Here is a 55465-nt window from a genome sequence, read left to right as displayed (position 1 = left end):
CAGGAAAGGCGCTGCGGGTATATATAGCCAGTGCTTGATTATAAGCAGCGATCGCTAATTCAATATTCTCGGCTCGTTCTCCTAATATTCTCTGACCGTAAGCAGTCGCCAGATTATTTTGTGTCATTGCCCAATTTTCAGGAAAGGCGCTGCGGGTTATAACAGCCAGTGCTTGATTATAAGCAGCGATCGCTAATTCAATATTCTCGACTCGTTCTCCTAATATTCTGTCACCATAAGCAGTCGCCAGATTATTTTGCGTCGTTGCCCAATCAACAGGAAAGGCACTGCGGGTTATAACAGCCAGTGCTTGATTATAAGCAGTGATCGCTAATTCAATATTCTCGGCTCGTTCTCCTAATATTCTCTTACCGTAAGCAGTCGCCAGATTATTTTGTATCATTGCCCAATCAAAAGGAAAGGCGCTGCGGGTGTAAACAATGAGGGCGATTTCGTAGCCAGCGATGCCAATTTCCATATTGTTGGCTTTGCTACCCAAAGGAAACTGCTGAATCCGATTACTAAAATTAACAATGTATGCGGCGATGGATGTTGCTGTATCTGGTTCCGCTTCTGCTAAGGTATTTGTTGCCCAATGACGCAATAATTCTGCAAAAATATGATTGAGTTTATCAGTATTTGCTGCCAGCAATGGGTAAATTACTTGAGCATCGCCGTTGCTTTCTGCTGTTGCTTGCAGTATTTCTATTAAAAATTGCCCGTAAGTGTCTATATCTTCTTGGATGATGGGGGTAGTTTCTGGGGTAGTGAGATATGTTGCTAAGTTTCTCAACCACTCCGCAGTATTTTCCTCTCCCTGCTGGGCAAAATGCTCTGCTGCTGCTACAACAACCTGCACAAAGTCAGCATCTAGCAATTCTGTATTCGCTGCTAATATCTCTGGTTCTTCCCCGCTAGGGCAATCTAGCAGGGTTTGAATTAGCTGATTATAAGCGTGTAAACGCTGTTCGTTCATGAGCAGGTGTGAGTTAGACGCATCTTGATGAAGCTTCATATTATCCTCAATTTCCGAAAAATTAGGGGATGAAAAGTTTTAGATCCTCCTTAAAAAGGCTACGGTGTACACGCAAGTTATTGAATTACCCCTCCCTAACCCTCCCCTTGTAAAGGGGAGGGAACTAGATAGATTTTCCATTTTCCCCCCTTTACAAGGGGGGATTAAGGGGGGTAATCCTGGGAATAATAAGCACAGTCCAGGAATATGAAAAAGTTGATGACAAAACTGTATAACCAAACCTCAGAAAGGCAAAAACGGCAAACTCTCAGAAACAATATGCCCCCATCTGAAAAAATAGTTTGGGCAAAACTTAGAAATCAACAAATTGAAAGCTGTAAATTTCGCAGACAATATAGTATTGACAGATTTGTAGTGGATTTTTATTCTTCGGAATTGAGACTTGCCATAGAAATTGATGGTGATAGTCACTATCAAGATGGAGTTCCAGAATATGACCGCGATCGCCAAGCATTTTTGGAATCAAAAGGTACAAGTTTTTTGAGATTTACGAATCAAGAGGTTTGTCAAGATATTGATGGTGTGGTGGATAAGATTAGGGAAGTTATTTGTAGGTTGAGGGAAGTTACCCCACCCTAACCCTCCCCTTATAAAGGGGAGGGAACTAGATAGATTTCTTTTTTCCCCCCTTTACAAGGGGGGATTAAGGGGGGTAATTCAACTTGTGTGTACACCGTAGCTTATAAAGGGGAGGAAATTCGATGTTCTACTTTCCCCTTTCTAATATTATTTTGGCGATCGCATTTGCTGATTCGGAGTTCGCATTTGCTGATTCGGAGTTCGCATTTGCTGATTCGGAGTTCGCATTTGCTGATTCGGAGTTCGCATTTGCTGATTTGGAGTTCGCATTTGCTGATTTGGAGTTCGCATTTGCTGATTTGGCGTTCGCATTTGTAGATTCGGCGTTCGCATTTGCTGATTTGGAGTTCGCATTTGCTGATTTGGCGTTCGCATTTGTTGATTTGGCGATCGCATTTGCTGATTTGGCGTTCGCATTTGTTGATTTGGCGATCGCATTTGCTGATTTGGCGATCGCATTTGCTGATTGCACTTATTCTCAAACAACAAATAGATATGAAAAATGAGTAAAAATACAGACAAACTCGTAATTATTTCATTAAAAGTTTAACGAAATAAATCCACAAAACTACCCATCTCAGGCAAAAGGATACTCCACTATGTTGAAAAAGGAATTATAAAAACAAGGATATCTCATGTCTTTAAGAACTCGTGGTTCTGCTGCTGTTGACAAAGCCCAACTTCGTCTCGCCTTGCTTAAATCCGTTGATGAAAATCTGGATTTAGGACATGGATTAACCATTGAAGCCTACAACCACCTCATCAATACTACCCGTGCCACGTTAGAAGCTCATAACACGCTTGTGTCCAATCTTGAAGAATCGCGTAAGACAGTAACCCAGATGGATAAAGCCCTCTCCGAAATGTCTGAACGAATGCTAAGTGGAGTTGCAACTATCTACGGCAGAAACAGTATAGAGTATTCCAAAGCTGGCGGCTCTAATGGAAAAAGAAATAAACAATCGAGTTCAAAAGCTGCTCCAATTGTAGCGGTTCTTGCCAGTCAACCTGCTCAAGCTGCAATTGCGAATGCGTCAATTAACGGTAACGGTACAACTCCTTTGCTGCAATAATCCACTGAATACATAAATCTAGTGCCGTGTCAAGGCTAAATTTGTGCATTAAATGTAAGTTGGGTTTCCTTACGTCAACCCAACCTACGTTTAATCCATCTGAATTTTAAAGGCGATGTCTAGGACGGGCTACGCCTACGCCCTTGTGGAATCCTATCTTTTATTTGCAACTTTATTAACGAAAATTCAAGGTAGGGAGAGGTTTATCAAACTCGCGTTCAAAAAGCAAATTTTGGTTTTCATGTCATCTTCTATAATTAATAAAACCTGCACACCTAATTCTAGGCATGAGACTGTGACCGAATCAGGAAGTTACAAAGATACTGTAAACCTACCCAAGACTAATTTTGATATGCGGGCAAACGCCATCAAGCGCGAGCCTGAAATCCAAAAATTTTGGGAAGAAAATAAAATTTACGATCGCCTCTTTGAAAATAACCCCGGCGAATTATTTATACTGCACGATGGGCCTCCCTACGCTAATGGCTCACTCCATATTGGTCATGCCTTAAATAAAATTCTCAAAGATATTATTAATCGCTACCAAATGTTACGAGGGCGTAAAGTTCGCTACGTTCCTGGTTGGGATTGTCACGGGTTACCAATTGAGTTAAAAGTTTTGCAGAACATGAAGTCAGCAGAACGGCAAAATTTAACGCCTTTACAGCTGCGGCAGAAAGCGGAAGAATTTGCCTTAGCTACGGTAAACGACCAGCGCCAAAATTTTCAACGCTACGGTATTTGGGGTGATTGGAACCACCCTTATCTAACTCTGAAGCCGGCTTATGAAGCGGCTCAAATTGGCGTGTTCGGTCAGATGTTCTTAAAAGGCTACATCTATCGCGGTTTGAAGCCGGTTCACTGGAGTCCGAGTTCTAAAACTGCTTTGGCTGAAGCTGAGTTGGAATATCCAGAAGGTCACGTTTCCCGCAGTATCTATGCAGCTTTTGCAGTTACCAGTTTGGCGTCAGCTGTAAAACCACTGTTGGCGGAATATTTGTCAGATTTAGGTGTGGCTATCTGGACAACCACACCTTGGACAATTCCGGGGAATTTGGCTGTAGCGGTGAATGCAGATTTGAATTATGCAGTGGTGGAAGTGGAACCCCACCCCCCAGTCCCCTCCCCGCAAGCAGGGAGGGGGAGTGAGGAAGTTTCTTCTCCCTCTGTGTTAACGGAGAGGGGGACTGAGGGGGTGAGGTTCCGCTATCTTATCGTTGCTGCTGATTTAGTAGAACGTTTATCTTCAACCTTGGGAGTTGAGTTAACTCTAAAAGCCACGTTCAAGGGGAATGATTTAGAACATACTACTTACCGTCATCCTCTATTTGACCGAGAAAGCCCGATTGTCGTGGGCGGTGATTACATTACTACTGAATCGGGTACTGGGTTGGTACACACAGCCCCCGGTCATGGTCAAGAAGATTACATCGTTGGCCAGCGCTACGGTTTACCCATCCTTGCACCAGTGGATGACAATGGCAATTTCACCGAAGAAGCGGGAGAATTTGCGGGGTTAAATGTGCTGGGTGATGGGAATCAGGCGGTGATTGATGCACTGGCGGCGGCTGGTTCCTTGTTGAAGGAAGAACCATATCCCCACAAGTATCCTTATGATTGGCGGACGAAGAAGCCAACGATTTTCCGCGCTACTGAACAATGGTTTGCTTCCGTGGAGGGATTTCGGGAAGAAGCGCTAAAGGCGATCGCAACGGTACAATGGATTCCAGCCCAAGGTGAAAATCGGATCACGCCAATGGTGGCGGAACGTTCCGATTGGTGTATCTCCCGTCAGCGGAGTTGGGGTGTACCCATTCCCGTTTTCTACGACGAAGCCACGGGAGAACCACTGCTGAATGAAGAAATAATCAACCACGTCCAAGGAATCATCGCCGAAAAAGGTTCTGATGCTTGGTGGGAACTTCCAGTTGAGGAGTTATTACCCGAATCCTATCGCCAAAATGGCAAGTCTTACCGCAGAGGTACAGACACAATGGATGTATGGTTTGATTCTGGCTCATCTTGGGCGGCTGTCGTCCAACAACGTCCAGAGTTACGCTACCCTGCTGATATATATTTGGAAGGTTCTGACCAACATCGCGGTTGGTTCCAGTCAAGTTTGCTCACTAGTGTAGCGGTAAATGACATTGCACCTTACAAAACTGTGCTAACTCACGGCTTCGCTTTGGACGAACAAGGGCGGAAGATGAGTAAGTCAGAAGGAAATGTGATTGACCCAAATACAATCATTGAAGGCGGGAAAAATCAAAAAGTAGAACCGCCTTACGGTGCAGATATCTTGAGATTGTGGGTATCATCCGTAGACTACTCCGGCGATGTCCGCATTGGCAAAAACATCATCAAGCAGATGAACGATGTCAGAGGCAAAATCCGCAATACGGCGCGGTTTTTGTTGGGTAGCTTGCATGATTTTGACCCAGAAAAAGATGCAGTCCCCTTCGAGGAATTGCCAGAACTTGACCGTTATATGCTGCATCGCATCACCGAGGTATTTGAGGAAGTAACCGTTGCCTTTGATACTTTCCAATTCTTCCGCTTTTTTCAAACAGTGCAAAATTTCTGCGTTGTGGATTTATCCAACTTTTATTTAGATGTTGCCAAAGATAGGCTGTACATCAGTGCAAAAGATGCTTTCCGCCGTCGCAGTTGTCAAACAGTGCTGAAGATAGCTTTAGAAAATTTAGCACGAGCGATCGCACCAGTACTATCCCACACTGCTGAAGATATCTGGCAATATCTCCCCTACAAAACACCTTATAAATCGGTATTTGAAGCCGGTTGGGTGCAGGTAGACCAAAAATGGCGTAATCCTGAATTAGCGGAATTTTGGGAAGCGCTGCGACAACTTCGTACTGATGTTAACAAGGTGTTAGAACAAGCCAGGATAGAAAAACTAATTGGTTCTTCCCTGGAAGCCAAAGCTTTGATTCATATATCTCACAAACAGTTAGGCGATGCTATCAAAGCCTTTAACCCTGTTAAGGGTAACGGTATTGACGAACTGCGGTATTTATTGCTGACTTCTCAGGTGGAATTATTAGATTCTGCTCAAGAATTGCAAGGATTAAAATATACAGCGCAGACGGAAGACTGGGGAATTGGGATAGTGAACGCAGATGGGCAAAAATGCGATCGCTGTTGGAACTACTCCACCCATGTGGGAGAATCAGCAGAACATCCGCTAATTTGCGAACGATGCGTTGCAGCCTTAGCCGGAGAGTTCTAGTAAATATACGTCAGTTCAACTAAAGTTCAAGCCTTTCCCTCTCCGACTCGGAGAGGGACGGTTTTGCGTAGTAAAACCTTCTTAGAGGTCTTTTCATTCAGCTAATTGGATAGACACTACATCATAATTAAGTCCGCTTAATCACTTACGATATGTCATTGCGAGTCGAAGGAAGCGATCGCTGCGTTCGTAATGACAAGTATTTAGCCGGACACGATCTCATCCGTCGAATTCACGTTAAATCAGGTTGCAGTCAGCGCCTGAAATAGATATTTGCCTAATACACATTATATTTATTTTGTAAAGCAGGAAATATTTAAGAGTAATATACTTTTTAGTTTGGCAAAAATCCGGGTATATTTACTGAAGAAACCTAAGTATTTTTACTGTATTATTTCCTATAAAGAGGCGGATTGCTGTATTATTAAGAAAAAATAAAGGTATGGAATAATACGGAGCATTTAGATTAAAACATCCATTAACTAACTCCAAATTTAAGAGACACAGAGATATGTCAGATAAAGTTGTTAAAGAGTTGGCAGATTTTTTGCAGCAAATAGAACAGCGATCGCAGTTTCATGCAGGCTATCCATATAATTTAAGTTGTGATTACAGTGCGATCGCAAAATTTTTTAATCATCTGTTAAATAATGCTGGAGATCCATATATTGAGCCAGATTTTGGTCTCCATTCTCGTAAGTTTGAGCAAGAAGTCTTATCTTTTTTCGCAGACCTCTATAAAATTCCAGAAGATGAGTTTTGGGGTTATGTTACTGCTGGCGGAACTGAAGGTAATTTATATGGAATATTTTTAGCAAGAGAAATTTATCCTAATGGTATTCTTTACTCATCACAAGACTCTCATTACTCAATACCCAAAGCAGCCAAATTATTTCGCATCCAACATAATGTTGTTAATTCGCAAATTAATGGAGAAATAGATTATCAGCATTTTGAAGAACTAATTAGCAATAATCGTAATTATCCAGCAATCATAAATTTAAATATTGGCACTACTGTCAAAGGTGCGATTGATAACTTAGACAAAATTATAGGAATTTTAGAGCGGAATCAGGTTACAGATTACTACATTCATTGTGATGCCGCACTTTCAGGATTAATATTACCGTTTCTAGATTGCCCTTTGCAAGTTAACTTTCAAAAACCCATCGATAGTATAGCTATTTCTGCTAAATTCATAGGTTCTCCATTGCCTTGTGGTGTAGTTTTAACTAAGAAAAAATGGGTGGAAAAAGTTGAAACAGCAATTGAATATATTGGTTCAAAAGATACAACAATTCTGGGGTCTAGAAATGGTCATACCCCTTTAATTCTCTGGTATGCGCTGCAAACAAGAGGTTATGAGGGATTAGCTAGAGAAGCAAAGACCTGTATTTCTAATGCGAAATATCTTTTTAAACAACTTAAAATCAGAGAGTATCCATGTATGCTCAATAAATTTTCCAATACCGTAGTCTTCCAAAAACCTTCTCAAAGGTTAATTAAAAAATGGCAGTTAGCAATTTTTGAAAATTGGGCACATATTATAGTCATGCAAAATATCGATCGGCAGAAAATCGATATTTTTATTAATGAACTGTTGTTAGAAGAAGGGTTACTTGATAACGCAGAGAATTTCCAGTTACAGCCAGCACTACACGGTGTTTCTCTAAACAGAATCCGATAACAAGATTTTTATGTCTTTAAAAAGTCTTTGCTGCCAACTTGTGCTGCAAGTACTATTTCTACCTCTGCACTTTTCATAGGTGGTAAGAAAAAATACCCTTGTCCATAATCGCATTGTAAAGCCTTTAACTGTGCTAATTGCTCTACAGTTTCTATGCCTTCTGCTGTTACAGACATATTTAAACTATGAGCCAATGTCACAATTGCTCTAATAATTTCTAAATTTTCTCCTTGACTACCTATCGTAGTGACAAAAGAGCGGTCAATCTTAATGGTTTTGATTGGTAGGCGGTGTAGATAACTCAAGGATGAATAGCCAGTACCAAAATCATCCATGTGCAACTCGACATTCAGCGCTGTTAATTGGGAAAGCACAGTGTTAGCTAATTCAAAATTATCCATTAACAAGCTTTCAGTAATCTCCAATTTCAAACAGCATGGCTCCAGTCCAGTTTGCTGCAAAATATCTTTAACCTGTTTAAACACATCAGGTTGCGTGATTTGTTTACCAGAAAAATTGACGCTAATTGTTAGAGGTCGTGAGGTGGGAAATTGTTTATGCCATGCGTGCATTTGTTGGCACGCTTCATAAAGCACCCATTGCCCGATACTAACAATCATTCCAGTTTCCTCGGCCAGGGGAATAAAATCTTGAGGGGAAATAAATCCTCGTTCTGGATGATACCAACGTATCAGCGCCTCAAATCCAATAATTTTGCCAGTTATCAGTGAAACAATTGGCTGGTAATCAAGGTGAAATTCTTCTTGCTTTAGCAGCGCATTTCGCAGAGCAGTTTCTAAGTCCAAGAGCAAAGCTGCACCCTCGTGCATCTTTTGGTCAAAGACCTCATAGCGTGCCTTACCAAGTGCTTTGGCACAGTACATTGCCACATCGGCATCACGTAGAATCTGCGCTGCTTGCTCATAATCTGCTTTACTTAAAGCGATGCCAATACTAGCATTAGTAAACACCCTATGCTCATTTAATTGAAAGGGCAAAGCTAGCACCTTTTTAATTCGCTCGGCTACTTGTATAGCGGTACTGATATCCTCAATTTCCTCAATTAAGATTGTGAACTCGTCTCCGCCAAAACGGGCAACTATATCTCCGACTCGTAGAACTGTCTTTAGTCGATGAGAAATTGCAATCAAAAGTTGATTTCCTAGTAGATGCCCAAGGCTATCATTAACAACTTTAAAGCGGTCTAAGTCTAGGAAGAGTACGGCAAATAAATAATTATTATGCTCCTTAGTACATTCTATTGCCCGCTGCACTCGCTCCATAAATAATCGTTGGTTAGGTAATCCGGTTAGCCCATCATGAAGACTATTGTGCAGTAATTGCTCTTGTGCTTGTTGACGCTTAATAATGTCTTGTTCAAGTTGTTGGTTCACTTTAATAAGTTCAATGGTGCGTTCTAGAACCATCTGCTCAAGCTGATAACGATACTGGACTAATTCTTCCTCTACTAACTTACGTGTAGTGATGTCACGGACAATAACAACATATTCGCGCAATTGCGAATTAAATGGTTGTGAAATAGTCGATTCAACAATTCGTATACCTTGGTTGATTTTTAAGGTTTGCTCGCTCCTAATAGACCATTGCTCCGGTTTGCCGCGATAGCATATTAAGAGTTGATTCAACTTTTGCCCAAGCAACTGCTGAATATTTGTTTGAAATAATTCTTCAGCAGCAGCATTTGTCTGACAAATCGTCCCGTTTTCATCTAAGACTAAAACAGTATCTGGAACAGTATCAAGAGTAGTGATAAATAGATTCTTTGCTTGTTTGCGTGCCTCATCAATAGCAACAATTTGTGGTAGAGTTGTCCAGCAAGCGATCGCTACCCCTGCAAAAGAAAGTGTCACTAACAGAATAGCTAGTAAAGAGTTTTGAGGAGTGTTAGAAAATTTATCTAATAAATTACGGAGAATCCAACTGCTTGTGACACTAATACAAATTAATGATACTAAGACAATTACCTGTAGTACCACAAAATCTGCGTTCTTTTTACTAGTCCTTGCATTGTAAAGCTGTGCCCACCATTCCGGCTGTAATGGCGCAAAACTTAAGCGACGTAGCGCTACATCTCCGAGGTTCAGAACAATGGGTAATAATAATCCCACTAAGAAATCTCTCCAATTCCAAGCTAAACCTCCCACTATTAGAACTACCGCTTCTACAAAGAAAAAACTAAGTGACCACCAAGGCCATAACACCTGCGGTTTGTCCCGACACAGCCATAATCCTAAATGTAGTCCCATAATGGACACGAGATAACAGGTGCCTGCGACTGTGACAAGTTGAGATATATTTCCCAAATTTAGGCAAAGTAAACTGATGAGAAAGGTAAGTAAGATTGCAGGCCCAAGGACACTTTGACGGGAAACTAATGCAAATATGGGAGAAAGCTGTTTGTCTAAGGCAAGCTGGTATAATATCCGAGGAGAGTTAGAAACTGCCGTAGCAGAACTTAGAAGGCAGGATACAGTAATCAGAAGTGTTACTAGAAAGGAAGCATTTTCACCCCAAAAAGGCTTAGAAGCCGCTACGAGATTTAAGAACGCATCGTCACCCATTGTGGGATCTGGAGCCGAACACATTAATACCCAAGAAGCACCTAAAAACACTGGAGGAATCAGCCAAGCAGCTACGCTTAAAAACCTTAAAGTTTTATATGGGTGGCGGCTATCAGCAACAAAAGAAGAAGTGGTTTCACAAGCATAAATTGAATAGCTAGCCAGAAAAAACCACTTTGCCCATTCTTGAAAGCTCAGGCTATCTGTGCTAGTTGGGATAAATTTAAAACTAGCAGTTGAGAACGCTAACCATACTATGCCTTGAGTACAAAACAAAAATAGTAATAAAATCGCTGGGAATACAAAAAATAAATGCAGTAGCGCTAAAGCACGGCTGCCACTGAATGCCACAATAAAAGGAACTGTTGTAAATACAACTTTTAATAAAGTTTCTGGGCAAGAAATACCTAATGGTTCAAAATTGACTTTTATTAGGTTTGTGAGAATAATCGCATACAATGCCGGTGCTGCTGCCCAGCTAAAAAAGTATCCTAAGGCTACATAACGACCTAAGCCAGGAAAGTCCTTTAATAGCCTTGTAGTATAGTTTGGCGTTCCTCCAGCAACATCTGGCCAATGTCTACCTAGACTTTGTACTTGCAAGTTAAGCAAGAAGGAAACGATCGCGCCAAAAAACCAAACTAAAATTGCTTTAGGCCCTAACGCTGCATGAATAATGGGGGCAGTACCAATCCATCCCACATGACCCGTTAAGCCAAAGCCCCAGGTTTCGAGATAACTCAGAGTCCGTGGTAGGCGTATTACCAAGTGCTGATTTTTCTCTACCTGTACGGAATTGTTAGTAAGCATTATTTCTTAGTAAGATTTACTGACCTTTCCACTCAATAGCTGAATATTGCTGCACATAGCCTCAGTATAACTGCTGAACTTAGGGAAAGGATAACTTACTATAACGACTTTTTCTTTTTGCACGCAGTAAATAACAACTCTAATTGATTTGAGGAAATAAAGGTTTAGATTTCCGACTTATTTAAAAAGTCGGAAATCGTGTTATTTATGAATGCTTTAGCTTTGCTAGAGCTTTTGCAACAACTCCTGAGTTAACTGAAAGAAAGCTTTTGAACCAGCTGACTGGGGAGCATTTAAAACAGCTGGCATAAAACTATCAACAGCCTTAGCAACATTGACATCAACTGGTATTTGTACCTTACAAATTTTATCTACACCGAAATCTTCAACAACACGATGCATCACTTGTTTATAGTATCTGCCAGTGAGAAGGTTAGCGCTGGACATGCTAAATACAATTCCCAGCATTTTTATATCTATTTTGGTTTCATGTCCGTGACTGTCTTTTAATTGGGCAATCCGTCTTTCCAGCAGTTGAATCCCCACTACAGATAAGGGTTCTGGTTTAGCAGGAAGTATGTAGAAATCGCTGGCGGCTAAAGCGCTACGAGTCAATAAATTATAGCCAGGTGCACAATCGAGCAGGATAAAATCATATTCTTGACGGACTGGTTTTAAAATGTTGTTAATCAAGACTCTTTCAAAGCGATTCCAAATTGTTTCAAAGTCCTGTACGCCTAAAGCAGTTGCTTGTTGATGCAGCATTTCTGAAACAACAAATTCATCATATAAATCGATATCTCCTGGTAATAGATCCAGTCCTGGAAGATTACAAACTTGGGATTGAATGATATCCTGAATTGTGAGTTTTGCTTGTGGGTCTGGATTGATAACTTCGTCTATGAGATACCTAAATGTCTTACTTTGTTTACGACGCTTGGCAAAATCTAAAGGCGACATCAAACTGAGTGTGGCGCTAATTTGGCTGTCCAAATCAAGGACAAGCACCCGCTTGCCATGATTTTTAGCTAAACAGGTAGCTAAGTTGACGGTGAGGGTGGTTTTACCTACACCACCTTTCATATTTGCAGTAGCAATTACATATCCCATTGGTTGAGTCCTCTGTTGACGCATTCCCATCTAGGTAGCGTACACCGATCTCGAACTATTAAATCTTCCATTAAATTTAATATTTTCGGAAACTCATTTCAATGAGATTGGCTCAATTGTAGGCGTTGAGCTAGGTGACACGATTTAATCTTAGCCGTGGTACTGTTCTTTGATGAAATGGGCTAGTTAAATTGCGATCGCTTTGGTGTGAAACCTAGATAACATTAGATTCGGGCGTGTTTACTGTTCGGAGTGCCAAAATGTCTAAACAGCTGGGTCAAAAAATTGCACCGACACCTATATCAAATGATATCAATGTGGTGGATTTGATCGATCGATACTTTACCGCCTATAACTCAGCCCGGTTGCGGGAAATCTGCCAACTTCTGAGTCGTGATGTGCTAACTGAAGGTGTCACGGTGGGACTTAGCCTTTCCGGTGCGATGACGCCAGCAGGATTCGGGGTTTCAGCACTTGCACCCTTAATCCGCAACGGCTTTATTGACTGGATGATTAGCACTGGTGCAAATCTTTACCATGATATGCACTACGGTTTGGGTTTTGAACTCTTTGCGGGTAATCCGTTTTTGGATGATGTGAAACTGCGCCAAGAAGGCACTATTCGCATTTATGACATTATCTTTGGTTACGATGTGTTGCTGGAAACTGATGCATTCATCCGCAAGATTCTGCAAGGGGAAGCGTTTCAGAAGCGGATGGGAACTGCTGAGTTTCACCATTTATTGGGTAAGTATGTTCGGGAAGTAGAAAAGCAGCTGGGTGTGCAGCATTCCTGCTTACTTGCTACAGCTTATGAGTATGGCGTGCCTATATATACGTCTTCTCCAGGAGATAGCTCAATTGGCATGAACGTGGCAGCTTTAGCTTTAGAGGGTTCGCAGTTGGTGATAGATCCATCAATTGACGTAAATGAGACAGCTGCGATCGCATATAATGCCCGTGAGTCAGGAGGTAAAAGTGCAGCTGTAATTCTCGGTGGCGGTAGTCCCAAAAACTTTTTGTTACAAACCCAACCGCAACTTCACGAAGTATTGGGGCTAGAAGAACGAGGACACGATTACTTTATACAGTTTACCGATGCGCGTCCAGATACAGGCGGTTTGTCTGGAGCAACCCCATCGGAAGCTGTCAGCTGGGGTAAGATTGACCCGGAAGAGTTACCTAACACAATTGTTTGTTATACCGATAGCACGATCGCTCTGCCACTGGTAACAGCATATGTCTTAAACAAGTGCGAACCTCGTCCCCTGAAGCGTGTATACGACAGGCGAGAAGCTATTTTGGATAAACTGCAAAAAGACTATTTAGCAGCCAAAACCCAACCATCGGATCGGGTTCCACCAGCAGTGGCTGAAAGTGCCCAAAAGCAAACAGCGACTTATCCCTGTGGGCGGCTGATTCCGAATACGTAGAAAGCAGGGGGCAAGGGGGAGAATAAAAAATTACCTCTTTCCCCTCTGCTCCCTGCTCCCTGCCCCTCTGCCTCTTTTGCCTCATCCCTTGTGTCCAATCAAAAAATAAGTGGTTATTTTCCCTTTGCCTTCAACTTCGATTTCGCCGCGCTTTTCAAATAAAAATTCATCACACAAGCACTTATAAGTATCTTCTGTAACTTGGATTTTCCCAGCAATACCTTGGGATTCCATGCAGCTAGCGATGTTTATCGTGTCTTTGCAGAGATCGTAAGTAAACTTGTTGAGGTCAATTACTCCCGCCGCTACGGTACCGCTATGGATGCCGATACGGATGCTGAAGTTCTGGTTATTTTCAGTATTAAATAGAGCGATCGCAGTTTGCATATGGAGTGCCATGCGAGCGATCGCTTGAGCGCGATCTGGGCGTCGCGTAGGTAAGCCGCCAACTACCATATAAGCATCATTAATGCTCTTGACTCTCTTTAAACCATGTTGTTCGCTGAGGCGATCGAAAGCTGAGAAAATTGGGTTGAGTAAGTTTACCAGTTGAATTGCACTCAAAGAAGCAGCGATTTCGGTAAAGCCAACAATATCTGCAAATAAAACTGTGACATCAGCAAAGTTTTCGGCAATATTAGCTGATTGTTCTTCCAGGGGTTTGGAGATTGCTGTTGGCAAAATTTTCCGCAATAAAAGTTCGGTTTCTTCCTGCTGATGGCGCAGCACTTCTTCTCCTGCTAGCCGATGGGTGACATTGCGAAAAATGCCGCGAATAGCAACTGGATGACCTTCGACAAATTTACAGTTAATATTACCTTCTATAAAGATTGTTTGACCGTCTTTAGTAACGAATGCAGCCTTTACTCGATCGATCTTTTCTCCTGATAACACACGATAAAACCTTTGCAAACACTCTTGTTTAAACTCTGGATGTATAATATCGAAAACATTCATATTCGCAATTTCAGCTTCGCTATATCCCAAAGCTTCTCGCCATGCGCGATTCACATACAAAAAACGACCATAGGCATTGACGCATTGAATTAGATCGTTAGCATTTTCAAATAAATCTCGATATCGTTCTTCGCTTTCTACAAGAGCATCTTCTGCTTGTTTGCGTTTGATAAACTGGGCGATTTGACTACCAATCGAACCCACCATTTGCAATAGGTCTTTATCTTTTGGTTGTACGTCACGGCTAAAGAAAACCATCACTCCTAAGATTTCACTATCGTCTAATATGGGGAAGCCAAAAGCTGCGTGCAATCCAGCCTCAGCAGCCGGTTGCGATCGCCGAGTGTCTCCATCTTCTGTGATATCTTGAATCCACAAGGGCAAACGTCCGATCCAAATTCGACCAGGTAAGCCAACACCAGGTGTATAGGTAGTTTGCCAGGTGATTGCTTTAAACTCTCGGCCAGAAATTACTCGACTTGACCAAATTTCTACACACCTTAGTACTGCATCGAGGCTATGTCCCTCTACCGAAGTGCCAATATATTGACTTGGTGTCCAAAGTTCGCCTAAATCCCATCCCAAATTTTGGCAAATCGACTGCAAAATTTGTGGAATCACCTGCTTTACGCTCTGGGATTCTGATAATATACGAGTGATAGCATACTGGGTACTTGTACGCTGTTCCCGGCGCTGCCGAGCAGTAATATCCCGACCAATGTAGACAATATCTTCTAATCCTTTTATTTTTTTCGGAATTACCGAACAAGAAAAAGCAATCAACCGCTTTTCTCTAGTCTTGGTTCGACAAACTACCTCGAAATTGGGAAAATCTTTCTGAAAAGAAGAATACTGGTGAATGGCTTGGATTAATACTTGATTATCATCAACTATCAGTGATATTGGTTGATTAATTAATTCTTCTTCACTAAAACCAAATAATTGTTGAGCAGCACGATTTACTTTTTTTATTTTTCCTAAATTACTGGTTACAAACAAAGCATCTGCCATTGAAGTAATTACTTGATCCATGTAATTTTGGTATGAGATTAAAGCACTTGATAGCAGATTTCTTTCATTGGCTTGCTGTGCTAAGTTTTGTTTTAAAACTAGCCTATCGGTAACATCTTCAATTAAAATAATTAATTTATTTTCATACTGTTTGCTGATGATATATATATCTATATATAAATGCTTCTTATGCTCTGAACCTCGTCCAATTGATTGTAATTCAAACAGTTCATGCTCTCCTTGCAGGACAGCTTTTAAAATATTTTCAAGCCCGATAAATTCGGGAAACCCTAGCCGGATATCTTTTCCCCGTATCACCTCCTCAGGACGTTCTGCAAACTGTTGCACTTGCTCGGATGTATCTAGGATGCAAAAATTATCATCCAGTTTTAAGTATTCAAATTTACGTGAAAAAGAAGGTTTGTTTAAAATCCGATCTAGTACTTGATCTTTCATTGTGGTGTATGAACAGGCTTGAGACTTCTTTTGACAATGAGGATTTAGAGACAAGAGGAGATTTCAAGAAATAGCAAGAGAAAACCTCAAGTTTTTGCTAGATGACGCTCTCGTCACACTGAGAATTCATAACTCAGCATAACCAACAATTAACAATTCAGCACCACTGATAATTCTTTTAGCTATTCTTTCAAATGTTCGATCGAAATTTGTAGAAGTTACTAATACTCAGTTTACTTACTGATATTGATATTAATTGATTAAGTGTGCTATTTTTTTACATCAACCCTGTATGGTTGAGCGAAAATGACTGGTACACTGTGACGAAAGTTTGCCTAGCTTTAAGCACTTGCTCAGAGCAACCTTTAGAGTTGTTCGATCGAAATTAAGTAACTGGGCATAAATAACTTTGCTTAATATTTTTAATGTATTTCTTTTGGATGATTGACAAATGAATAGAACATTGCTTTTTGAGCAGCTTCTACTCAATAGTGGTCTTCATCTTTAAGTTTAATTCTATGTAATATTATACAAAACGGTGAATTAGGTAAGTTTTACTGAATTCAAATTCACCAATGAACCAATGGTGTCACGCCTAAACCTAGTCCACCAGTACCACCTGTGAGTAAAACTTGTTTGGCTTTCATTAGTTTCACATACTTGAAAGTTCATTTTTCAACATAGCGCGATCGCAGCCAGCCGATAAAAGTTTTTCAGGTTATATCGTCATCTAGCTTATAAATGTATAAGATATTACAATAGAGCATCAAAACGTAAACTTTTATTAGATGTAAAATCGGACTGCGATCGCCTAAAATTTAAGATTGAGAAAGTCATATTTATAAAGTTAGTCAAAACCCAATGAATCAACAGCGTGCTAATACTCTCAAAGCTGCTTTTCAAGTTTGTAATGTTGAACCGTTAGAAGGTGCAGACATGGAGCGGTACTATGTTGATTTATCAGCAGTCCGCAAAACTTCAGCAATTGACAGCGTTAGTACAATTTTAGACTTTCAAGAACCCGCAGATTTCAGCACGATTTTGTTTACCGGACATCGCGGCTGTGGCAAAAGTACAGAGTTAAAACGCATTCAGAATCAATGGGAAAAACAATATCACGTAATTTATTTAGAAGTTAACGAAGAAACAGATATTAATGATGCTCGTTATACAGATTTATATTTGATTGTCATCAAACAAGTAGAATTTGAATTGCGTAAATTAGGTTTAAAATTTGATCCTCAACTTCTGGAAAACTTTGAATCTTGGTTTAAGGATATTACCAAAGAAACAGAAGAAAGTGTAGAAAAATCTGTCAGTATTCAGGGAGAAGCAACTCTGAAACCAGAAGCTCCATTTATTGCTAAATTGATGGTTAAATTACTGGCACAAATTAAAGGTTCTGATAAGCAAAAAACTACTATTCGTCAAACTTTAGAAAAAGACCTATCACGTCTCAAAGCAGATATTAACCTTTTATTAGGAGATGCCTACGTTAAACTTAGAGCAAAATTCCCTTTATGTAAGGGTTTATTGATTATTTTTGACAATATGGATCGTGTACCACCGACGATTGCAGAACATTTATTTTTTGATTATGCGGCTCAGTTACAAGAATTATATTGCACAATAATTTATACAGTGCCAATTTCTGTGCTTTGTTCGCCTAAAAATCCACTTAATCAGTTTGATGGTAATCCTCATATTGTCCCAATGGTGAATATTTATGAATTGGAACGCGATCGCTGCCATTTAAACTACAATCAAACGGGACTTGAAGCAGTTGCCAGCGTCATTGAAAAGCGAGTAGATGTTGATGCTGTATTTGAATCTCGCCAGGAATTGCTAGATTTAGCCAAAGCCAGTGGAGGACATGTCCGCCAATTAATGCAGATGATGCGGACTGCTTGCCAAACTGCTAGTACTCGCAAACATCCCAAAATTATTGCTGAAGATATTATCTATGCTGTGAAACAACAGCAATTTAGTTTTGAAAGGTTTATTCCTGAAGAACATTATGCGTTTTTAGCCCAAGTGTGTATAACCAAGAATGTTAGCAAAGATGATATTGGTCAGTTAATGCTGTTTAACACTTCAGTTTTGGAATACAACGGCGATAAACGATGGAATTACCCCAATCCAGTGGTGAAGCAAAATGAATTCTTCCAGAAAGCCATCGAATCCGCACTTGCAGCGCAACCTTAGCTCAGAAATTGGGGCGTTTATCGCGCTTAATCAAGAGGTATTTGCTGAATTATTAACCTTTGTAGATTTTGCAGAAAAGTTTACTATTGGTTTTGTAGAAATTAATTTTCCCCCAGATGCAGAAATATTAGTTGAGGCGTTAAAGACAAATCCTGAGTGTCTGGATATTCAGTTTGTTAGCCTGAGTTTTTCTGATGCCAATTTGCGATTTCTCAGAGATGAAATTGTCAAGATATTACTAACTATTGAGATAGAAGCTAACAAAAAATTAGTCCTGATTGTACAAGGGTTAGAAAAGTCTATTGGCGTTTATGGAGACTATCCGCCAGTTTTACAAGACCTCAACTTTGTCCGAGATGCTTATAAAAGAACTGTTCCTCATCCGATTCTGTTTATTCTGCCAGATTATGCCCTGACTCGGTTAGCCAAATTTGCTCCTGATTTTTGGGCTTGGCAATCGGGCATATTTCGGTTTCAAACACCTCAAATTACCAAAGATTATGCGATTAATGAAACTCAAAATACTGAGAGAATTATAAACAGATTAGAACCTCCAGAAAAGCAAGAGCGGATAGATTTATTACACCGCCTGCTAATGGAATATAAACCTACTGGACATCATCCCACAGGAGAAAACCTCCGCAACTGTAGTAATATTCTGCATCAGCTAGGAGTCGCGTATCTAAGTAAGATAGAACCTATCAAAGCTAGAGAATATTTAGAAGAAGCCGAAAAAATAGCTAATGAGTTTCAAGATTCCACCTTCTATGCTGAAATCCTCAACACATTAGGAGATTCTTATAAACAGCAAAGGCAATTTGATACAGCAATCGCTTATTATCAAAAATCTTTAAGTATTTCACAGCAACTTCAGAATCCTCGCGGCAAAATTGCTTCTTTGTTTAAACTGGGGAATGCTTATCGAGGCTTGAGACAATTTACACAGGCGACAACTTTCTATCAACAGCGTTTAGAAATTGAACAACAAATAGGCGATCGCTATTCTTCTGCTAGCACCTATCACCAGTTGGGAACAGTTGCCCAAAATTTGCGGGAGTTTGAGGAGGCGCGGCACTATTACCAACAAGCTTTGGCTATCAGAATCGAATTTGGCGATCGCTATTCTTCTGGTGGCACCTACTACCAGTTGGGAAGAGTTGCCCAAAATTTGCGTGAATTTGAGGAGGCGCGGCGCAATTACCAACAAGCTTTGGCTATCGATATCGAATTTGGCGATCGCCATTCTTCTGCTAGTACTTACCATTGGCTAGGAAATGTTGCCTTTGAATACCGAGAGTTTGAGGAAGCACGGCGTAACTATCAACAGGCTCTGGAAATATGGATTGAATACCAAGATAGATACAATCAGAATTATTCATACCACCAGTTGGGAATGGTTGCTGAAGAATTGGGGGAATTTGAGGAGGCGCGGCGCAACTATCAACAAGCTTTGGCTATCAAAATCGAATTTGGCGATCGCTATTCCCAAGCTAGCACTTACCACAACTTAGGAATAGTTGATCAAAAATTAGGGGAATTTGAACAGGCGCGGCGTAATTATCAACAAGCTTTGGTAATTAAAATCGAATTTGGTGATTGCTATTCTCAAGGACTCACTTACCACCAGTTGGGATCTGTTGCTCAAGAATTGGGGGAATTTGAGGAGGCGCGGTGCAATTACCAACAAGCTTTGGCTATCTTCATCGAATTTGGCGATCGCTATTCCCAAGCCAGCACCTACCACCAGTTGGGAACGCTTGCAGAAGCAGAAGAGAATTACCCAGAAGCGAGGGTTCATTTGCAGACAGCATTGGAGATATATGTTGAGTATAAGGATGAATATCGGGGGGCGATCGCACGGGAGGCGTTAGAGAGATTACCAGAGTGATGGAAAGGCGATCATCGCTTGTTTAACACAGTTATATTTATATGTTCACTAAGATAAGATTGCCGTATAGGTCAATTAGTTGCCAAGGTAACAATTTATGACTCAAGCCATACCCAAACTAGTAACCTTTGAAGAGTTTGCAGAGTGGCGGCCCGAAGGCGGAAGATACGAATTACATGATGGCGTAATTGTTGAAATGGCACAACCAGTAGGAGATCATGAGGATATTGTTGGATTTTTGGTTGAAAAAATTGCTGTTGAGTACGTTCGTAACGATTTACCTTATTCCATCCCAAAAACAGCATTAGTCCAATCTGCTAGTAGCCAGTCTTGCTATTCTCCAGACTTGCTATTACTCAATCGTCCTGCTTTAAAATTAGAACCACTTTGGCAGAAATATTCTACGGTTAAATTGGCTGATTCCATCCCTTTAGTGATTGAAGTTGTTAGTACTAACTGGCGGGATGATTATCATAAAAAACTAGGGGAATACGAAGAGATAGGGATAAAAGAATATTGGATTGTTGATTATTTAGCTCTCGGTGGTAAAAAGTTTATTGGTAATCCTAAACAACCCACTATCTCTGTTTACCAATTATTTGACGGTGAATACCAAGTTACTCAATTTAGAGGCAATGAGCGCATTGTTTCGCCTACTTTCCCAGAGTTAGATTTAACCGCCGAACAGATTTTTCAAGCTGGTGCATACCCTGCATAGTTATTTAAATAAACGCGATCGCACTTACCAACAATGCAGATTACCCAAAGTCTCCATACAGCAATTCTCGTGACTGACTTAGAACGCTCCGAACACTTTTATGGCAAAGTATTGGGATTATCTAAAATAGATCGTTCCCTAAAATACGCTGGTGCATGGTATCAAGTCGGCGATTATCAAATTCACTTGATAGTCGCAACCACTGTCCCCACCGAAAACCCAAACGAAAAATGGGGACGTAATCCCCACATCGCTTTCTCCGTAACTGACTTAGACGCCGCTAAACAGGAATTCCTCAATCATAATTATCCCATTCAAGCCAGCGCTTCCGGTCGCGCTGCCCTGTTCACTCAAGATCCTGATGGGAATATTATCGAGTTGAGTCAGCAGTGAGGAGTGGGGAGTAAGGGGCAGGGGAGGCAGGGGAAAAAGAAGTATTTATTGATTATTGACTAATGACTAATGACTAATGACCAATGACAAATGACAAATGACAAATGACTAATGACTAATGACTAATGACTAATGACCAATGACAAATGACTAATGACCAATGACTAATGACTAATGACTAATGACTAATGACTAATGAAAATCATTGCCTACTCTTACACCAATCCGCTATTAGAATCTTCTCCCGATCGAGCCGATTGGGGATGGGAGGTGGATCGGGTTTATGAAGATTTGGGCAAGCAAGAGTCTTCTGGACACGCTACGCGAGAGTCCTCCAGACACGCTACGCGATCGCAATTACAACAATTATTCACGGATTGCCAAACTGAACCAGCAGATTATCTTTTGATTCGTCGGTTGGAAGAATTGGGGGACACTTTAGAGGAAATTAGCGATCGCTTACATAAACTCGAAGCAATGGGAGTAGCGATAATCGCCACAGAACAGCCCTACACTTCCGAAAATTACCCTCTGGGCGCTGACTTGCTGAATTTACTACACGCAATCCAACGTCAGCAACGTAGTCGTCGTATCCGTGAAGGACACGCCCGCAATCGTCTTGAGGTTGCACCGCCACCGGGCAAAGTTCCCTACGGCTATCGCAGAGGTAAGGGAAAATATACTGTCGATCGCAGCACTTCACCAGTAGTCAAAGATTTTTTTGAACACTTTTTACTCTATGGTTCTCTGCGGGGTTCAGTTCGTTACTTGGCGAAGAAATATGGCAAAAAAATCTCTGTCACCACAGGAAGACGCTGGCTGACTAATCCAGTTTATCGCGGCAATACAGCTTACCAAAATGGTGAAATTATCTCTAATACCCATATTCCGATAATTTCTAAGGAAGAAGCTGCCCAAGTTGACCGGCTTTTACGCCGTAACAGCCGTTTACCATCCCGAACTGCTAGTGCGCCGCGTTCTTTAGCTGGGTTGGTTGTCTGTGCTGAGTGTCAGTCACACATGACAGTTACCCGTGTCACCCAACGCAACCAAGATAAAGAGTATCTTTATTTACGTTCTACTAGCTGTCCTCAACGTCCCAAGTGTAAGGCTATCCCCTACCAAGAGGTTTTAGAACATACAATTGAAACGGTTTGCCGTGACTTACCCTTAGCTGTAGCGGGGATGAATTTTCCTCAATTGGATGCAGTGAAGAATAGTTTAGGGCAAGCGATCGCTCGTCAGCAAGAAATACTTGCTCAGTTACCCGCGTTAATTGAAACTGGAATTTTAGATGTCGAAACTGCAAAGTTAAGGGGTTACAAACTCCGCACAGAAATTTCTGAACTCGAAGCAAAGTTGGCGACTCTTCCCCCAGTTAACTTGCGTTCTGTTGCTCAAGCTGTTTCAATACCACAATTTTGGTTAGATTTGTCGGAAACAGAGCGACGATTTTACTTTCGAGAATTTATCAGGCAAATTGATATTACTCTTCAGAATAAAGAATTAGAACTCCGAGTTATTTTTATTTTTTAATTGACTGGAAACACTATTTATGAGGTGGTTAATCCTTAGTATACGCAACAGGTTTTGGCCCTGTATTCCGGACATTGATAACTTTATTGAGGATATCAAACCAAAAAGGCGCACCCATAGCAATAGCTAAACCACTCACTATCCAACCGCAAATTAATTTAAAACCCTGCCAACTTCTGATTAATAAGACGTTTGGACTATTCGAGTCTCTAGTATCTGATAGTTCAAACTGTTGATTGATGTTTTGCCATCCAATGGGTATAGAAGCATTTTCTAATAGTTTCTCGATTTCCTTCCTGGCTTCTGGATCTTTGATATAATCGCTTCCTTTAATTGCACTTTGGCTAATAGTAGAGCGAATAACCGAATCCTGCGAGAGTCTTTTAACGAGGTGAAATGTATCAGTATTGGTTAATATAGCTATTGATATTCCAATTAGAATAGCAACTCCTTTGGCATTGCGCTTATAAACACCGCTAGCTCGATCCATAGAGCGATCGAACCATATTTCGACATCATTTTTAAACTGAATCATTTCTTCTGTGAGGTCACCAATCTTTACCCTACTACGTTGAGCAATTACAGCAAGACTCTTGATTAAATTATCAGGGACATTATCAGGTAAGTCTTTTAAGTCTTCATTAACAAATTTTATCAGGTCTTCGTCAATCTCTCCATACATTTTTTTAATCATTTTGTAACTTTCATTGTCTTTAGTTTCATCATTAACACCTGCTTTAAGTTGTTTGTAAGATTCTAATATCATATGCAAATTAGTCTTAAATTCGTCACTAGGATGTTTCACATAATTAATTAGCTGGGGAATTCTTAAAGTATCTAATAAAGTAATTGCAAATGTTTCAGAAGGAAGATAGGAAGGCCCGCTTTGTTTTTCTCCTAGTCCTTTTTTGTCAACGCTTTTAGTAATTTTCCGAAACTGCCTTTCTACTATTTCCTTGCCTTGTTGATTTAAAGTATTAATCAAAGGATCGTTATAAATTTTCTCTACCAAAATTCTTGCCTTAGTAATATCTGATTCTTCAGTTTCGCTACCACCCGCTAAAAGTAATTCAATTGAATTTTTTAAATGTTTAGCTCTCCATTGTAAACATGTGGCAATCAACTCCTGAATTTCAGAAGCTAGCACGCTCAAAATCAAGTAAATAAAAACTAATCCAAGAGTAATGTCCACAACTACAGGTAGGTTCATTGATAGGTTTCCGTTTGCCCTAATTTTACCAACAATCTCATTTTCGACAATAATTTAGACGGTCATAAGCATCATGATCTAGGTCAAGCGTTTTGCCAAAGACTTTTCTCTCCGTTTTGGAGGATAAGATATACCACTCATACTTCTTTCAACTGCTGCTCTAATTTTTGCATTAGTCATTGGTTCTAAGTATTCTACGATACCTTTAAAACCATTATAATTTGCATAGTATAAAGGGGATTCCAAATATCCATCGATGAGATTAACATCCGCTCCCAATTCGACTAATAACTTTACCATTTCTAAATTCCCAGTAAGTACTGCTGCTATTAAAGGTGTACAACCTTCTTCAATCTGTACATTAATATTGTAACCAGCCTCTACTATTTCACGAACCCGATTCATATCTTGCGTATCTTCAATTGCTTCAAACAGTTCATCTATCCAATTGAAATAAATTCCAGACATATAACTTATACTGCTTTGCTTCTTTAATTTTATCTCTCAAGTGGGAAAATAGAAACTATGGTGGTAGATACTCCATCTTTCCAAGCTGCTTTCTCTATCTTTTTCCTTTCTCCTTCTCTTGCTGCAATAAAAGTAATAAAAAGAGTAACTGGCGTGTATTGATGACTGTTTCCATACTTAGCATATTGCATAATGGATTTCCATTGTTTTTGACCAATTTCTATTTGTAAGAATTTACCACTTAATTTTATATCCCCGGTTAAATATGACTTTGAAAATCTTCTATTTTTAGCATGATCTGTGTTGCGTGTCCCACCATTTTTTATGATGAAATCAGGTCGTGCATCTGAAATTACTTTTGTATTATAAAGATTTTTCATGTTCAGTACGTCATTGAATTGCTGTAGTAATTATTCACTATTTTTCTGAATTTAGTCAATAAAACTAAGACTCACATTCAAAATAAAACATAAGTTCAGTTACGAGCTATACAACAGGTAAAAAATAATCTTTTACTTGTATTGTTTTTATCCTCTATAGGGTTAAATGTTATTTAAGTAACCAATATAATTTTTTCAAAAAATAGCGCTAATTAGAGAAATTTGAGTTAATCTTGGAAACTAGCAATTGTTAATAACATACGTTGTTACTGGGTGGCAACATTGGAGATTTGCTTTGGTCTCTATGTAATCGAACCAGCAAGTAAAATGATTACCAGAGAATATGCAAGAAGGAAGCTTTATTTGGAGTCATCTAGAAAAACAGCATCGCACGGTTGGCAGATGGATTGATTGGGTATGGCTAATAGTGTTGCTGTTGGCAGCAGTGTTACTGTTTAGCATCAATCTGGGAGGATTGCCGCTGCGAGATTGGGATGAAGGGACTGTGGCACAGGTTGCTCGTGAGATTTGGCATGCGCCAGCAGGTTCAATGCGCTGGCTTTACCCAACGCTAGGAGGCGAACCATATCATAACAAGCCGCCTTTGATGCATTTGCTAATTGCTTGGGCTTATTCTCTAGGAGGCGAAAATGAGTTGACAACCCGCCTGCCTGGAGCAATTTTAACAGCGACATCTGTACCTTTACTGTATTGCATTGCTCGAGAGATATTTCGCCAACGTTGGGCTGCTATTTATAGCGCCTTGATTTATCTAACAATGCTACCTGTGGTGCGTCATGGGCGGCTGGCAATGTTGGATGGGGCGATGGTTAGTTTTTTGATGGTGATGATGTTGTGCGTGTTGCGATCGCGCCGAGATTTACGTTATTGCCTTGGTGTTGGTGTTAGTTTTGGGTTAATTTGCCTGACTCAAGGATTGCTAGGCGTATTATTAGGTGCGATCGCGATCGTATTTCTATTTTGGGATACGCCACGATTACTCACTTGTTACTATCTGTGGATAGCAATCTTCATTGGCATTCTGCCTGTAGTTGGTTGGTATGGTGCCCAACTAATTCACTATGGTTATACTTTCGCCCAAATTGGGATTGCAAACCCATCACTAGGTCGAATTGGCTCATTTGTAGAAAGTAATCCCGAACCACCTTGGTACTATGTTATTGAACTTCTCAAGTACACATGGCCGTGGTTATTATTCTTACCGCAAACTGTCCGCTTAACCTGGGAAAATCGCAACCTTAGTTGGGCAAAACTAGTAATGGCGTGGAGTGGTGTTTATCTGCTGGTAATTTCTTTCATGATTACCAAAGTTCCCTGGTATTTATTCCCAATTTACCCTAGTTTAGCTTTAGCTTTTGGTATCCAATTATCAGATACAGAAAATTCGCCTTTACTCTCATCCTATCCCCGTGCTTGGGTTGCTGGTTTGGCAATACTTGCCGTAGTTGCTTCTGCTGGTAGCATGTATTTCAGTTGGGGGACAACACCGAAAACAGACTTACAACTGATTTTTGCAGCAGTAGCTTTAACTATGACTTTGGCAGCTATTTTGGCAGAACGAGGCGACGGACAATTTTTGAAGATTTTGTTTTGGGGAAGTTATATTTCGCTGCTGCTGTTAATGAAATCTAACTACTGGGTTTGGGAATTATCTGAAGCTTATCCAGTTAAACCAGTCGCCGCCATGATCGTGCGGGCAAATCCAGCGACGAGGAAGATTTACACATCTTTTCCCTATCATCGTCCCTCGTTGGATTTTTATAGCGATCGCACCATCATTCCCGCTTCTGTTGGCGAACTGGAATATTATTGGCACTACAACGGCCAACCCTACTTTCTACTTCATGCATCTGCTTTCAACAATCTCGAACTAGAGTCGATGAAGCTAGTTGACCAAGCTGAAGGCTGGAAGTTAATTACAAAAGATACTAATCGTCTGTAAAGGGCATTGGGCATGGGGCATTGGTTATTAAATATATATCCTCTGCACCTTATCCCCTTGCTCCTCACTCCCACTTTCTTCATCTGGATTCAAGTCAATGCTCTAGCGCATTTAAAGAGTGAGTGAATCAGGTACTTGTTTAGGATTAACCACCCTAACAAGAAGTCGCAGCAGGTTGGTCATCGATGTTAACCCAATAGTGTGTACACCGTGCTAAAGACGAGGATCGTCTACAGGTGGATGCCAGCCTCCTTGTATCCATAACTGCCTAGATTCTTGGATAAATCCTTGGTTATGAAATTCATCATTGATATCTAGTCGATGACAAGTTGCTCGACCTGTAGCACTTTTGCCAACGATCTTTAGTGCATCGGCTGTCCAGATGAAGTGATTTACCCACGGTTGTTGACGAGGATTGAATAGAGCTACTTCTTGCTGAGTTTGAGCATCAAGGCCAGTTGTGAAGTTATAACGACGCTCATTACAGCGACGACAAGCTAGAGCTAAGTTGTTATCTTCATCTGAGCCACCTAATGATTGTGGAACAAGATGATCGATTGTAAAGCGATTTGAACTGGAGCGTTCTGGAGAGTGGCAATATTCACACAGGTATTTAGCTCTTTCGCGGACAAACTGCCGAGTGCGCTCATTAACACCCACGACTGGCAATCAGTTTAGCGTTAACAAAAGTCAAGATGCGCTCTAGTTCAGCAATTCCAGCATATTCGGCTTCTTCTTCAGGAGTCTGCAATCCAGCTTTTCGTTTCTCAAGCAATTCTTCTAGACGAGCATGTAACTCATCTGTGAACTTAGCAAGGTTAACATTATCTACTTTCTCAATGGTGATGCCAGAACGTAACCATGACGAGGGTTCAATCATTAATACTGGGGTAATGACTTGAGGAGTCATAGTGCTTTAGCCTAAGTCTGTGGTGCTATATCTAGTCATTGTAGTAGCAACAGGTTGCTCTAGCACGGTCAAGTCGGCCTCACCTGTAACTAACACGATCTAAGGAATCATCGCTACCTTAATTACCTGTCGCGCCTTCATCTCACAAAACACCTGTTCTAAATCTTTTAACGGCCGCTGTTCGCTAATAAGTAACTCAAAGGGGATTTTGCGACTAGCGATCAGTGCCAGCGCCGATCGCACATACTCTGGTGTATTATGAAACACGCCTTTGAGGGTCAGTTCGCTGTAGTGTAGCTGTTCTGTGTTGACAGTAATGCTAGTATCCCGCGGACATCCACCGAATAAATTTACTGTTGCACCAGGACGGGCGCAGGCGATCGCAGTTTCCCAAACGCTTGGTACACCAGTTGCTTCGATCGCTACATCTGCACCCCATCCTTGGGTGAGTTCTTTCACTACACTAGGAACATCCGGGATTTGATGATAATTAAAGGTTTGGGTTGCACCCAATTTCTGACCAATTTCTAGCCTGTGGTTATTACCTCCCCACAGCAACACCTCAGCTTTCTCACTCAACGCCGCCACAAACATCAGCCCGATCGCCCCATCTCCCAAGACGACTACTTTATCTTTAGGCTTAATATTAGAACGGGCTATACCATGCAACACACAAGCTAAGGGTTCCGTCATGGCTGCCAATTCCCACGGCAAATCATCGGGAATCTGCAACAAATTATGCTGTACTATCGGTGCGGGAATTTTCAGGTATTGGGCAAAAGTCCCATTATTCCAGGTCAAATTTGGACATAAGGAATACTCTTGACGTTGACAAAAAAAGCAATTCATGCATGGAGCAGAATTATTAGCGACAACGCGATCGCCTACTTGCCAATTTGTAACCCCTGCACCCAAGGCAACAATTCGCCCAGCCCCCTCGTGACCAAACAGCGTCGGCGGTATCAGCATTTTGGCATGACCACCACGCCGCCAGACTTTCAAATCTGTACCACAAGTTGTTGCTACCCCCACTTGAATTACAACTTCACCAGCCGCAGGAGTGGGATCGGCAACTTTCTCTAGCCGTAAATCTTCTTGACCATAAAGTAATGCTGCTAACAAAGCTTTAAACCTATCAATTAGCTCCATCTGATTTTATCAGTTGAAGCTATTTGATAGGTTTACACTAAATTAGTCTTGATTTCTAGTAGGCTTTTATTAATCTAAATGCCGTAAAACTAGGAATTTACCACTGGCTGGGGAACCACTCCGGTGTTCCGGGTTTCCACATTAGGCAAGCGAGTTGCAGTTAACAGTGGTACTTCTTGTCGGCACGACAGGCAAAACCAATATAGCTCACCATGTCGGGCATGGCGCAGGAGGGAACCACCGCAGCATGGGCAGGTGTTGGCTCTCGTACTCATACCAATGTCCTCCTTGAAAAAAGTTATTGTTTAAGCTGGATAAAAAAGCAGTTGATTAAAACTGGATGCTAGCTGCATGAATGCGGCCATTCGATTCTATGCGGTCTTTTATAATTTGTCTGTAAACGGCTTCATATCCGTTAACCATTTGGCTAACGCTAAAGTTGTTTTCCACATGTTTTCGACAGGTTTGACGATTGAGTTCCAAAGCTAGTGGAATCACTGTTGCCATTTCTGCATAACTTTTGCAGATAAAACCTGTTTTACCGTGGCTAATAACTTCAGGTACGGAGCCGAAATTCATCGCAATGACTGGTGTACCACTTGCCATTGATTCAGTCATTACTAACCCAAAAGGTTCTTGCCAGCTAATGGGAAAAAGAGTTATGGCAGCATTGCCCAGAAGTTCAGTCTTTTCGGCGTGGTTAATTTCGCCTAGATATTCGATTTGCTGACCATCTATAAGGGGGGCAATCTCTTGTTCAAAAAACTTAGAGTCTGCTAGATCGACTTTTCCTGCCATCTTCAAGCGCCAACCACTCTGTTTAGCAATGGCGATCGCATGTTGTGGCCCTTTCTCTGGCGAGAAACGACCTAAAAATGCCAAATATGGAGGTTCTGACGGTTGCGCTACGAATGGATAATCTGCTAGCTCAATTCCGTTATAAACCGTGCCAATATAATTGAGATCGATTTGACGCTGCGAGTTACTAATGCTGACGTATGGTTGCTTTTTGTGGTAGCTAAATGCGTGACGGTTATCCGTTGTAAAATTATTGTGCAAGGTATGCACTGTAGAAGTTGCTGTTATCAAACTCGCTAAAGCTAATGCCGAAATCCCTACATGAGAATGGATAATATCGAATTGGGCAGCACTCTGGTAAACTTGGCTTAGTTCTAGCATTTCATACACTGCATACTCTTTGACATTTGGGTCTAAGCGCAATGCCCGCGGATAAACTGCTTCTAAATGAGCCAAAGTTTGAGAATCACCACAGGCAAATAAAGTTACCTCATGACCGCGACGAACAAGTTCATCAGTCAAGTGACTCACTACCAGTTCTATTCCTCCATAATTAGGAGGTGGAACCCTTTCCCATAAGGGGGCAACTTGAGCGATTTTCATAAGTTTTATTGGTTCAGTCGATGATATTGTCCTCAATATAATGAGTTGCATCATTATTGTATGAGGGAAGAGCATTTGTACTTACTCTCTTGACATTTAAATTAACCTAACAGGCTACCAAAAGCGCAATAACGGTTAACCGTACCGTAAATCTTCTACCGACAAATCTAACGAACTATCGGCAAAACTCAACCCTGAGCTACACTTATAACCTATAGCAAATCCATTACTTGTTACATCTGTCTTGGGGATCATAATGAGGTAGAATTATTTTGTAGCTGAACTTACAAAATTGAATATTTTGTAGCTGAAACTACTAAAATATTCAATGGGATCAAGTCATTAAAGCTCTATTTAAAGGTAATTGGCAAATGGAACATAAATTATAAATATTAAGTAATTGTACAAAAATTACATAATTTGTAATTAGTAATTTATAAAAATTCTGATAACTAACTAATGAAAATCGCCACTTGGAACGTCAACTCAATTCGCACTCGCCTCGAACAGGTTATCGATTGGTTAACCCTGAATCCCGTTGATGTTCTCTGCTTGCAAGAAACCAAAGTTGTGGATGCCGAGTTTCCGCGATCGCCTTTTGAGCAGTTAGGCTATAACCTTTATATGTCAGGACAAAAATCTTATAACGGCGTAGCCCTGGTTAGCCGCCAGCCACTCCTAGACGTAAGTAGCGGGTTTAAGGCGATTTTGCCAGATTTACACCCGGAATGGGATGAGCAAAAGCGAGTGATTACAGGTGTAATTGATGGCGTTCGGATTGTTAACTTATATGTTCCCAATGGCGCAGCAGTAGGAACTGAGAAATATGAATACAAACTGCGCTGGTTGACAGCGCTACGCGAGTATTTGCGGTTGCTCGTGCTGTCACAACCTGCAATTTGTGTGTGTGGTGACTTCAACATTGCCCTAGAAGCGAAGGATATTCACGAGCAAGTGAGTACAGAAAATCACATTATGGCAACAGAAGCAGAACGCCAAGCCTTACGGGATATTCTGGAATTGGGATTTGCCGATGCTTTTCGCAAATTCACCACAGAAGGCGGAAATTATAGCTGGTGGGATTATCGCGCCTCTGCCTTCCGTCGCAACTTAGGTTGGCGGATTGACCATCACTATCTCACGCCCGTGCTATACGAGCGTGCTACAAGTTGCATCATCGATGTTGCACCCAGAAAATTAACCCAACCCAGCGACCATACGCCGGTAATTGTGGAATTTTAAATGGGTATTGGGACAAAAAAGAGTGGAGTTTTGATGCTCATTAACGAGTATCAAATATGACTTACGCAATATTTCTCTGAAACTCTTATTTCTTCTCTGCGAGACGCTGTGCGTTGGCGGAAGTCTCTCGCAGAGAAGGCGGTTCGTTTTTTCATAATTTTGCGTAAGTCCTATCAAAGACTTATTTACAAGTATCAAAGGTTGCTGTAGTGCGTGTGGAGTTAGTTGATTGGAATGATAGCGGTATCTTAACGAGTTATAAAAATTAACGATAACTCTATATCGTGCTGTTTATTCATCAGTTTTTTTCAGTAATTGACTTAAACCACCTAGTAAACGTTCGGCATTATGCTGCAACTCAGATGAATGGGGTGAATTAGGATTATTCAATGCCCATGCTAATTTACTCTCTATAAAAGGTGTAGGATTTGTTTGAAAAATAATGTTTCTTTTTTCTTCATCAGATAATCCATGATAATCCCAGAACAATAACCTCTCTAAAGAAACTAAAGTTTGATAGGACTCATTTGCATTAAATTCAGAAGAGTAATTTTGAATAATGTCTAGTAGTAGTATAAGCCCGGTCTTTGATGAAGCTTTACCAATTGTAAATAATAAACTACTCTTTAATTTATTTGAATCAATAATCTCTCTTTGTAGGAATTCTACAATTTCTGCCTCTTCGTTATCAGCTAAATTTATATTTATTAACTCCTGTTTTATTAAACCATGATATCTACTCATTCTTTTTTCTAGTGGTAACTGCCAAGAATTAATTTCTAAGATGAATGATATGTCAGTAATTGCATTACTGCGTACACGTTCGTCGTCAGACTTTATCTTTACAAAAAGTTCGTTAATTAAATGATTCATAGCTTAAAATTGGTTAATTTAAACTAATCAATTTTAAACTTTAAGGGGGGCTTGGCGGGATCTAAATTTCAGGCTTTAATACGTAAGTCCTATCATTCATAAATCTTAATTTAAACCACATCTGTCCTGAAACTTGTAGTTCTTCCCACTCCCTACTCCCCATCAATTTAACGGCTTATATATATCCTCAGAGCTGGGATTGAGATAAGGACGCTGTAAATCTATTAGGTGTCGCGCAAAGTGTTGGTCAATCGTCCTCATCCGTTCTTCCATCGCATTCTTACCTTTTTGCCAAGCTTCTAACAAAGCATTGGCGACAATTTGGCAACGGTTCATCCCAAAACTTTCTTGTGCGGCAAATTTTTGGGTTGGTTCTTCGGCTAAACCTAACCCTGGAGCTAAAAATTTGGTAAACAAAGGGATTTCGGGCTGGAAATGGGATTGATTTTCGATATAAACAGTCTGAAGGATTGTGCGGATTGCTGGATAGTCAGGGAGTTCAAAGTAAAGTAGCCCGGAATCATAGCGTCCGTATGCACTGGGATTGTGAAGAACTTGAAAGCTAAAGGGAATCGAGGCTGCATTCAATTGCAGTGTCAGGCTTTCCATGAGAGCGATCGCACCAGATGCCGTAAAGTTAAAGTAAATTCGCCCTGCTCCCAAATCAGCATCGGGGTTGCTCTGGCGTTCTTGTCCGACATTACTAACTGCCAAGTAACAGCCATTTTGCATTCTATTTTTGGGCATCCAGATTGCTACCATGTCGCCTACTTTGGTAGATTTCTTACTGGATTTTAGATGGCAATCTGGCTCAACATAAAGTGTTAAACCGCCTTTAGTCACCGCCATAGTACCATCAGGTTCTTTCCGCAATATCTGCCATCGAGGGTCAAAGTAACCTATGCCGTGATTGCTGGCGTGCAATTGTTCGTAAAAGTTCCAATCAATTTCCAAAATGGAATTATCTGCTAAATTCTGTTTTGGCGGGCGATTAGTACTATCGGTATTGACTGCTAAAGTACTTTGTAAAGAGCCATTGTAATAGATTCCATAAAGAAAGTTTCGCAGTAATAGGGTGAGATACTTCTGTTGTAAATCTGCCGAGTTCTGCTGAAATCTGTCGGCTACTTTAGTCGGTAGAGCAAAGGGTTGATAATTGGGATGAGAAATACAAAAATTCGGCTCAATCTGAATATTCTTAGCAATATCGAATAAAGAAGTTAGCGGTTGATTGATAGAGTAATTTAACATTAACCCATTTAGAACTTAAACTTTAAAATATAAAATTATGAAACCCCTCTGGGGCAAAAATTATCGAAAAATTATGATAGGGGAATACGCAGAACAATTCAAAATGTCTAATTGCAGCTAAAATCTAACTTTTAACTTGTTCTGCTCCCTGTCATTAACAACCACGAAGCCGAGTTTTTTCGTAATAAATGCGAAGTAACTGCTGCTCTTTTACAGGTTGAGGAATTTTATGGATCTTTGCTACAGGATTTAGGATTTCTGACTCTGATATACCGAAAATAGTCAGCACAGCTTGCTGCGGCATAGTGAGTAAACTTTTAGCCACTTGGAGCTTACAGATATCAGCATTATTAAAATATTTACGCCAGGTAATCATATCCTGAATTTGATGAATCAGTGCCAGCCCCGCAAACTGGATAACGCGCGAAATAAAGTCACTGCGGTATTCCAAAATCATGGGGAAAGCATTTATATAAGCCCTAATTAGAGCAATAATTGAAGGTTGTAAACTCTCTAACGGTGTCAACGCCAAATGTAGAGATTCTTGTAACTCAATGGTGGGGTCTACGACGAGGCTATTGAGCCAAATACTTAAATAGCTTGCTAGTAAAGTTCCTAAATCAAAGGCTGGATCTCCCCAAGAACAAGCTTCCCAATCAATTAGTCGTACCAGGCAATTATCTAGTTTCTCCCACCTGGAATGAACCAAAATGTTGTTCAAATTCAGGTCGTTGTGAGTCAAGCAGCAAGGATTCCAGTCATATGCCAAATCTGCGATCGCAGATTCCAAACTCTCAGACTGCTGGTATAGTAGATAGAATTTCAGCGCATCTGTAGGAACCGTTCCAAAAATTTCCGGCCCAATTGACTCTAACCCTTGCGCCGGATTGTAAAAGCCATAGCGAAACTCTCCTTGGGGAGCAGTTGCCATAAAATCTTTATATTCTCGGCGATTATAGGTTGCGCGATGGAGTCCCGCCAAAGTAGTGCCGATCGCAGTGGCAATTTCTTGTGGGAAAAGATCGTTGTTGTGGTAGAATGTCGCAAGCTCCAGATATTCACCTAAGTAGTTGCGGACAAGGATAGAATTTTCTTCGTCAAAATGCACTACCAACGGTGCGATCGCGGAAATATTGCCAAGCACTGGAAACTGCTGGAGCAACTGATGAAATAGCCACTCCTGAAACAATTCATGGGGCGCGGCGTCATTGTTGTTAACGTTACGTTCTTGTTTAACGAGCAGTTTTCGATTATCTGCTAGAGTCACTAGTAAACCGAAATTGTTCTTACTACTTCCTGGCAACTCAGATTTATCTGATGCGTCATCTTCTGAGCTACACAGCCCCGCTTCTAGCAGATACTGGATAACGTTATGAGAAGACAGTGATAATACCATGTATTATTTCCTACTTCATTAAATTACTTAAACTTATCTGTGTCGGTATTTGCTTGTACTTAGCAGTTGAAAGATTTGTACAATCTACTAATATCCCATCTTTCTGATAAAAACCTGCCAAAATGGCACCAAGTCCTTTACAATTCCTTTAAAATTTGCTCTCAGATACCGTGACATCTTTAGACTCGATCGGTATAGTTACTTAGATACATCTAGAGCAAGTTTTCTGGTAGAAGCTATTGATGTAGCTGCATCTCCAGGTTTGTCGCACAGAAGCATCCTCAGCAAAAAACTGATTGGCGGCAGATGTCGTTTAATGTTCAGTAGTCATCCTGAAAGCAGCGAAGAATTTCAGTAATCCTTCGTGGTAGGAAGCATGACATTCAACGCTATTATTTTTATTTATCATCCCAAAGCGAAATAAACCGGAATTTTTAAGCAATTAGTAATTATTTTTTTCTTTAATTTTCAGAATTGATGTCTGGAAAGCTTATTATTACGTGATTTGTCTTACTTACGTATTGTAGATGGCTATAGGCGATCGCAAATTACGGCTACATGAGTACATCTTATGGAAGTGTACTTTTGTCAAGGATGAAAAGACCTCTCCCTGCTTTTACTACGTAAAACCGTCCCTCTCCGAGGCGGAGAGGGGGAAGAGTTAAGACCTGGTTTCGATATCGTATAAATTGCAGAGGGTGAGGAGTTTTTGTTTGAGGCGATCGCGTACATTTTCCGGTGCTATAACTACACAGTCTGGCGCATACTGCATGACTTCGCGGCTAAACCAAAATGTACTAGATACTCGCCTAACAACTCGCCGGACTCGCGGTTTATCTGGTATCCACTCATTGATATTGTCTTCTGGTTTAGCTTGATAGGCAAAAGCCAAGCCAGCAAATAGATGCATTTCCACTTCTATCTCAGCCAAATTAGATCGCCACTCACCAGAAATTGGCATGACAGCGGCTTCTGTAATCCTGTCTAATCGTAAACTCCAGTTGTGAACCAGTTCTGGGATATCAAAGTTTCCTTCTGTTTCTTCGCACCAGCAATCAAGATATACCCGCTTTTCGTGGGGTGTAACTTTGGCATGGCGAACGGTAAAATTAAGTACTTGTTGTCTCGCATCTTGATAAGAAAGCTGAAAGGGCTGTTCGCGCAAGATATAGCGGTCTATTTCTAAGCGCCAAAGTGGGGGCAAATTCTCTAGAAAACGTTCGATTTCGCCTCGCAACGGTAATGATAGTTCGCTGCGTTCGAGAAGTAAGTTTGCGATGATTTGGGCTTGTTCAATTTGCCCGATATCTGTCAACGCATTGATACATCTATGTAATGCCCTAATGCGTGGTTCTTTCCAATCGTTATTGTTACCGATGAGTAACTTACGTTGAGCGATCGCTTTAATTAACTTGGAGATGTTAGGCTGCTCTTCTCCCCACATCATACCGAATTCACGAGCGATCGCTTCTAGCTCGGCTTTATCACGTTCTGATATCGACAGTGTAATAGATTGACCTTTTCGACTCATTAAAAATGTCCGTATACTTTGTACTTATTTTCTCTTGTCAACTTCTATTTTGCGTGCCAATATAGTTTTTAACAACCAGTTACGGACACTATTTAAGTGTAAGTCCGAATATAGAATTAGGAGAAGAGGATTCATTGAGAAGAATTAGACAAATTTGGAGAAGTTTCAATGACTAAGAACGATTTACTATCTCGAATTTCCATTGATTCCGATATTTGTTTCGGTAAACCTTGTATTAAAGGTCATCGTATATGGGTTAGTTTAATTCTCGACCTTCTTGCAAGTGGAGAAAAAATAGAGACGATTTTAGAAGAATATCCCGGTTTGGAACGAGAAGATATCCTAGCCTGTATTGCTTATGCTGCCGAGATGACAAGAGATAGCTATGTAGAAATTCCTTTAGGATTGCAAAAGGAATCAAAAAAGTGAATATTAAACTTGATGAAAATCTTGGTAGTCTGCGAGTAGCTACATTATTGCGTCTTGCAGGACACGATGTTGCTACTGTCCGAGAACAAGGTTTAATTTCAACTCATGATAAGGAATTAATTGACATTTGCCGTAGCGAGAATAGATGTTTAGTAACGATAGATAGAGGATTTGGAAATCGTCTTAAATATAATCCTTCTCACTATACAGGAATTATAGTCATTCGTTTACCATCCCGTCCTAGTTTTGAAGATTATCGTACAGTTACAGAAACTCTAATTTCTGGACTTGAAGCAGCAGATGTGACTGGTAAATTATGGATAATTCGACAAGGAAGTATTCAAGAATATCAGGATATTGAGGCGGAGGGAAAAGACAAATGACGGAAGCATACAAAATTACTCTCAAGCCTGTTTACTCGCAAACCGTCCCGACACCTGACGGGGTGAAATTACCTAAAGATTGGTCGCTTTCTTGGCATCAAGCCGCAACTTTAGAAGCATTGCGCGATCCAAATATTGATGTAGTGTTCAACACTGCGATGACTGGCGATGGTAAAAGTCTCGCAGCTTACCTAGAAGTGCTTCAGGGCGAATTTTCTGCGATTGGACTTTACCCAACCAATGAACTCGCCCGCGATCAAGAAACGCAGATTAGAGGATATGTTGATAAATTCCAGCCAGAGAATCAGCCGCGTGTAGTGCGACTAAGCGGGGCTGATTTAGAGATTTATGCAGAAAATGAAGGATTGAAAAAAGGGGCTGCGATCGCCACTCTCACCAACCAGAGAGAAGCATTATTAACCAACCCTGATATTTTTCACTACCTACATCGAGGTGCTTATATAATTCACGGCGATAGTCCTGATAAACTATGGGGCAGAATTGATAAAGATTTTGACTTATTCATTTTTGATGAATTTCACGTTTTTGCTGCTCCACAAATTGCTAGCGTGATTAACACAATGTTGTTAATTCGCTGTACAAATCGGCGTAAAAAATTTCTATTTCTCTCAGCCACACCAGATACAAACTTAATTGGGCGATTAGAAAAAGCAGGATTTAGTTGTAAAGAAATTGATCCTCTAAAACAAAATAAATATCAATTTACTGATACACAAGAACAAGGACAGCAGTTGCAAACACAAGGCTGGCGGCAGGTAGCACGGATAATTACGCTGAATTTTATTCCTTTAAAACCATCATTTAAAGCTTCAGAAACCTGGCTAAAAGAAAATAGTGATTTAATTTTGGCTCAGTTTCAGCAGTATCCAGGAAGTAAAGGCGCAATCATCCTTAACTCAATTGCAGCAGTCAAACGCCTCACTCAATTTTTTCGGGAAATATTACAGCCTTACGGATTGAAAGTTGGAGAGAATACAGGGCTATCAGGAAAAGGAGAAAAAGAGCGAAGTCTTGCGGCTGACTTAGTTATTGGTACTAGCACAATTGATGTTGGGGTTGATTTCAAAATCAATTTTCTAATTTTTGAATCATCCGATGCAGGTAACTTTATCCAACGTTTAGGACGCTTAGGAAGACATGACGAATATGAAAAAGATGGTCAGATAGTTAAGTTTGATAATTTTACAGCTTTTTCTCTAGTTCCTAACTTTTTGGTAGAGCGATTGTTTAAGGGTGATACTCTACCATTAGCAGTGAATAGTATTTGCGATCGCCCCTTTTTTCACAATACAATTACTGAGAATTATCGACAAATCAACGATTTTCGTGGTTATTATCGTCGATGGGGCGCTGTGCAATCATTTTGGCTGTTTTATCAGTTGAGCGATCGCACAATTAAACAACAGTATGCACAAAGCCGAGACAAGTTTCAAGAAGCCTGTGAACAAGTATTTGAAACTAGCCTGAAGTCTGCGGCTGGACGTGTTTCGGGATGGGCGAAAGATTGGCAAGCACTTTCTGGTAAATCAGGAAATCCCATTGCTGAGGATGCTGCTAGTTTTCGAGGTTCAAGTCCTTTGCAATGTGGTTTATACGACTTAACGGAAGAAAACGAGGCAGATAGGTTTAAAACCTACGATTTACCGGGTATTTTGGGAAATTTAGAAATTGAAATGTGGACGGAAGCGGCATTTATACGGACACTCAAAGAAACCGCAGAACGCACGGGACAACCCATAGCCAAAGGTAGATTTGCTCATTGTCTAGCATTTATGAAGTTGCGTTCCTACCGAGAGGAACGGCTGAACTGGAAGTTTACGTATTCTGGGAACTTGCAGCCAATTGCTGACGCTTGGAAAGTTCAGGTTTTGACAGGCGTGGAAATTTGGCAGGCTGACAACCCCTTGCCAGGACTTAGAGAAATTAGTAAACATCTCAAAAAAAAGGGTTTGGTCTGTTACGTGATTCGCCGTCCCGTAGCTGAAGTGCGGATGCGGCTAAGGCTGCCGATGAATTTTCAGATTTATGGCATCAGCGATCAGTATAGCTTTCATGATGCTACTGCGCCCTATGCGATCGCTTTTGGTCACTCTGCGCTGCTGCTGGATACGCTTGCTTATACGTTTAAAAGCAAAGGAGATGAGATATGGATTGCTTGAGGTTTCAATCCCTGATAGGGATTATAAAAAGCGTTGTTAAAAAGCTAACAAGCAAGCGCCATTGCATTCATGGGTATTCGTTTCAATCCCTGATAGGGATTGTAAAGACTTCGCAACAAAGTCAAGTATGGCGCTTATTACCTTTGAACGTATACTATCGCAAAAGGGGATATTTAAGATTGAGCTTTATGCAGTGTACGCTGCATAAGAGGAAATATTATCGCAAAAAAGCCTATTAACCATATCCCCAAGAGGGGTTGAATAACCATGGATTAGCACATAGATTCTGGTGATATACTCTAGCCAAGAGTTCAGGAGGCATTTGAGAAGGATGAACCAGAAAACCTATGCAAAGATAGCTAGCGCTGCTACTTTCCTCGTAACCGCTCGTGCTATTGAGTGTAGGGATCATCTTGATCCACCTTTGCGTCTTGCTAGGCACATTTTGGAAGTTCTTGATGATGGCAAGCATCATAAACCTTGTGAAATCGCTCAGTACCTGATGGAAACAAATAGTAACTATCGGGAAAAGGGTTTAAATTCTAATACTGTGTATCAAGTTCTACATGCACTAAAAAAAGGTAGTTTACCCTTGTTGAGTGACTCGAAAAAAGGTTGGTACTTTCAAAAAGATTTAGTTCTAGAGCTAATCTGACACATTCTTTTAGGGTGTTTTGGTTTTAGATCAAAACACTACTAAACTATCTAAATTTAAGAAGAAAGTCTTCACAGTCAAAAAGCTCAAAATTAGCAATCGCCATTGGATACATGAGATATGTAATCCATGTCCTTACCCAGATAGTTAATTACTACGGGCTGACAGGTGTCTTAAACTTCATTTTCCAAATACGCGCTCTTCTTGAATTTTTTACTGGAAGACTTTCTTAAAATTCAACAAATCAATCTTAATTCTATGTGCTAGGGATTAATAAGCCCTGGCAACATAAAACAAGCTTAAGTATTTTGGAAATAAACCATGAACGAGCAACAACTTTTGGAAAGAATCACAGTCAACCCCAAAATCTTTGGCGGTAAACCAATTATTCGAGGTCGCCGCCTAGCTGTTGAACATATTTTAGGGATGCTTGCAGTAGGAGATACTATCGAAAGCTTGCTAGAAGCTTATCCCTGGTTAAAACGAGAAGATGTGCAAGCTTGTTTAGTTTATGCGCGTCAGCTAGTTGGTCATGAATAAGTTGAACCTTTTCCACTATGAGTAACCCCATCTCAGACAATTACAGACATTTGCTAATGGAAATAAAACAGCGTATTCGTTCAGCCCAGTACGAAGCACTAAAAGCAGTTAATCGGGAAATGATTAACCTCTACTGGGACATTGGACAGATAATTGTTACTCAACAAGAGGGCGCTAGTTGGGGAAAATCCGTAGTAGAACAGTTAGCAAAAGACTTACAAGCAGAGTTTCCAGGAATTAGCGGATTTTCTGCCCGTAACATTTGGAGAATGCGAGATTTTTATCTGACTTACCACTCTAAAGAAATTCTGCCACCATTGGTGGCAGAAATTGGATGGACTCACAATATAGTTATTTTAGAGAAGTGCAAAGATGACCTAGAACGGGAATTCTATATCAAAATGACTCGTAAATTTGGCTGGACAAAGAATGTTTTGATTCACCAAATTGAAAATCAAACCTATGAAAAAACTCTGTTGAATCAGACTAACTTTGATAAAACTGTTCCAGCAGAGATCCGTAATCAATTAAAATTAGCTGTCAAAGATGAATATACTTTTGATTTCTTGGAACTAGCAGATGAACACAGTGAACGACAGCTAGAACAGGCGATTTTGGCAAGAGTTGAACCATTCTTGCAAGAAATGGGTGGGCGGTTTACTTTTGTTGGCAGTCAGTATCGCTTAGAAGTTGGTGATAAAGAATTTTTTATTGACCTGTTGCTGTATCACCGCCAATTAAAATGTCTAGTTGCGATTGAGTTAAAAACTGGAGAGTTCCTACCTGAGTATGTGGGAAAAATGCAATTTTATCTGGCGGCTTTAGATGATTTATCTCGATTCCCAGACGAAAATCTCTCAATCGGAATTATTCTTTGCAAATCCAAGGATAAAACTATTGTTGAGTATGCACTGAGAGAATCAAATAAACCAATTGGTATCGCAACTTATAAACTGTTTTCTACGTTGCCTCAAGAACTAAAAAATCAGCTTCCGGCTCCAGAGCAAGTTGCTAAGTTGTTAGAGGGCGTGGAGTAAAAAAATGGAGTTTAAAAATGTCTAATGATGATTGGTTATCAGGTGATTTTGGTTTTGATGGTGATTCTTCAGACCGTACAATTGAAACTGAAGGCGAATTATTAACACTCAAGCTATTACGAGAAGCAATTCAGTCTCAAAATCCAGATGATAAAGTAATGGCAGATTTTGGTGAGTATGTTTTACCAAATCTGTTGCGGATAGCAATTGGTGTAACGGCGAAAGGCGGTAAATTTTTTGATGAAATTGACCAACAGCGAGAAGCTGAAGGAAAAACTAAAGTCAGACGAGATAATGCTGCTGACCAATCACTCAACACACACTTATTAAATGGATTATTCCCAGCTAATTTAATTGAGAAACGTTTAGAAAAACTCGATACCACAGTGCGGCGAGTGGTGAAAGAGCGAGAACGGCGTTTAGTAATTGCTGGATTTATTTTACATGATTTTGAAAAGTTCCCTGATGTACCAGATAACTGCCGCAATTTGCCATTAGAAGAACATCGCCAAATTATTGATCAAAAAGTTAGCCAGTTGGGACTTGATAGATTTATCAATCCAGCTAATCCAGAGGATTATCGAGAGTATATAGATGATTTATTATACATAGCTTACAATGCTCAACTTCGCTGGGGTACTAATTTGAATCTTTCTGAATATGGATTAAATCCTGTTCTCAAACCCCGAACTCTTGATAGTCTGTCTGATTTAAGTTGTCTCGCTGACTCCCTAGCTTCAATTATTAAACATCCCCAAGATGCAGAAAATACAAGACTTAAACAAATAATTCATCGCCTCAGTGATGGGCAATTAAAATTTACCTATCACAGCATTGCTGAAAATCGTGGTGTTTTAACTAACGTGGTGAATAATGCTTTAATTCAGGCTCATACTAGTCTCAATACTGATGAGCATACCTACTATGAACCTTTATTATATCTGCCAACAGGCGTAATATACTTGGCTTCGCGCAATGCTCCAGCTATCTCGCCGGAAGATTTACCAGACCGTGTAGTTAACAGTATTAAATCGCTTTGTGCAGGTCAATTACGCCTCAGACAAACAGGATTTGGTAGAGATGGCAAAGGCATGAAATATGCCGAATATTACAACTTATTTTTTGATGATATAGGATTGATGAAAGTAGCCTTAGATGCTACATTACGCATCTTAAACCCTAACAAAGGCTCTGTCGCTAAAAGTCGCAGCGAAAATCTGAATAAGTTTCAGCAACAAAATGTTTTATCTGCTGATTATGACTTCAAATTTGAAGACGATATTCGTATTGACCAAATAGCAGAATTTGGTGATTTAGTTAGCCGGAAGATTTGGGAAGAGACAGTTAATCGGGTTGTTTCTGCTCGTAAAAAAGATAAAAAGCTGCCAGCAGTTCCCGATTTTGATTTAACTCACAAAGTTGCAGAATTTTGGAATTTAGCAGAATGTTTACCCCAAATTAGAGAAATTCAACGCATTAACGAAAGTCTCAAAGAAAACAAGTTAAAGGGGAATACTGGAGGAGTACCTTATGAATGGTATTATCTCGCAGCTAAATATTTAGAACATCATCCAGGAATTGAAGATGTACGCAAACCTTGTCAGCAAGTCATTGACTATTTGACAACCTTAATTTCTCCGATAATTTCTCAGTATGAATTGCCTGATGGTTGGGATGATTTAAGGCTTTGGGTAAAACGAGTTGTGATGTTACCAGGTACTAATCAAGAGCCATGTGTTAAAACTCAAGTTGAAACATTTATAAATGAGTTAGACAATTACAATGCTGCGAAAAAAGCAGGGCGAGGCAAACAATTAATCTGCTCAATTTCTCATTCTGCTTACACGGTTACTGAGCAAATGGAATCAGCAGTTTTATTTACGCCACAAGTTTATACAAACAAGCAAATGTTAGGAGGTTCTAACGCTAAACGCAATATCTCCAGTATTGCAGGTATGGAGATGATGCTCAGGCAAATTTTGATGAATCAAACTCAAGCTGTAGGTAAGCGATTTGAAGATGGGAAATATCGCTATCTCTACTTTTATCCTACTTATTACTTTACTCCAGAGACTAACAAGTTTTTGCAGAAAGCATACAATGGTATTGCTCAAACTCGCTTTGATACCAGCATTCGTAATCATTTTATCAGTAAGGATTTACAAGCGGATTTGGGGCGCGATCGCTACCAAAGTGTAGATAGTTTCTTAATTGATGAAAACCTCCAGCGTGACAAGGATCGCACCTTTAAACTTTCCTATCCTGAAGACCAGCCTTTAACATTTTACTTCATGGCACTCCCGCCAGGAAGAGACAGCACCGATACAGAATCTTGGGTAATGCCAACTTGGTTAGCGTTTGCTTTCCCGATGATTTTAGATGTTAAAACTGTGGTTTCAGAGTCACCGATTCCACCTTTTAATGATGGGGCGGAATTTGAGGAAAGCGTTTTCCTGGATAGTGCGCCTCATGCTTTCCGTGCTTTAGTAAGGCGCGATCGCTTCCGTCTTGACTACATCCTCGAAGGCTGGAACGAAAACGGCATCCAATACCCAGCCCCTTTAAATGTGCTTACCGCCGCTTACGCCATTCATTTAGATGTGAATGCGCGACAGGGTAAGTCTGGTTACGATGCCAATTGGGGAAGATTTACAGAACTGGCTAAAGATTTTGAAACCAGTCCATTGTACGTCTTTTCTTATCTCAATCGCTGGGTGCGTAATCAGGGTTCGGAAACAGCACGAATTGAAAAAATCCGGCTTTATGCCTATCACTTTTATCCTTGTTTTGACCCCTATGTGAAATATGACAATAATATGGAGCAATTAATTGTGGGAGAAGCATCAAGTCTGAATCATCCTAAGAAATTAACAGATTTATACCGCAGATTTTATCGAGCTAATAAGCGTTATAATCCTAAGTCTAATGCTGTGTTAAAACCAGTTGATATTGCGGCTGAAACTATACTCAAAGCTGAGTCAAGTGTGTTTCAGGGAGAAACATTAGTTGTGGCTGTTGCAGCAGAAGTTTTTAAACTCATGGATCGTGTTCATTCTTCTACTGCTGAAGGACGTTGGATCATGAGCAAACGAGAAGAAGAACGGCAAGCTGTTCTAGATTTTGCCAAGTATTTTGTAGTGGAGGTATTTGATAACTCATTTGCAGGCGATCGCGCTCGTTTGGCTGGTCGTCAACTCAACTTAATTCGAGATACTTGCGAATTTCTTTACCGTCTTGAAGATGACAAAGAAAATGCAGGTAAAAATGAAAAATCTACGGAAATAGATAACGATAATGAGTAGGGATTTTTCCTTAGCATTCTTGTTGGAAACGTAAACAATTAGTAAATAATTTCTTGAAGATAATCATGGCGATTTTAAAAACTGTTGAACCTAAATTCTTTCAAACCGAGATTCCTTACAAACCAATGGGTAAATATGTTCATTTCTTGACTATTCGTATTACTGAATCTTATCCACTATTCCAGACAGATGCAGAACTGAATAAAGCACGGGTAAGAGCAGGAGTTAAAGACAAAACTACAATTAGCCGTTTGTCAATGTTCAAGCGCAAACAGTCTACTCCAGAGCGTTTAGTCGGTCGGGAATTGCTGCGTAACTATGGATTAATGACTGCTGAAGAATGCGAATACAATGTGAATTTTGCAATGGATAATCCTGATTGCATCATTTACGGATTTGCTATTGGTGATTCTGGCTCTGAAAAATCAAAAGTTGTGGTAGACACAGCATTTTCAATTACAGCCTTTGATGAATCACACGAAACATTCACCCTCAACGCTCCTTATGAAAATGGTACGATGGCTTCCAAGGGTGAAAATGGTTCTAAGCCTGGTGAAGTTACCAGTCGAATTAATCAGCAAGACCATATTAGACCGCAAGTTTTCTTTCCTAGCATTGTCACCTTGAAAGACCCTACTGAGGCTAGCTTCCTTTACGTTTTTAATAACATTTTGCGAACTCGTCACTATGGAGCGCAAACAACCCGTACAGGTCGCGTCAGAAATGAGTTGATTGGTGTTGTATTTGCGGACGGAGAAATCACTAGTAACCTGCGTTGGACTCAGGCAATATATGACCAAATGAAATCTAATAATACTATAAATCCTCCCGATCCACTAGATGAAGATGATGTAATTACTGCCGCTAAAAATGCTATTGAGACGTTGATGGCTGATGAGTTCATTGTTCACACAGATTTCATTGGTGATGCCTTTGTATCCCTAATTAATGAAGTCAAAACTTTAACAGGAAGTGAGAAAGGTATTCAGGCAATTTTGCAGAAGGCTGATGCAGAAGCTAAAGATTATGCCAAAAAGCATATCAGCAAGAAGAAAACTGCTGCTAAAGCAGGGAAAGAGTAATGGTGTTTATTTATCGTTGTCAAATAGAACTACATGACAGCCTCTATTACGCAACTCGTGAAATCGGGCGATTGTATGAAACAGAAGCCCTAATTCACAATTACGCTCTCTGTTATGCACTGGGTTTAGTTGATAGCCAAATCTACTCTACTACAGTTGCTGAAGAACATTCTTACCGCTATTTTTGCCCTGAGCAAGTGCCAAAATATGAGGAGCATCTAACGCCACTTAATCAACAGCAAATTTACGTAACTCCGGCGCGATCGCTCAATCATTCTTCCATCCTCAACACTTGGAAGTATGCTAACAATAACTACCACGTTGAAATGGAGAAAACACAGAAAAATATCCCTAGTTTTGGCAGAGCAAAAGAAATAGCCGCAGAAAGCAAATTTGAGTTTTTTGTCATATCTCAAAAAGAACTCAAACTACCAAAGTGGATTCGCTTGGGTAAATGGATGAGCAAAGCTGAAGTTACGGTTGAACAATTACCGAAACCTAAAATTTCTGAAGGTATATTCACTTGTATCCATCCATTAAATCCATTAGATGTCATGTTCACTAATCAAGTGATTAGCTATGATGTTGTGAATATGCCTCCAGTTAGCTTAATACAGAATGTCCAAATGCGAGGTCAATACTATCAATTTGATGGCATTCAAAACTTAAAAATTCCAGTTCGGATGGAATATCGTTTTCGGAATTAATCACTTCCTAAAACCTTTACCATGTTTTTTATTTTTGGCAGGTTCTAGCATCCAGTCACAAATTACGTTACAATTCTTAGCCCCTGTTAGTTCTGTACGCTCCCCACCCGTGAAACACTATCAACAACAATCCAACGCCTTCCCCAGCGACTACCTAAACAACTTGTGGGGAGAAATCCAAGCTTGTCCTTACTTTGCTATCAACAACCTCAACCGCGATTTTGTCGCCACTAAAGGATTTTCTGTAGTATTTCAGCGTTCTGGATTAGCAAAAGTAGAACAGCAGTTTCCCTACTTCAAGCCTTACTTAGATTTGGCTCTCCAGCCGAGTTGTAATGCTTTTTACCTCAATCCTTTACAGCTAAAAGAAGGCTCTCGCGTCGATCCGCATATCGATCGCTCCCTGCGTTCCTACTCCAAAACTATTGAACCGCCTGCGGTTGTCAGTGTTCTCTATGTGCGAGTACCTGCGGATATGGAAGGGGGAGAACTAGTATTGCGATCGCACAAACGCCAACTTGGGCAAATTAAGCCCCAATTTAATACTTTAGTTTATTTTCAAGGTGATTTAACCCATTCGGTTAACGCTGTCAAAACCCCAGGAAATCGCCTCAGTCTCGTTTGTGAACAGTATAGTTTGAGTGATGCTGAACTCCAGGAAATCCCTGAGTTCACTGTAGAGTCAAGAATCACTCAGTCTACAACCAAAAAGAGAAAGTATGCCTCATAGTTTAGTGTTGAATTTGCTACCCCAATCGCCCATCCCACCACAATATCTTACAGGTAGACATCTCCACGCCCTATTTTTAACCCTTGTCAGTTCTGTAGATAGCACATTAGGCGATCGCTTGCACGATTCCACTGCTGATAAAGCTTTCACCCTCTCCCCCTTACAAATTAATTCCCCCCTTTTGAAGGGTGGTAAGGGAGGATCTAAATTGCAATATTCACATCAACAACCCATTCCCGCCGGAACTCCTTGTTGGTGGCGCATCTCTTTATTAGATGACACTCTATTTGGCAAACTTACCCAACTCTGGCTAAATCTTAATCCCAATCGCCCTTGGCATCTTGGCCCGGCTGACTTGTATATTACCAGCATTCAAGGCACACCCCAATCTATTCAACCTTGGGCAAATGCCAATACTTATGCTCAATTATACGAAGAAGCTAGCGATCGCAATTCTTCCATCAACCTTACCTTCTCCACGCCCACCGCCTTCCGTCAAGGACAGTATGATAGTACCCTTCCTACTAGAGAATCTGTTTTCAATTCCCTACTTTCGCGGTGGAATAAATACAGTGGCATAGAATTTTCTCAGATTGCGATCGAGTCAATATTTCCCTCATTTGTCAACATCCACACAGAAATATTAGCCGACTCTCGCAGCAAATTTATCGGCATCCTTGGCGAAGTTACTTATAAAATTTTAGGGGCAGTTGAACCAATACAAATTAAGCAAATTAACGCTTTAGCTGACTTTGCTTTATATACTGGTGTCGGCAGAAAAACAACAATGGGGATGGGGATGATGCGGCGAATGTATTCCCCCTAATCGCACAGTAGCTATAAACAGAATGTTACCATCTAAAGGCTTCTGAAGAATAAAACTATTTTTTAGTCCATTTTAATGGACTTGGGCTATTAGCCCTGAAATTTATTTCTGGGCGGACTATGGCGATAGTTGATAATCTTTCACAAATTTAATTTGCGATAGATAAGGAATTTTCACAATCATTATAAACTAATGACAAATAACATCGAATATATTTCCATTGCGGCATTGAATCAATATGCCTATTGTCCGCATCGCTGTTGGCGGATGTTTTGTGCCGGGGAATTTACCGATAATCAATATACAATTGAAGGCACAACTTTACACGATCGCGTCCACACCACAAGCGATGTACAGCGAGGAGAAACTTGGCAAATTAGAGCAATTTGGCTAAAGTCTGAGCAATACAAACTCATCGGCAAATCTGATTTGATTGAAGCCGAATCTGGCCAAGTTTATCCAGTAGAATACAAACGAGGACGCAAAGGCGAATGGGATAACGATGAGTTGCAAGTTTGTGCCCAAGCCTTATGTTTAGAAGAGATGACAGGACAACCTGTTACTACTGGATATATCTATTATGCTCACTCCCATCAACGGCAATTAGTAGAGATTAATGCAGAGTTACGGCAAAGTGCGATCGCAACTATTCAATCTGTCACAAATCTCCTAGAAACAGGAGCAATGCCAAAACCAGTTTACAGCAAACGCTGCCAAGGATGCAGCCTTTATTCGCAATGTTTGCCCAAAGCAACCGATAAAGTCAAAAGTTATCAAGAAGTACATTAAATCATATTCTGGTAACTTCTAATTTGAGAACGTATTGACTTTCAACACTGTTCAAATAAGATCCCCCCGCCTGTGGCGACCCCCTTAAAAAGGGGGTAAAGGAGGAAGAGAAGCCCCCCTTTTTAAGGGGGGTTGGGGGGATCTTCGCGCAGTAAACAAGCTAACCAAACCGTATTGTATTGAGTTTGATAACTTTCAATTAATTAAGGATTAAATCATGGGAACACTTTACGTAACACAAGCCGATGCTTTTATCGGTAAAGTTGACGAACGTCTCACCGTCAAAGCTGAACAAAAAACAATCTTAGATATCCCTTTAATTAAAATAGAAGGAATTGTAGTACTAGGACGGGCTACTATTTCTCCCGCCGTCGTCAGCGAACTTTTAGAACGTCACATTTGTTTAACATTTCTCACACAAAACGGACGATATTTAGGGCGTTTAGAACCAGAAGCTACTAAAAATATCTTTGTTCGTAAAGCCCAATGGCAAGCTGTGGGAGAATCACAACCAGCAATACATTTAGTCAGAGGATTTGTACGGGGTAAATTGAAAAATTACCGCCATAGCTTACTTCGCACTCAGCGAGAACATCCTGATACTGACATGAATAATAACATCACTCGATTGGAAAACGCGATCGCACCAATCGAAAAAACTAGCAGTATTGATTCCCTCAGAGGCTTAGAAGGTGCTGGTAGTGCAGCCTATTTCGGTTGCTTTCAACAGCTAATCAAAACCTCAGAATTTCGATTTGAAGCCAGACGCCGCCGCCCACCAACCGATCCAGTTAATGCCCTACTGAGTTTTGGGTATTCATTACTACGTCATGATGTGCAAAGTGCTTTAAATATTGTTGGCTTCGATCCCTATCTAGGATACTTACACGTCGAGCGTTATGGTAGACCTTCCCTAGCCTTAGACTTAATGGAAGAATTTCGTCCTTTAATAGTGGATGCTGTAGTGTTGTCGCTGATTAACAAGCGATCGCTAACCCTAACTGACTTTACCACCGAACCGCTCAGTGGTGCTGTGTCTTTAACCAAAGAAGGGCTGCATACATTTCTTCGCGCCTACCAACAAAAGAAACTATCGAGTTTCAAACATCCAGTCATGGGAAACAAATGCACCTACCAAGAATCTTTTGAAATTCAGGCGAGGTTATTAAGTAAGTATCTCATGAATGAAATCGATAAATATCCCCCTTTAATTCTCAAATAATTAGTCATTCTCCCTCATCTCCCTACTCCCACCATGTATATTGTTGTCAGCTACGACATTCCAGAAGATAAGCGTCGGACTAAAATCCATTCGGTTTTGAAGTCTTACGGACAATGGATGCAACTGAGTGTGTTTGAGTGCGATATCACTCCCACTCAGTATGCTAAACTGCGATCGCGTTTAGCTAAATTGATTAAACCCGACACTGACAGCGTGCGCTTTTATTTTCTCTGTGGCTGTTGTCAGAGAAAAGTCGAACGTATTGGCGGAGAACAGCCACGAGACGAAACAATTTTCTTTGCTGAGTCCGCTTCTGGCTAGGTTCCTGTATCTCAAATGCGCGGAAGGGTAGGTGTAGAAATTTCACAGCCAGAAAAAAGTGCTTCTATTCCAACTCCAGTAAGGCTTTAAACCCATTAGTCGCCTAATCCTCATCCGCGCAATCTCTGAAATGCTTATCAAAATACGATTTCAGCCTTTAAATTTTCCTGGCGCTCTTTCCAAACGAATTCTCTAATGCTATGATTCCTCTGGAATCGCGCAACCGTACCTTGAAAACTAAATACAGCTTGGCTTTCAGGCTCCCGCTATTGCAATTAATCAAAATCCCTATTAGGGATTGAAACATATAAATCAAGTGGATGAACCATTAGGTCGTCATTGCAATTAATCAAAATCCCTATTAGGGATTGAAACGAGTAAACAAAGGGCGGGAGCGGCGAAACTCATCATTGCAATTAATCAAAATCCCTATTAGGGATTGAAACTTGTTTGCCCCAAATAAGTAACTGTGCAAAACGAATTGCAATTAATCAAAATCCCTATTAGGGATTGAAACGATGACGCAGCCATCAAGTTTTTAAAAACTGACCTATTGCAATTAATCAAAATCCCTATTAGGGATTGAAACTGCGTTCAATTGAGTACCACCAAGTAGCCGCAATTATTGCAATTAATCAAAATCCCTATTAGGGATTGAAACTAGTATAGGAAAGGGAGTAAACCTCAAAGCCTCTCTCCTTTTAGGAGAGAGGTTTGGAGAGAGGTCAAAGTCAATAAGGTTCGGACAAGGTTTTTTGATGACACACCCTAAAATCGCCGCAATAATCGTCCTTTGTAGAGACGGCGATTTATCGCGTCTCTTGCCTTAACCGAGCGATCGCGGTATATTCCTTTCAAACAAAGAAATGCAAAAATGAAAGGGCGGGCAGCTGCCCACCCTAAACCATTATTTACTTAGCAATACTTTAAACAGGTGCTTGAGTAGCAGTCTTGCCAACTAGCATTGCAGCATTTTCCTCGCTTTCGAGGATACCGAATTCAATCAACAACTCTTCTAACTCTTCCATCTCAATAGGGGTGGGGATAGTAAGGTTCTTGTTGTCAATTATCTTTTGAGCCAATGTCCGATATTCGTTACTTTGAGTGCTGTCAGGTGCGTACTCGTTAACAGTCATCCGACGCAATTCTGCGTGTTGTACAATGTTGTCACGAGGTACGTAGTGAATCATTTGGGTGTTCAAACGTTTTGCCAAGGTTTCGATAAGATCGATTTCCCGGTCAACGTTACGGCTGTTACAAATCAAACCACCCAAACGCACACCGCCAGTGTGAGCATATTTGAGAACACCACGAGCGATGTTGTTAGCTGCATACATCGCCATCATTTCACCAGAGGTAACGATGTAGATTTCTTGTGCCTTGCCTTCACGGATAGGCATTGCGAAACCACCGCACACAACGTCTCCCAAAACGTCGTAGCTTACAAAATCAACATCTTTGTAAGCACCGTTTTCTTCTAAGAAGTTGATAGCGGTGATAATACCACGACCAGCGCAACCCACACCAGGCTCAGGGCCGCCAGATTCCACACAACGTACATCGCGGAAACCGGTCAGCATTACTTCTTCGAGTTCAATATCTTCTACAGCACCGCGTTCAGCAGCCAATTGTAGAACGCTTGTTTGAGCTTTACTGTGTAGCATCAAACGGGTAGAGTCAGCTTTAGGATCGCAACCAACAATCAGAATGCGTTGACCCATTTCAGCCATAGCTGCAAGGGTATTTTGAGAGGTGGTAGATTTACCAATACCGCCTTTACCATAGAAAGCTATTTGTCTAATCTTTGGGTCAGTCATGGTTGTGTTTTCCTAGAATGATTTAATTGATGGGTGGTAAGCTTGATGTAGTTGTCCACTCTTGGTGTCGTAGGGAAGTAGAGTCTATTGTCGCTAGACATTGCATCCTGGTAAAGCAGTCAAAATCAGAACATATTTACCCACGAAGCGATAGCTTAAGGGATAGAGAAATCTCTATTTCCTAATAACGAAGCCTTTAAAACTTTGACTTCAGCATTGTCAGTTGTTGTAACAGAATCCCAAATGGTTGCTCAAGCCTGAAGAGTGGTTGCAGCAGGAATTCAAATGAACGCAGATTTATTCCCTGAACCACACAACCAACCAAATTGCAATCCACTCTAAATGGTCGCTGTAACTTCTCTGATTTTGCTAATGTCAAGTCGCTAAGAACTTCTATAGCGCTTCTCGTTTCGTGATTGATGCAGCAGGATGAATTTCAGCCTAAAAGTGGTAGCTACAGGTGCAATACTTAATGCTTGCACAGGCAACCTCTAACACTCTGGCTGAGATAATATCTTGGTGAGTTTTGACAGTATGGTTAAATTCCTAACAATTGTGGAACAACACCATATTGCTTGAAGTTTTCCTTCCAAAAATCAGCAACTGCTTCAACTTAGTTTGCGGTTGAAAATGTTTGCTCCCGCAAGAATAAGTTCGTAAATATTCTGTATTTCTATTGATTTGTCAGGCTGTACTAAGAGTCTTTCTTCCCAGACTCCAAGAGTAATCGCCTTTTGTGGGTAATGCTCTAGCTAGGTTAGCCAACTCTTATTGGCTCATAACCCAGATAAATTTAGATTGACTTCAAGTTGTTACAAAGGCTACTATCCTACTCAATCTAGTTTTAGATTTTAGTGACAAAAAGATGTAGCGAAGTGAAGTGGACTTACCAGAGCAAAAAAACTTTCTTGAGCTTGCCTCAAAGTTTCTTGAAGTCTTTTGTGCTTTTCCTTTTTTGATTCCTATAAAAACCATAACATACATCTCACTAATTTATTTATCGAATCTCAAATTATTTATCTATTTGCTAGAACATTATCCTTAGGATCTTTAATAGCCATAAGTTACGCGTTCACAGATTGCTAATTAATAAAATTATTTATCATCGCCAATTTGTGCAGTTAGATACTTTTGGGTATTTGATAAAAGTATTTAAAACTAATGTTTGACAACAAAAACAAAATTCCTTCTTTTTGCAATCAAAAATTTAGTCAGTCAATAAAGTAAGTAGATTAAATAACTCACAAAATTTCACCCGATAATATAAAGTTCGCTTAATTACCTATAATTCAAAACTCCCCCTACCTTTAGCCCTACGGTTTTAATAATAAATCTTTCACCGGATAGATATAATCTCATTTCCGCATAATTTAGTTATGATTCCCACAGTCATTGCACCTTGTAGTGCTATAAATCTGGAAAATATAGCACTACCCGCATAATTAGTTATGATTCCCACAGTCATTGCACCCCACCCCCAACCCCTCCCCGCTTGCGGGGAGGGGAGACAAAGCATAGCTTTGGCGGGGTGGGGTTCTTCGGGTTTAAGAAGTAATCAAACGGATATGATATAACACCTGTGCAGTTAACGCTTGCGATCATTTCCTCGTTCCCAGGCTGCCGCCTCAATGTTTGACTGGAGACAGCAGCCCCTAATCAGCGCAATCAGCGCTTGTGATGATTTCGCATGGCTTTATGAATCTTTTTCCATCGTTCTTTCTCGGCTAGTTGCGCCCTCTGGTCTTGTTTGCGAGTAAGGTAGTCGAGTTCTTTTTGCAACTTTTGGTAGCTGAGAAACCTAGAATAATCAAGTTCTCCCTCAGCCAAAGCCTGCTGCACTACACAACCGGGTTCGTTATTATGCTGACAATTGCGGAAATGGCATTCCTGCGCCAAGGTTTCGATGTCTGCAAAAGTTTCTTGCAAACCTTCATCACCTGCCCAAATTTGGATTTCTCGCATTCCTGGGGTATCAATAATTAATCCCCCAGTAGGGAGTAAAATCAACTCACGATGAGTTGTCGTGTGTCTACCTCGGTCATCACCTTGCCGTACTGGTTGCACAGCTTGCACAGATGTGCCTTGGAGTTGGTTAGTGATGGTGGATTTACCAACACCAGAAGACCCCAACAAAGCAACTGTCTGTCCTGGTTGCAGGTAAGGTTTCAAGGCATCCAATCCTTGATGATTGGTGGCACTTAAAACCGCAATTGGTACACCCAAAGCAACTGCTTCTACTTGTGCTAAGTACTCTTCTAGAGAGTTGCACAAATCTGCTTTGTTCAACACCACTACTGGATTTGCACCACTTTCCCAAGCCAGAATGAGATAACGTTCAACTCTTCTAGGGTTAAAATCGCCATCTAGCCCTGAGACTAAGAAGACTGTATCAATATTAGCTGCAACAATTTGTTCTTCTGTTTTACTACCCACCGTCTTGCGGGAAAATTTGCTTTTCCTGGGTAAAATCTCGTTGATAGTGGCTCGTCCTTCAGATTCTCTAACAGTAATTACAACCCAATCTCCCACTGCTGGAAAGTCTTGCACTTGAGAAGCCCGATGCCGCAATTTACCTGTAACTTCTGCTGAAAGTTCTCCCTGTTCGCTATACAGGGTGTAAGTATTTCTGTATTCAATAGCAACCCTACCAACGCTAAATCCTTGTAAGCGATAGGGTTCAAAGCTGCGAGCAAAAAAGTCACTCCAGCCTAAATAATCCAAATTCATTGATGTTTCCTCGATGTGTGCTACTTGTTTTGCACAAGGCTTCACAGAGGAGGACACTTCTATGCAGGGGAACTGCCCACACAAGAATGTCTGTGAATTCTAGTTTTCATTCCTGTAGAAAAGAGGACTGAACAGAATCTCTGTGCCTTGTGTCCTTTGAGTTGGGATGGCCAAAGTAACCCGGACTGCTAGCAACTCAGTCATAGTTCGTCCTCCTTGTGTA

Annotated in this window: 44 protein-coding genes, 1 pseudogene and 1 CRISPR repeat array; of the genes and pseudogenes, 26 read left to right on the top strand and 19 right to left on the bottom strand. The window is 40.6% G+C overall.

Going from position 1 to position 55465, the window contains the following annotated elements; genetic code table 11:
• A pseudogene (locus V7L01_RS17245) lies at positions 1-976 on the bottom strand (CHAT domain-containing protein); the annotation flags it as partial.
• A gap of 258 nt (positions 977-1234) precedes the next feature.
• Between V7L01_RS17245 and V7L01_RS17240 the strand changes: the two are divergent.
• The gene (locus V7L01_RS17240; protein WP_335036756.1) at positions 1235-1615 is read left to right on the top strand and encodes an endonuclease domain-containing protein; all 381 of its coding nucleotides are present in this window, start codon (positions 1235-1237) and stop codon (positions 1613-1615) included.
• Between the two features lie 147 nt (positions 1616-1762).
• On the opposite strand, the gene V7L01_RS17235 is transcribed toward V7L01_RS17240, so the two are convergent.
• The gene (locus V7L01_RS17235) at positions 1763-2137 is read right to left on the bottom strand and encodes a hypothetical protein (protein WP_335036754.1); all 375 of its coding nucleotides are present in this window, start codon (positions 2135-2137) and stop codon (positions 1763-1765) included.
• Positions 2138-2250: 113 nt separating this feature from the next.
• On the opposite strand from V7L01_RS17235, the gene V7L01_RS17230 reads away from it, so the two are divergent.
• From V7L01_RS17230 to V7L01_RS17220, 3 genes are all read left to right on the top strand, one after another.
• Entirely contained in the window at positions 2251-2688 is a 438-nt protein-coding gene (locus V7L01_RS17230; protein WP_335036752.1) for a hypothetical protein, read from the top strand.
• A gap of 295 nt (positions 2689-2983) precedes the next feature.
• Positions 2984-5935, top strand: a complete 2952-nt coding sequence (ileS, locus tag V7L01_RS17225) for an isoleucine--tRNA ligase (RefSeq protein WP_335036762.1) — start codon at positions 2984-2986, stop codon at positions 5933-5935.
• Between the two features lie 511 nt (positions 5936-6446).
• Entirely contained in the window at positions 6447-7622 is a 1176-nt protein-coding gene (locus V7L01_RS17220; protein WP_335036751.1) for a histidine decarboxylase, read from the top strand.
• Between the two features lie 8 nt (positions 7623-7630).
• On the opposite strand, the gene V7L01_RS17215 is transcribed toward V7L01_RS17220, so the two are convergent.
• Positions 7631-11014, bottom strand: a complete 3384-nt coding sequence (locus tag V7L01_RS17215; RefSeq protein ID WP_335036749.1) for an EAL domain-containing protein — start codon at positions 11012-11014, stop codon at positions 7631-7633.
• Positions 11015-11239: 225 nt separating this feature from the next.
• On the bottom strand, positions 11240-12124 hold the full coding sequence (locus tag V7L01_RS17210; protein WP_335036747.1) for a ParA family protein: 885 nt from the start codon (positions 12122-12124) through the stop codon (positions 11240-11242).
• Positions 12125-12384: 260 nt separating this feature from the next.
• Here V7L01_RS17210 and V7L01_RS17205 point away from each other — a divergent pair, with 260 nt between their 5' ends.
• Complete coding sequence (locus tag V7L01_RS17205) at positions 12385-13557, top strand: homospermidine biosynthesis protein (RefSeq protein ID WP_335036745.1); 1173 nt, start codon at positions 12385-12387, stop codon at positions 13555-13557.
• Between the two features lie 81 nt (positions 13558-13638).
• Here the strand turns inward: V7L01_RS17205 and V7L01_RS17200 are convergent, their stop codons facing one another.
• Complete coding sequence (locus V7L01_RS17200; protein WP_335036743.1) at positions 13639-15981, bottom strand: adenylate/guanylate cyclase domain-containing protein; 2343 nt, start codon at positions 15979-15981, stop codon at positions 13639-13641.
• An 861-nt stretch (positions 15982-16842) separates the two neighbouring features.
• On the opposite strand from V7L01_RS17200, the gene V7L01_RS17195 reads away from it, so the two are divergent.
• The 5 genes from V7L01_RS17195 to V7L01_RS17175 all read left to right on the top strand — a co-directional run bounded on the left by V7L01_RS17195 (position 16843) and on the right by V7L01_RS17175 (position 22721).
• On the top strand, positions 16843-18186 hold the full coding sequence (locus tag V7L01_RS17195; RefSeq protein WP_335036742.1) for a P-loop NTPase fold protein: 1344 nt from the start codon (positions 16843-16845) through the stop codon (positions 18184-18186).
• Positions 18137-20074 carry a tetratricopeptide repeat protein gene (locus V7L01_RS17190; RefSeq protein ID WP_335036740.1) on the top strand — a complete coding sequence of 646 codons (1938 nt, stop codon included), beginning with the start codon at positions 18137-18139 and terminating at the stop codon, positions 20072-20074. Before V7L01_RS17195 ends, V7L01_RS17190 begins: the two co-directional genes overlap by 50 nt.
• Before the next feature lie 97 nt (positions 20075-20171).
• The gene (locus V7L01_RS17185) at positions 20172-20792 is read left to right on the top strand and encodes a Uma2 family endonuclease (RefSeq protein ID WP_335036738.1); all 621 of its coding nucleotides are present in this window, start codon (positions 20172-20174) and stop codon (positions 20790-20792) included.
• 33 nt (positions 20793-20825) lie between these two features.
• Positions 20826-21185 (top strand): VOC family protein, encoded by a 360-nt coding sequence (locus V7L01_RS17180; RefSeq protein WP_335036736.1) that lies wholly within the window; start codon positions 20826-20828, stop codon positions 21183-21185.
• 195 nt (positions 21186-21380) lie between these two features.
• Positions 21381-22721 carry a recombinase family protein gene (locus tag V7L01_RS17175; protein ID WP_335036735.1) on the top strand — a complete coding sequence of 447 codons (1341 nt, stop codon included), beginning with the start codon at positions 21381-21383 and terminating at the stop codon, positions 22719-22721.
• Positions 22722-22749: 28 nt separating this feature from the next.
• Here the strand turns inward: V7L01_RS17175 and V7L01_RS17170 are convergent, their stop codons facing one another.
• The 3 genes from V7L01_RS17170 to V7L01_RS17160 all read right to left on the bottom strand — a co-directional run bounded on the left by V7L01_RS17170 (position 22750) and on the right by V7L01_RS17160 (position 24779).
• Positions 22750-23931, bottom strand: coding sequence for a hypothetical protein (locus V7L01_RS17170; RefSeq protein ID WP_335036733.1), 1182 nt, complete (start codon positions 23929-23931; stop codon positions 22750-22752).
• 78 nt (positions 23932-24009) lie between these two features.
• A complete protein-coding gene (locus tag V7L01_RS17165; protein ID WP_335036731.1) occupies positions 24010-24399 on the bottom strand; it encodes an ankyrin repeat domain-containing protein in 390 nt (129 codons plus the stop codon).
• Positions 24400-24428: 29 nt separating this feature from the next.
• Positions 24429-24779 (bottom strand): hypothetical protein, encoded by a 351-nt coding sequence (locus tag V7L01_RS17160; RefSeq protein ID WP_335036729.1) that lies wholly within the window; start codon positions 24777-24779, stop codon positions 24429-24431.
• A gap of 343 nt (positions 24780-25122) precedes the next feature.
• Between V7L01_RS17160 and V7L01_RS17155 the strand changes: the two genes are divergently transcribed.
• Positions 25123-26742, top strand: a complete 1620-nt coding sequence (locus V7L01_RS17155; RefSeq protein ID WP_335036727.1) for an ArnT family glycosyltransferase — start codon at positions 25123-25125, stop codon at positions 26740-26742.
• Positions 26743-26955: 213 nt separating this feature from the next.
• Here V7L01_RS17155 and V7L01_RS17150 read toward each other — a convergent pair whose 3' ends face one another.
• From V7L01_RS17150 to V7L01_RS17130, 5 genes are all read right to left on the bottom strand, one after another.
• The gene (locus tag V7L01_RS17150; RefSeq protein ID WP_335036725.1) at positions 26956-27402 is read right to left on the bottom strand and encodes an HNH endonuclease; all 447 of its coding nucleotides are present in this window, start codon (positions 27400-27402) and stop codon (positions 26956-26958) included.
• A complete protein-coding gene (locus V7L01_RS17145) occupies positions 27392-27652 on the bottom strand; it encodes a hypothetical protein (RefSeq protein WP_229456135.1) in 261 nt (86 codons plus the stop codon). The genes V7L01_RS17150 and V7L01_RS17145 overlap by 11 nt, the downstream gene beginning before the upstream one ends.
• A 99-nt stretch (positions 27653-27751) precedes the next feature.
• Positions 27752-28774, bottom strand: coding sequence for a zinc-dependent alcohol dehydrogenase (locus V7L01_RS17140; protein ID WP_335036760.1), 1023 nt, complete (start codon positions 28772-28774; stop codon positions 27752-27754).
• Positions 28775-28890: 116 nt separating this feature from the next.
• Positions 28891-29076, bottom strand: a complete 186-nt coding sequence (locus V7L01_RS17135; RefSeq protein WP_334876949.1) for a hypothetical protein — start codon at positions 29074-29076, stop codon at positions 28891-28893.
• Positions 29077-29131: 55 nt separating this feature from the next.
• Positions 29132-30202 (bottom strand): glycosyltransferase family 4 protein, encoded by a 1071-nt coding sequence (locus tag V7L01_RS17130; RefSeq protein ID WP_335036722.1) that lies wholly within the window; start codon positions 30200-30202, stop codon positions 29132-29134.
• Positions 30203-30661: 459 nt separating this feature from the next.
• On the opposite strand from V7L01_RS17130, the gene xth reads away from it, so the two are divergent.
• Positions 30662-31444 carry an exodeoxyribonuclease III gene (xth, locus tag V7L01_RS17125; RefSeq protein ID WP_335036720.1) on the top strand — a complete coding sequence of 261 codons (783 nt, stop codon included), beginning with the start codon at positions 30662-30664 and terminating at the stop codon, positions 31442-31444.
• A gap of 291 nt (positions 31445-31735) precedes the next feature.
• Here xth and V7L01_RS17120 read toward each other — a convergent pair whose 3' ends face one another.
• The 4 genes from V7L01_RS17120 to V7L01_RS17105 form a co-directional block, all read right to left on the bottom strand.
• Positions 31736-32317, bottom strand: a complete 582-nt coding sequence (locus tag V7L01_RS17120; protein ID WP_335036718.1) for a hypothetical protein — start codon at positions 32315-32317, stop codon at positions 31736-31738.
• A gap of 162 nt (positions 32318-32479) precedes the next feature.
• Positions 32480-33568: a T3SS effector HopA1 family protein gene (locus V7L01_RS17115; protein ID WP_335036717.1), complete on the bottom strand. Its 1089-nt coding sequence runs from the start codon at positions 33566-33568 to the stop codon at positions 32480-32482.
• 154 nt (positions 33569-33722) lie between these two features.
• On the bottom strand, positions 33723-34964 hold the full coding sequence (locus V7L01_RS17110; protein WP_335036715.1) for a phosphotransferase: 1242 nt from the start codon (positions 34962-34964) through the stop codon (positions 33723-33725).
• A gap of 661 nt (positions 34965-35625) precedes the next feature.
• Positions 35626-36495 carry a WYL domain-containing protein gene (locus tag V7L01_RS17105; protein WP_335036713.1) on the bottom strand — a complete coding sequence of 290 codons (870 nt, stop codon included), beginning with the start codon at positions 36493-36495 and terminating at the stop codon, positions 35626-35628.
• 168 nt (positions 36496-36663) lie between these two features.
• On the opposite strand from V7L01_RS17105, the gene V7L01_RS17100 reads away from it, so the two are divergent.
• The 14 genes from V7L01_RS17100 to cas2 all read left to right on the top strand — a co-directional run bounded on the left by V7L01_RS17100 (position 36664) and on the right by cas2 (position 50698).
• A complete protein-coding gene (locus tag V7L01_RS17100) occupies positions 36664-36924 on the top strand; it encodes a DUF433 domain-containing protein (protein ID WP_335036711.1) in 261 nt (86 codons plus the stop codon).
• Positions 36921-37307 (top strand): DUF5615 family PIN-like protein, encoded by a 387-nt coding sequence (locus tag V7L01_RS17095; RefSeq protein WP_335036709.1) that lies wholly within the window; start codon positions 36921-36923, stop codon positions 37305-37307. Before V7L01_RS17100 ends, V7L01_RS17095 begins: the two co-directional genes overlap by 4 nt.
• Positions 37304-39487 (top strand): type I-D CRISPR-associated helicase Cas3', encoded by a 2184-nt coding sequence (gene cas3, locus V7L01_RS17090; protein WP_335036708.1) that lies wholly within the window; start codon positions 37304-37306, stop codon positions 39485-39487. Before V7L01_RS17095 ends, cas3 begins: the two co-directional genes overlap by 4 nt.
• A 331-nt stretch (positions 39488-39818) precedes the next feature.
• Positions 39819-40142 carry a hypothetical protein gene (locus V7L01_RS17085; protein ID WP_335036706.1) on the top strand — a complete coding sequence of 108 codons (324 nt, stop codon included), beginning with the start codon at positions 39819-39821 and terminating at the stop codon, positions 40140-40142.
• A gap of 321 nt (positions 40143-40463) precedes the next feature.
• Positions 40464-40682, top strand: coding sequence for a DUF433 domain-containing protein (locus V7L01_RS17080; RefSeq protein ID WP_335036704.1), 219 nt, complete (start codon positions 40464-40466; stop codon positions 40680-40682).
• A gap of 17 nt (positions 40683-40699) precedes the next feature.
• Entirely contained in the window at positions 40700-41719 is a 1020-nt protein-coding gene (locus V7L01_RS17075) for a PDDEXK nuclease domain-containing protein (RefSeq protein ID WP_335036702.1), read from the top strand.
• Between the two features lie 17 nt (positions 41720-41736).
• Positions 41737-45021 carry a type I-D CRISPR-associated protein Cas10d/Csc3 gene (cas10d, locus tag V7L01_RS17070; protein WP_335036700.1) on the top strand — a complete coding sequence of 1095 codons (3285 nt, stop codon included), beginning with the start codon at positions 41737-41739 and terminating at the stop codon, positions 45019-45021.
• Between the two features lie 65 nt (positions 45022-45086).
• The gene (gene cas7d / locus V7L01_RS17065) at positions 45087-46103 is read left to right on the top strand and encodes a type I-D CRISPR-associated protein Cas7/Csc2 (protein WP_335036698.1); all 1017 of its coding nucleotides are present in this window, start codon (positions 45087-45089) and stop codon (positions 46101-46103) included.
• On the top strand, positions 46103-46810 hold the full coding sequence (cas5d, locus tag V7L01_RS17060; protein ID WP_335036696.1) for a type I-D CRISPR-associated protein Cas5/Csc1: 708 nt from the start codon (positions 46103-46105) through the stop codon (positions 46808-46810). Before cas7d ends, cas5d begins: the two co-directional genes overlap by 1 nt.
• 109 nt (positions 46811-46919) lie before the next feature.
• Positions 46920-47540: a 2OG-Fe(II) oxygenase gene (locus V7L01_RS17055; RefSeq protein ID WP_163929801.1), complete on the top strand. Its 621-nt coding sequence runs from the start codon at positions 46920-46922 to the stop codon at positions 47538-47540.
• Positions 47530-48366 (top strand): CRISPR-associated endoribonuclease Cas6, encoded by an 837-nt coding sequence (gene cas6 / locus V7L01_RS17050; RefSeq protein ID WP_335036694.1) that lies wholly within the window; start codon positions 47530-47532, stop codon positions 48364-48366. Before V7L01_RS17055 ends, cas6 begins: the two co-directional genes overlap by 11 nt.
• Positions 48367-48558: 192 nt before the next feature.
• Positions 48559-49155 (top strand): CRISPR-associated protein Cas4, encoded by a 597-nt coding sequence (cas4, locus tag V7L01_RS17045; RefSeq protein ID WP_335036692.1) that lies wholly within the window; start codon positions 48559-48561, stop codon positions 49153-49155.
• Between the two features lie 217 nt (positions 49156-49372).
• Positions 49373-50377, top strand: coding sequence for a type I-D CRISPR-associated endonuclease Cas1d (cas1d, locus tag V7L01_RS17040; protein WP_335036690.1), 1005 nt, complete (start codon positions 49373-49375; stop codon positions 50375-50377).
• A gap of 33 nt (positions 50378-50410) precedes the next feature.
• On the top strand, positions 50411-50698 hold the full coding sequence (gene cas2 / locus V7L01_RS17035; RefSeq protein WP_335036688.1) for a CRISPR-associated endonuclease Cas2: 288 nt from the start codon (positions 50411-50413) through the stop codon (positions 50696-50698).
• A gap of 268 nt (positions 50699-50966) precedes the next feature.
• A CRISPR array of direct repeats spans positions 50967-51359; the repeat unit is 37 nt; unit sequence ATTGCAATTAATCAAAATCCCTATTAGGGATTGAAAC.
• Positions 51360-51624: 265 nt separating this feature from the next.
• Here cas2 and nifH read toward each other — a convergent pair.
• Positions 51625-52515 carry a nitrogenase iron protein gene (gene nifH, locus V7L01_RS17030; protein ID WP_335036686.1) on the bottom strand — a complete coding sequence of 297 codons (891 nt, stop codon included), beginning with the start codon at positions 52513-52515 and terminating at the stop codon, positions 51625-51627.
• Positions 52516-54180: 1665 nt separating this feature from the next.
• Positions 54181-55242 (bottom strand): ribosome small subunit-dependent GTPase A, encoded by a 1062-nt coding sequence (gene rsgA / locus V7L01_RS17025; protein ID WP_335036684.1) that lies wholly within the window; start codon positions 55240-55242, stop codon positions 54181-54183.
• Between the last annotated feature and the right edge of the window lie 223 nt (positions 55243-55465).

Origin of the sequence: Nostoc sp. (assembly GCF_036917095.1) — a bacterium.
In the GTDB taxonomy this organism is placed as follows: Bacteria; Cyanobacteriota; Cyanobacteriia; order Cyanobacteriales; family Nostocaceae; genus Nostoc.
Note: the sequence above shows the minus strand (reverse complement) of the source record. Positions and strands in the feature narration are given on the sequence as shown.

What these genes read in the sequence shown, in the direction of transcription:
- V7L01_RS17240 (WP_335036756.1), top strand. Translation starts at nt 1,235, where the DNA reads ATGACAAAACTGTATAACCAAACCTCAGAAAGGCAAAAACGGCAAACT.
- V7L01_RS17230 (WP_335036752.1), top strand. Translation starts at nt 2,251, where the DNA reads ATGTCTTTAAGAACTCGTGGTTCTGCTGCTGTTGACAAAGCCCAACTT.
- V7L01_RS17220 (WP_335036751.1), top strand. Translation starts at nt 6,447, where the DNA reads ATGTCAGATAAAGTTGTTAAAGAGTTGGCAGATTTTTTGCAGCAAATA.
- V7L01_RS17215 (WP_335036749.1), bottom strand. Translation starts at nt 11,014, where the DNA reads ATGCTTACTAACAATTCCGTACAGGTAGAGAAAAATCAGCACTTGGTA.
- V7L01_RS17210 (WP_335036747.1), bottom strand. Translation starts at nt 12,124, where the DNA reads ATGGGATATGTAATTGCTACTGCAAATATGAAAGGTGGTGTAGGTAAA.
- V7L01_RS17205 (WP_335036745.1), top strand. Translation starts at nt 12,385, where the DNA reads ATGTCTAAACAGCTGGGTCAAAAAATTGCACCGACACCTATATCAAAT.
- V7L01_RS17200 (WP_335036743.1), bottom strand. Translation starts at nt 15,981, where the DNA reads ATGAAAGATCAAGTACTAGATCGGATTTTAAACAAACCTTCTTTTTCA.
- V7L01_RS17195 (WP_335036742.1), top strand. Translation starts at nt 16,843, where the DNA reads ATGAATCAACAGCGTGCTAATACTCTCAAAGCTGCTTTTCAAGTTTGT.
- V7L01_RS17190 (WP_335036740.1), top strand. Translation starts at nt 18,137, where the DNA reads ATGAATTCTTCCAGAAAGCCATCGAATCCGCACTTGCAGCGCAACCTT.
- V7L01_RS17185 (WP_335036738.1), top strand. Translation starts at nt 20,172, where the DNA reads ATGACTCAAGCCATACCCAAACTAGTAACCTTTGAAGAGTTTGCAGAG.
- V7L01_RS17180 (WP_335036736.1), top strand. Translation starts at nt 20,826, where the DNA reads ATGCAGATTACCCAAAGTCTCCATACAGCAATTCTCGTGACTGACTTA.
- V7L01_RS17175 (WP_335036735.1), top strand. Translation starts at nt 21,381, where the DNA reads ATGAAAATCATTGCCTACTCTTACACCAATCCGCTATTAGAATCTTCT.
- V7L01_RS17170 (WP_335036733.1), bottom strand. Translation starts at nt 23,931, where the DNA reads ATGAACCTACCTGTAGTTGTGGACATTACTCTTGGATTAGTTTTTATT.
- V7L01_RS17165 (WP_335036731.1), bottom strand. Translation starts at nt 24,399, where the DNA reads ATGTCTGGAATTTATTTCAATTGGATAGATGAACTGTTTGAAGCAATT.
- V7L01_RS17160 (WP_335036729.1), bottom strand. Translation starts at nt 24,779, where the DNA reads ATGAAAAATCTTTATAATACAAAAGTAATTTCAGATGCACGACCTGAT.
- V7L01_RS17155 (WP_335036727.1), top strand. Translation starts at nt 25,123, where the DNA reads ATGCAAGAAGGAAGCTTTATTTGGAGTCATCTAGAAAAACAGCATCGC.
- V7L01_RS17145 (WP_229456135.1), bottom strand. Translation starts at nt 27,652, where the DNA reads ATGACTCCTCAAGTCATTACCCCAGTATTAATGATTGAACCCTCGTCA.
- V7L01_RS17135 (WP_334876949.1), bottom strand. Translation starts at nt 29,076, where the DNA reads ATGAGTACGAGAGCCAACACCTGCCCATGCTGCGGTGGTTCCCTCCTG.
- V7L01_RS17130 (WP_335036722.1), bottom strand. Translation starts at nt 30,202, where the DNA reads ATGAAAATCGCTCAAGTTGCCCCCTTATGGGAAAGGGTTCCACCTCCT.
- xth (WP_335036720.1), top strand. Translation starts at nt 30,662, where the DNA reads ATGAAAATCGCCACTTGGAACGTCAACTCAATTCGCACTCGCCTCGAA.
- V7L01_RS17120 (WP_335036718.1), bottom strand. Translation starts at nt 32,317, where the DNA reads ATGAATCATTTAATTAACGAACTTTTTGTAAAGATAAAGTCTGACGAC.
- V7L01_RS17115 (WP_335036717.1), bottom strand. Translation starts at nt 33,568, where the DNA reads ATGTTAAATTACTCTATCAATCAACCGCTAACTTCTTTATTCGATATT.
- V7L01_RS17110 (WP_335036715.1), bottom strand. Translation starts at nt 34,964, where the DNA reads ATGGTATTATCACTGTCTTCTCATAACGTTATCCAGTATCTGCTAGAA.
- V7L01_RS17105 (WP_335036713.1), bottom strand. Translation starts at nt 36,495, where the DNA reads ATGAGTCGAAAAGGTCAATCTATTACACTGTCGATATCAGAACGTGAT.
- V7L01_RS17100 (WP_335036711.1), top strand. Translation starts at nt 36,664, where the DNA reads ATGACTAAGAACGATTTACTATCTCGAATTTCCATTGATTCCGATATT.
- cas3 (WP_335036708.1), top strand. Translation starts at nt 37,304, where the DNA reads ATGACGGAAGCATACAAAATTACTCTCAAGCCTGTTTACTCGCAAACC.
- V7L01_RS17085 (WP_335036706.1), top strand. Translation starts at nt 39,819, where the DNA reads ATGAACCAGAAAACCTATGCAAAGATAGCTAGCGCTGCTACTTTCCTC.
- V7L01_RS17080 (WP_335036704.1), top strand. Translation starts at nt 40,464, where the DNA reads ATGAACGAGCAACAACTTTTGGAAAGAATCACAGTCAACCCCAAAATC.
- V7L01_RS17075 (WP_335036702.1), top strand. Translation starts at nt 40,700, where the DNA reads ATGAGTAACCCCATCTCAGACAATTACAGACATTTGCTAATGGAAATA.
- cas10d (WP_335036700.1), top strand. Translation starts at nt 41,737, where the DNA reads ATGTCTAATGATGATTGGTTATCAGGTGATTTTGGTTTTGATGGTGAT.
- cas7d (WP_335036698.1), top strand. Translation starts at nt 45,087, where the DNA reads ATGGCGATTTTAAAAACTGTTGAACCTAAATTCTTTCAAACCGAGATT.
- cas5d (WP_335036696.1), top strand. Translation starts at nt 46,103, where the DNA reads ATGGTGTTTATTTATCGTTGTCAAATAGAACTACATGACAGCCTCTAT.
- cas6 (WP_335036694.1), top strand. Translation starts at nt 47,530, where the DNA reads ATGCCTCATAGTTTAGTGTTGAATTTGCTACCCCAATCGCCCATCCCA.
- cas4 (WP_335036692.1), top strand. Translation starts at nt 48,559, where the DNA reads ATGACAAATAACATCGAATATATTTCCATTGCGGCATTGAATCAATAT.
- cas1d (WP_335036690.1), top strand. Translation starts at nt 49,373, where the DNA reads ATGGGAACACTTTACGTAACACAAGCCGATGCTTTTATCGGTAAAGTT.
- cas2 (WP_335036688.1), top strand. Translation starts at nt 50,411, where the DNA reads ATGTATATTGTTGTCAGCTACGACATTCCAGAAGATAAGCGTCGGACT.
- nifH (WP_335036686.1), bottom strand. Translation starts at nt 52,515, where the DNA reads ATGACTGACCCAAAGATTAGACAAATAGCTTTCTATGGTAAAGGCGGT.
- rsgA (WP_335036684.1), bottom strand. Translation starts at nt 55,242, where the DNA reads ATGAATTTGGATTATTTAGGCTGGAGTGACTTTTTTGCTCGCAGCTTT.